At 64.9% G+C, this 48,332-nt stretch carries 37 protein-coding genes and 9 pseudogenes; 27 read left to right on the top strand and 19 right to left on the bottom strand.

All coding sequences use genetic code 11. The features are described 5' to 3' along the window. The 4 genes and pseudogenes from G4G93_RS32470 to G4G93_RS36655 form a co-directional block, all read left to right on the top strand. The coding region (locus tag G4G93_RS32470; RefSeq protein WP_165091354.1) for an ISAs1 family transposase at positions 1-764 on the top strand (764 nt) is incomplete at its 5' end. A 27-nt stretch (positions 765-791) separates the two neighbouring features. Continuing rightward, positions 792-1,343 (top strand): annotated as a pseudogene (locus tag G4G93_RS32465) (IS5 family transposase); the annotation flags it as partial. Positions 1,344-1,870: 527 nt separating this feature from the next. After that, on the top strand, positions 1,871-2,551 hold the full coding sequence (locus G4G93_RS32460) for a response regulator transcription factor (RefSeq protein WP_165091352.1): 681 nt from the start codon (positions 1,871-1,873) through the stop codon (positions 2,549-2,551). Next, positions 2,514-3,950: a HAMP domain-containing sensor histidine kinase gene (locus G4G93_RS36655; protein WP_165091351.1), complete on the top strand. Its 1,437-nt coding sequence runs from the start codon at positions 2,514-2,516 to the stop codon at positions 3,948-3,950. Before G4G93_RS32460 ends, G4G93_RS36655 begins: the two co-directional genes overlap by 38 nt. A gap of 868 nt (positions 3,951-4,818) precedes the next feature. Here the strand turns inward: G4G93_RS36655 and G4G93_RS32450 are convergent. Further along, positions 4,819-5,376: a MucR family transcriptional regulator gene (locus G4G93_RS32450; protein ID WP_312892315.1), complete on the bottom strand. Its 558-nt coding sequence runs from the start codon at positions 5,374-5,376 to the stop codon at positions 4,819-4,821. 218 nt (positions 5,377-5,594) lie between these two features. Continuing rightward, positions 5,595-6,689 (bottom strand): RHE_PE00001 family protein, encoded by a 1,095-nt coding sequence (locus G4G93_RS32445; RefSeq protein WP_165091349.1) that lies wholly within the window; start codon positions 6,687-6,689, stop codon positions 5,595-5,597. A gap of 180 nt (positions 6,690-6,869) precedes the next feature. Between G4G93_RS32445 and G4G93_RS32440 the strand changes: the two genes are divergently transcribed. The 3 genes from G4G93_RS32440 to G4G93_RS32430 all read left to right on the top strand — a co-directional run bounded on the left by G4G93_RS32440 (position 6,870) and on the right by G4G93_RS32430 (position 8,868). Beyond that, on the top strand, positions 6,870-8,039 hold the full coding sequence (locus tag G4G93_RS32440) for a site-specific integrase (protein WP_165091348.1): 1,170 nt from the start codon (positions 6,870-6,872) through the stop codon (positions 8,037-8,039). Between the two features lie 221 nt (positions 8,040-8,260). Beyond that, entirely contained in the window at positions 8,261-8,545 is a 285-nt protein-coding gene (locus G4G93_RS32435; RefSeq protein WP_246737159.1) for a type II toxin-antitoxin system RelE/ParE family toxin, read from the top strand. Continuing rightward, positions 8,542-8,868 carry a DNA-binding transcriptional regulator gene (locus G4G93_RS32430; RefSeq protein WP_165091346.1) on the top strand — a complete coding sequence of 109 codons (327 nt, stop codon included), beginning with the start codon at positions 8,542-8,544 and terminating at the stop codon, positions 8,866-8,868. Before G4G93_RS32435 ends, G4G93_RS32430 begins: the two co-directional genes overlap by 4 nt. A 153-nt stretch (positions 8,869-9,021) precedes the next feature. On the opposite strand, the gene G4G93_RS32425 is transcribed toward G4G93_RS32430, so the two are convergent. Then, the gene (locus tag G4G93_RS32425; protein ID WP_165091344.1) at positions 9,022-9,306 is read right to left on the bottom strand and encodes a hypothetical protein; all 285 of its coding nucleotides are present in this window, start codon (positions 9,304-9,306) and stop codon (positions 9,022-9,024) included. Between the two features lie 250 nt (positions 9,307-9,556). Beyond that, on the bottom strand, positions 9,557-10,102 hold the full coding sequence (locus tag G4G93_RS32420) for a hypothetical protein (protein ID WP_091890594.1): 546 nt from the start codon (positions 10,100-10,102) through the stop codon (positions 9,557-9,559). Positions 10,103-10,270: 168 nt separating this feature from the next. On the opposite strand from G4G93_RS32420, the gene G4G93_RS32415 reads away from it, so the two are divergent. Next, entirely contained in the window at positions 10,271-11,974 is a 1,704-nt protein-coding gene (locus tag G4G93_RS32415) for a type IV secretory system conjugative DNA transfer family protein (protein ID WP_165091343.1), read from the top strand. 89 nt (positions 11,975-12,063) lie between these two features. Here the strand turns inward: G4G93_RS32415 and G4G93_RS32410 are convergent, their stop codons facing one another. Genes G4G93_RS32410 through G4G93_RS32400 form a run of 3 tightly spaced genes read right to left on the bottom strand, consistent with a single transcriptional unit; the run spans position 12,064 to position 13,897 of the window. Then, positions 12,064-12,645, bottom strand: coding sequence for a hypothetical protein (locus G4G93_RS32410; protein ID WP_165091341.1), 582 nt, complete (start codon positions 12,643-12,645; stop codon positions 12,064-12,066). A gap of 6 nt (positions 12,646-12,651) precedes the next feature. Next, positions 12,652-13,380, bottom strand: a complete 729-nt coding sequence (locus G4G93_RS32405; RefSeq protein WP_165091340.1) for a hypothetical protein — start codon at positions 13,378-13,380, stop codon at positions 12,652-12,654. 13 nt (positions 13,381-13,393) lie between these two features. Further along, the gene (locus G4G93_RS32400) at positions 13,394-13,897 is read right to left on the bottom strand and encodes a hypothetical protein (RefSeq protein WP_165091338.1); all 504 of its coding nucleotides are present in this window, start codon (positions 13,895-13,897) and stop codon (positions 13,394-13,396) included. A gap of 271 nt (positions 13,898-14,168) precedes the next feature. On the opposite strand from G4G93_RS32400, the gene G4G93_RS32395 reads away from it, so the two are divergent. Together G4G93_RS32395 and mobF are read left to right on the top strand one after the other, a co-directional pair. Beyond that, positions 14,169-14,432, top strand: a complete 264-nt coding sequence (locus G4G93_RS32395) for a hypothetical protein (protein ID WP_165091336.1) — start codon at positions 14,169-14,171, stop codon at positions 14,430-14,432. After that, positions 14,429-17,326: a MobF family relaxase gene (gene mobF / locus G4G93_RS32390; RefSeq protein WP_165091335.1), complete on the top strand. Its 2,898-nt coding sequence runs from the start codon at positions 14,429-14,431 to the stop codon at positions 17,324-17,326. Before G4G93_RS32395 ends, mobF begins: the two co-directional genes overlap by 4 nt. 166 nt (positions 17,327-17,492) lie before the next feature. On the opposite strand, the gene G4G93_RS32385 is transcribed toward mobF, so the two are convergent. Continuing rightward, positions 17,493-18,083, bottom strand: a complete 591-nt coding sequence (locus G4G93_RS32385) for a recombinase family protein (protein WP_165091334.1) — start codon at positions 18,081-18,083, stop codon at positions 17,493-17,495. Positions 18,084-18,426: 343 nt separating this feature from the next. Between G4G93_RS32385 and G4G93_RS32380 the strand changes: the two genes are divergently transcribed. Then, positions 18,427-19,104, top strand: a complete 678-nt coding sequence (locus tag G4G93_RS32380) for a ParA family protein (protein ID WP_165091333.1) — start codon at positions 18,427-18,429, stop codon at positions 19,102-19,104. Then, positions 19,097-19,396: a hypothetical protein gene (locus tag G4G93_RS32375; protein ID WP_165091332.1), complete on the top strand. Its 300-nt coding sequence runs from the start codon at positions 19,097-19,099 to the stop codon at positions 19,394-19,396. The genes G4G93_RS32380 and G4G93_RS32375 overlap by 8 nt, the downstream gene beginning before the upstream one ends. 92 nt (positions 19,397-19,488) lie before the next feature. Here the strand turns inward: G4G93_RS32375 and G4G93_RS32370 are convergent, their stop codons facing one another. Beyond that, positions 19,489-20,247 carry a helix-turn-helix domain-containing protein gene (locus G4G93_RS32370; RefSeq protein ID WP_165091331.1) on the bottom strand — a complete coding sequence of 253 codons (759 nt, stop codon included), beginning with the start codon at positions 20,245-20,247 and terminating at the stop codon, positions 19,489-19,491. A gap of 410 nt (positions 20,248-20,657) precedes the next feature. On the opposite strand from G4G93_RS32370, the gene G4G93_RS32365 reads away from it, so the two are divergent. After that, positions 20,658-20,906: a hypothetical protein gene (locus G4G93_RS32365; RefSeq protein ID WP_165091330.1), complete on the top strand. Its 249-nt coding sequence runs from the start codon at positions 20,658-20,660 to the stop codon at positions 20,904-20,906. Between the two features lie 1,040 nt (positions 20,907-21,946). On the opposite strand, the gene G4G93_RS32360 is transcribed toward G4G93_RS32365, so the two are convergent. From G4G93_RS32360 to G4G93_RS35645, 3 genes and pseudogenes are all read right to left on the bottom strand, one after another. Beyond that, positions 21,947-22,186: a recombinase family protein gene (locus tag G4G93_RS32360; protein ID WP_165091329.1), complete on the bottom strand. Its 240-nt coding sequence runs from the start codon at positions 22,184-22,186 to the stop codon at positions 21,947-21,949. Further along, positions 22,183-22,507: pseudogene (locus tag G4G93_RS32355) on the bottom strand (helix-turn-helix domain-containing protein); the annotation flags it as partial. The pseudogene G4G93_RS32355 and the gene G4G93_RS32360, both read right to left, overlap by 4 nt. After that, positions 22,493-22,776, bottom strand: a pseudogene (locus G4G93_RS35645) (IS3 family transposase); the annotation flags it as partial. The pseudogenes G4G93_RS35645 and G4G93_RS32355, both read right to left, overlap by 15 nt. An 84-nt stretch (positions 22,777-22,860) precedes the next feature. Here G4G93_RS35645 and istA point away from each other — a divergent pair. Both istA and istB read left to right on the top strand, forming a co-directional pair. Continuing rightward, complete coding sequence (istA, locus tag G4G93_RS32345; protein ID WP_165091328.1) at positions 22,861-23,904, top strand: IS21 family transposase; 1,044 nt, start codon at positions 22,861-22,863, stop codon at positions 23,902-23,904. Further along, on the top strand, positions 23,901-24,695 hold the full coding sequence (gene istB / locus G4G93_RS32340) for an IS21-like element helper ATPase IstB (protein ID WP_139039582.1): 795 nt from the start codon (positions 23,901-23,903) through the stop codon (positions 24,693-24,695). The genes istA and istB overlap by 4 nt, the downstream gene beginning before the upstream one ends. An 8-nt stretch (positions 24,696-24,703) precedes the next feature. Here the strand turns inward: istB and G4G93_RS32335 are convergent, their stop codons facing one another. Beyond that, positions 24,704-24,862, bottom strand: coding sequence for a hypothetical protein (locus tag G4G93_RS32335; RefSeq protein ID WP_165091313.1), 159 nt, complete (start codon positions 24,860-24,862; stop codon positions 24,704-24,706). Between the two features lie 310 nt (positions 24,863-25,172). Between G4G93_RS32335 and G4G93_RS32330 the strand changes: the two genes are divergently transcribed. Next, the gene (locus tag G4G93_RS32330; RefSeq protein WP_165091327.1) at positions 25,173-27,644 is read left to right on the top strand and encodes an EAL domain-containing protein; all 2,472 of its coding nucleotides are present in this window, start codon (positions 25,173-25,175) and stop codon (positions 27,642-27,644) included. A gap of 228 nt (positions 27,645-27,872) precedes the next feature. Here the strand turns inward: G4G93_RS32330 and G4G93_RS32325 are convergent, their stop codons facing one another. Next, entirely contained in the window at positions 27,873-29,552 is a 1,680-nt protein-coding gene (locus G4G93_RS32325; protein ID WP_165091326.1) for a methyl-accepting chemotaxis protein, read from the bottom strand. Between the two features lie 884 nt (positions 29,553-30,436). On the opposite strand from G4G93_RS32325, the gene G4G93_RS32320 reads away from it, so the two are divergent. Next, positions 30,437-30,979: a CYTH domain-containing protein gene (locus G4G93_RS32320; RefSeq protein ID WP_165091325.1), complete on the top strand. Its 543-nt coding sequence runs from the start codon at positions 30,437-30,439 to the stop codon at positions 30,977-30,979. A gap of 728 nt (positions 30,980-31,707) precedes the next feature. Here G4G93_RS32320 and G4G93_RS32315 read toward each other — a convergent pair. Then, the gene (locus tag G4G93_RS32315) at positions 31,708-32,154 is read right to left on the bottom strand and encodes a hypothetical protein (protein ID WP_165091324.1); all 447 of its coding nucleotides are present in this window, start codon (positions 32,152-32,154) and stop codon (positions 31,708-31,710) included. Between the two features lie 213 nt (positions 32,155-32,367). Between G4G93_RS32315 and G4G93_RS32310 the strand changes: the two are divergent. Further along, positions 32,368-33,120: pseudogene (locus G4G93_RS32310) on the top strand (IS6 family transposase). Between the two features lie 1,404 nt (positions 33,121-34,524). Further along, the gene (locus tag G4G93_RS32305; protein WP_165091323.1) at positions 34,525-34,740 is read left to right on the top strand and encodes a hypothetical protein; all 216 of its coding nucleotides are present in this window, start codon (positions 34,525-34,527) and stop codon (positions 34,738-34,740) included. 374 nt (positions 34,741-35,114) lie between these two features. Here the strand turns inward: G4G93_RS32305 and G4G93_RS32300 are convergent. Further along, positions 35,115-35,868: pseudogene (locus G4G93_RS32300) on the bottom strand (IS6 family transposase). Positions 35,869-35,967: 99 nt separating this feature from the next. After that, positions 35,968-36,348: pseudogene (locus G4G93_RS32295) on the bottom strand (undecaprenyl-diphosphate phosphatase); the annotation flags it as partial. 997 nt (positions 36,349-37,345) lie between these two features. On the opposite strand from G4G93_RS32295, the gene G4G93_RS32290 reads away from it, so the two are divergent. Together G4G93_RS32290 and G4G93_RS32285 are read left to right on the top strand one after the other, a co-directional pair. Next, complete coding sequence (locus tag G4G93_RS32290; RefSeq protein ID WP_165091321.1) at positions 37,346-38,236, top strand: MipA/OmpV family protein; 891 nt, start codon at positions 37,346-37,348, stop codon at positions 38,234-38,236. A 183-nt stretch (positions 38,237-38,419) separates the two neighbouring features. Further along, positions 38,420-38,644, top strand: a pseudogene (locus G4G93_RS32285) (ISL3 family transposase); the annotation flags it as partial. 161 nt (positions 38,645-38,805) lie between these two features. Here the strand turns inward: G4G93_RS32285 and G4G93_RS32280 are convergent. Both G4G93_RS32280 and G4G93_RS32275 read right to left on the bottom strand, forming a co-directional pair. Then, complete coding sequence (locus tag G4G93_RS32280; protein ID WP_165091320.1) at positions 38,806-39,231, bottom strand: histidine kinase; 426 nt, start codon at positions 39,229-39,231, stop codon at positions 38,806-38,808. A 77-nt stretch (positions 39,232-39,308) separates the two neighbouring features. Then, positions 39,309-40,067: a hypothetical protein gene (locus G4G93_RS32275; protein ID WP_165091319.1), complete on the bottom strand. Its 759-nt coding sequence runs from the start codon at positions 40,065-40,067 to the stop codon at positions 39,309-39,311. A 306-nt stretch (positions 40,068-40,373) separates the two neighbouring features. On the opposite strand from G4G93_RS32275, the pseudogene G4G93_RS32270 reads away from it, so the two are divergent. From G4G93_RS32270 to G4G93_RS32245, 6 genes and pseudogenes are all read left to right on the top strand, one after another. Then, positions 40,374-40,523, top strand: a pseudogene (locus G4G93_RS32270) (IS481 family transposase); the annotation flags it as partial. A 460-nt stretch (positions 40,524-40,983) separates the two neighbouring features. Next, entirely contained in the window at positions 40,984-42,282 is a 1,299-nt protein-coding gene (locus G4G93_RS32265) for an efflux RND transporter periplasmic adaptor subunit (RefSeq protein WP_165091318.1), read from the top strand. Between the two features lie 22 nt (positions 42,283-42,304). Next, on the top strand, positions 42,305-45,442 hold the full coding sequence (locus G4G93_RS32260; protein ID WP_165091317.1) for an efflux RND transporter permease subunit: 3,138 nt from the start codon (positions 42,305-42,307) through the stop codon (positions 45,440-45,442). A 119-nt stretch (positions 45,443-45,561) separates the two neighbouring features. Continuing rightward, a complete protein-coding gene (locus tag G4G93_RS32255; RefSeq protein ID WP_312892314.1) occupies positions 45,562-47,097 on the top strand; it encodes an efflux transporter outer membrane subunit in 1,536 nt (511 codons plus the stop codon). A gap of 312 nt (positions 47,098-47,409) precedes the next feature. After that, positions 47,410-47,547: pseudogene (locus G4G93_RS36855) on the top strand (transposase); the annotation flags it as partial. A 92-nt stretch (positions 47,548-47,639) separates the two neighbouring features. After that, positions 47,640-48,332, top strand: a 693-nt coding sequence (locus G4G93_RS32245; RefSeq protein ID WP_206290152.1) for an ISAs1 family transposase, incomplete at its 3' end; no start/stop codon positions are given.

Genomic DNA, 48,332 nt, shown 5'->3' with positions numbered 1-48,332 from the left:
GGGATGCCCTTCACGTCGTCTCCGCCTTCGCCGCCCGCCAACGGCTGGTGCTGGCCCAGACCAAGGTCAGCGGGAAGTCCAACGAGATTGCGGCGATCCCGGCCCTGCTCGACCTGCTGTCGATCGAGGGCGCGATCGTCACCATCGATGCGATGGGCTGCCAGCGTGCCATCGCCCGCAAGATCCTCGACAAGAAAGCCGACTATGTCCTGGCGCTCAAGGGCAACCAGGGCACGCTGCACGACGACGTCACGCTCTTCGTCGAGGAACAGAGAGCCCGGGACTTTGCCGATTGCACCATCAGCACGCACGAGACCGTCGAGGGCGATCATGGGCGCATCGAGACCCGGCGCGTGACAGTCATCCATCAGGTCGCCTGGCTTCAGGAGCGCCACGCCTGGCCGGGGTTGAAGAGCCTCATCGTCGTCGACAGCACTCGTGACGCGAGTACCCGTGACGCGGCAACCAAGATCGAGCGTGAGACGCGCTGCTACCTGACCTCGTCACCGCTCGGCGCCGACCGCCTCGGGCCTGCCATCCGGCAGCATTGGGCGATCGAGAACGGCCTGCATTGGATCCTCGACGTCACCTTCCACGACGATCACTCCCGCATCCGTACGGCTCATGCCCCCGAGAACATGCTGACGGTCCGCCACATCGCGGTGAACGTCGCAGCCCGCAAAAAGGGCAAGGATTCCATGCGCCTCGCCCTCAAAACAGCAGGCTGGGACGACCACTACCTCATCAGGCTCGTCGCACCATGACCCTTCACCCGATTCCCCTGCAGATGATCGCGTTATGGGTTCTGGAGCGCCATGCTGGCGAACCTCGCGCAAGCCGGGTGGTCCGGTGAGGCGACAGCCCTCGACGCCACCTATGTCAAAGCTCACCGCGCCGCCTACGGCGGAAAGGGGGCTCGCGCGCAGGACATCGGCCCGTCGCGGGCGGGGCCGACTACCAAGATCCACGTCCTCACCGACGTGATCGGCCGCCCCAGCGTCATCCACCTCACCCCCGGCAACGCTAGCGACGTGAAGACCGCGCCCGCCGTGCAGGCCAAGGCGCCGGGCCGTGTGCGCCGGCTCATCCCCGACAAGGGTGACGATGCCGACTGGCTGCGCCAGGACCCGCGCGAGCAGGGCATCAGCGTGGTCATTCCCGGCACGCGCGCCCGCAAGCGCAAGATACGCCTCGACAAGCAGCGTTATCGCGACCACTGGCGGGTCGAGGCAGTCTTCGGCCGCCTCAAGGACTTCCGCCGCATCGCCACACGCTACGACAAGCTCGCCCGTAACTTCGCCGCGGCTCTCGCCCTGGCCGCCGTCGTGGCGATCTGGTGCTGATTGAATCTCAACTCTAGACAAGATTTTCTATGCCAAGAGTAAATTTTTTGGGCATTCTGAACTCTGAAGGAGGGTGGATGCCATGTCTCGCGACCGTTTCACGAACGAACAGATGCTTTCGCCCTCCGGCTTACGGATCACGGCAGCACGGTGGACGAGATCTGCCGGAAGGTGGGCGTGTTCGAGCCGACCTATTATCGCCGGAAGATGCAGTTTGTCGGCACGGGCGTGCCGGAGAGGGTCTCGGCGGCCATGTAGGGGGCTGTTATCGTTCAGTCACTGCACGGGATGAGGAGCTTGCACGCCGCTGTAATCTAATCGGTCATGCGACGCCTCCGTCCGACCACGCTCGAGCGGCGCTCCTGCTTGTGCTCGATCGGACCCCCAGTCCCACGGATCGCGGAGTGCCGAGGCCGCTGCGCCTCCTTTATGCCCTGAGGTTACGATATTGTATGGATCGCTGGCCCGTGGAGGCGGGTATCATCGGCTGCGCATCTCATCCACACTTCCGGAGGCGCCTGCGTCCTATGAAGGTCTTGCTGATTGAGGATGACGCCGAGACGGCCCACTACGTCGGCCAGGGCCTAACCGAGCACGGCCACGTCGTCGACCACGCTGGCGATGGGCGCGACGGCCTCTTCCTCGCAGCGGCCGAGGCTTACGACGTGATGATCGTCGACCGCATGCTGCCCGGGCTCGACGGTCTCGGCGCGGTAAAGACTTTGCGGGCGGCTGGTGTGCAGACGCCCGTCCTGTTTCTCACCACGATGTCGGGGGTGGGCCAGCGCGTCGAGGGGTTTGAAGCCGGTGGCGACGACTACCTAACCAAGCCCTTCGCCTTTGCGGAGCTGCTGGCGCGGGTCCATGCACTTGGCCGACGCCGCCCGATCGCGCCGATCGAGACGGTGTTGCGGGTGGGCGATCTCGAGATGGACCTGATCGGCCGCAAGGTGCGCCGCGGCGTGCGCGCAGTCGAGCTGCAACCGCGTGAGTTCCGACTGCTGGAGTTCTTGATGCGCAACGTCGACCGCGTCGTCACACGCACCATGTTGCTGGAGAATGTCTGGGAGTTCCACTTTGATCCAAAGACCAACATCGTCGAGACGCACGTAAGCCGGCTGCGATCGAAGATGGACAGGGGATTTGACTGCGAACTGATCGAGACAGTCCGTGGCGCCGGATACTGCCTACGTGCGCCGCGGGTTTAAGTTGCTGCGCGGCAGCGGGGTCCGCTTCGCGCTGCTGCATACACTGGTGTTTGTGATCTCGGTGGCCGCGGTCGGCTTTAGCGCCGAGGTACTGGTCACACACGCGCTCAAGGTCCAGGCTGGTCGGCGAGTCGAGGGCGAGGCGGCCGAGCTCCTCAACGAATTTCGTCAATATGGCAGCGACACGTTCCGCAAACTCATCGACGCCCATACCACTAGCGGTGAGAGCCGTTTGCACTACGCTCTTCTCGGAAAAGATGGGCAGCGTGTCGCCGGAGAGCACCTCGTGGCGCGCGCAGCGGCTCTCGTCCCCGCCGTCGACGCAAGTCCCGTCGCAGAGGCTCGACTCACAGGATCCGACAGTTTGCTGCTGGTGCGAAGGCTCCTGCCCGATGGGACGACCCTCATCGTCGCCGATGACCTTGGCAGCGTCGAGGATGTCGAGGACGTCGTCTCGAACGCGTTCGCGATCGTGCTCGGCATCTCTGTGCTGCTCGGCTTGGCCAGCGGCTTCCTTTTAACGAAGGGAGTGTTGTGGCGCGTCGAGGCTGTGACCCGCACCGCCGAGGCAATTATCGCCGGTGATATGACGCAGCGGGTCGAACAGAGCGGAGCGGGCGACGAGTTCGACCGGCTTGCCACGAGCCTGAACGCGATGCTCGACCGCATCGTGCAGCTGATGGCCAACCTGCAGCAGGTCTCCAACGACATCGCCCACGATCTACGCTCGCCGCTCTCACGCCTGCGCCAGAACCTGGAACACACGCGGACCCACCCGACGACAAACCAAGCCTATGCGACCGCGGTTGAGCGGGCGATCGAGGAGGCGGATGTCCTACTCGCGACTTTTTCAGCGCTGCTGCGCATCTCCCAGGTCGAGGCAGGTAGTCAGCGCGCGGTGTTCCAACCCGTCGATCTGAGCGAGGTGGTCGAGACGGTATGCGAGGCCTACGCGCCCGACGTCGAGGAGGGCGGCCGTATCCTGACCTACGCGATTGTGCCGAGCATCAGGGTCGACGGCGATCGTGAATTGCTGGCCCAGCTCCTGGCCAACCTCATCGAGAACGCGCTCACTCACACGCCGCGGGGCACAACAGTGCGAGTCAACCTCCATTCTCACGGCCCGGTCGATCCGGGGCCGGCTTTGGAGGTGTGCGACGATGGCCCCGGCATTCCAGCCTCTGAGCGCGATAAGGTGCTCCGCCGGTTCTACCGGCTGGAGCGGAGCCGCACGACGCCGGGCAATGGGCTCGGACTGAGCCTTGTCGCGGCAATTGCCAAGCTTCACGGCGCTGACATCCGGCTCTCCGACAGGGCACCAGGCTTAATCGTAGCCCTATGTTTCCCACCGCCTCCTGCTCTAAATCAGGCGACGCGCGAGACCGCGCCGCTCGGGTAGGTGGACGGGCCAGCTTTGCGAACGGGTCTTGATCGTGCCAATCCGCATCACACTTTGCGGTCGAGAAACTGATGCGGGCTGCTCGAGACGAGCTTAGGTGCAGCCGGCTTGGCCTTGGCTACGTCGTCGGCGTCTTTATCGGCTTTCTTCGCTATTCTCTGCGCAGGTGAGGACAATAGGGTGGCACGCGGATTGATTACCCGACCACTGTGATGGGCTGCGCTGACTGACACTGAGGTTCTCCTAGTTCAAGCGGAACGATCCTGTGGAGTAGTATGCCAATAAATCGTTACTAACAATGATTTTGCCGGCAAAATTGGGAAATTGTATTCTGACATACCCAAGGAGAATTTGATGATATTCGGCGAAAAATTAGTTTAAGACCTTGCTGCCGGCACCATCGATGATCGCGAATAGGTCGGTTAGTCTAGCCTTGTAGACGGCCGCGTCTGGAGTGCCAGCGCCCAGCGCTCGATCGATCGCTTATCGATGATCATGGACGCGGCCCGGAAATCGGCTCAAATGCGGCCCGAGCTCGACCTCCATGACCTTCCACCCTGGCCGATCCCGCCCCTGCCCTCTTCCCGGTGAGCAATGCACCCGCGTGTGCGAGGCTGCGACACGGAAAGCTTTCCTACTTCATGGCTCGGTTCAGGATCGAGCAATAACACCGTATCGAGCATCGTACGGACACGCAGAACCCTGAACAGGCGGCGCGCCTACTTGATCCAGTGGATCACGACATCCTCGAGGGCGAAATACACGCCGACCACGGCGATCAGGAAACCTCCCGCAACGAGGAGCACGCCCGAGAGCAACAGCGTGCGTCGGGCACGCTGTCGCGGCCATGGGTTCGTTGGATCCGACGTCACTCGGCTGAGCTGGCCTCGGCCTTTTTCGGTCGGCCGCGGCGTGCTGGCTTCGCGTCCGCGGGTGCGGCGACGACTGGATCCGGGACGGCCCGCTTCTCAGCCGCCTTCTTGGCGGCAGCCCGATCACGCCGGATCTGGCCGAGGCCGAGGCTCTTGGCGAGTTCGGAGCGCTGGGCGGCGTAGGTGGCCGCGACCATCGGGTAGTTGCGGGGCAGACCGTATTTCTGGCGGTACTGGTCGGGTGTCATACCGTTCGACGTCAGGTGCCGCTTGAGCGACTTGTACGGCTTGCCGTCGATGAAGCTGGTGATGGCGTCCGGGGTGACGGACTTGCGGATCTGGGCCGCCGTGACCTTGTGATCCTCGGCCGGTGTGGCGGCAGGCCGGCCGAGACCGCTCAGCGAGGCGTGCACCGAGGCAATCAGGTTCGGGAGTTCAGCGACCGGAACGTTGTTCCTGGTCACGTAGGCCGAAACGATGCTGGCGGCGAGGTCAACGATGTCTGGCTCGGAAGCTTGGAATTCATCTGAGTGGGCTTGGATCTCGTCCGACACGTCACTTCTTTCTGATACGAGGATCTTTCCAGATCCGAACAGGGAAAGTTTTATGAAGGTTCACGAGCCTTGAGCAAGTGCCTGCCAGAGGCCAATCCCCAGCCATCGACGGAATAGGCTGGCTCATCAGCAATCTAGCGCACGCGGTCACCCCCGTGCAGAAATACTTTTTAGGGCGCGCCGCTCTCACGATTTGATTCCGGTCGATGGCGAGCGGCTTACAAGATCCCCCAAGCCCGATAACGTCCTCGACCGGTGAGCTCGCGCAGGCCGAGCTCGGCGACCAGCGTCTGGGCGGCACGCGGCGTCACGCCGAGTTCGTCCGCGATGGTGGTGGCCGAGACCAGCGGGCGGGCCAGCACGAGGTCGATGAGGCGGGGCAGGCTGGAACTCCCCCTCCTTCCCCGCACCTTGAGCAACAACCCCTCGCGCGCCAGCATCCAGCGGTCGTGATCCCTCATGCTTTGCTCGGCCCCCGCGGTGACGGCGTCGAGGATGGCGAGCCAGCGGGCCTGCGGATCGCGTGAGAGCCAGCGGTCCCGGGGCACGCGGCGCAGGGCACTGGCGAGGGCGGGCAGGTGGTGTCGGGCCTTGTCGCGAGCGCGCAGGAAGTCGGCGGCGAGGAGCGGCCCGAGCCAGGCGCGATGCTGGAGCGGCTCGAGGGCGGTCCAGGCGTCGACCGCAATGGTGGCGGCGAGGAGCGGCGGCAAGCTGCGGGTGTCGGCGACGGCGTGGCGCCAGGCGGCGAGGCGTTCGGTCTCGCCCCAGGCTGGATCGTAGACGAGCGGGGACTTCTCCCTCACCGGGCCGGTGTCGGCGAGGCGGCGGCTGGAGCGGGCGATCAGGGCGTCGATGTCGGCGAGCTCGGCGGAGAAGGCGTCGTCGACCTCCGGGAGATCCCCTTCTGCCGTGTCAATGGACGGCGCGGCGGGTGCCGGGATCGCGTCCTGGCCCCCTGCCCCATCCGGATCCTCGGACAGAGAGGCGAGGCCGGCGGGACTGGTGGCCCAGCCGGGCTCGGCGGCGGAGATACGGCGGCGGGTGCGCAGGACCGCGTGTGCGCGGGTGAGCTCCTGGGAGGGGGCGTGCCGGTCGCGGCCGGCATCGTGAAGGACGAGATCTTCGAGGAGCACGAGGTCGCCCTGGAGGGCGAGGCTGGCGCAGGCGTCGGCGAAGGCGGTGCGGGCGGCCCAGCCGTGGCGGATGGGGCTGGTGGCGAGGTGTTGGTCGAGGCGGGCCAGCGCGTCCTCGGCGGCAGCCAGCGGCGGGGCGAGGGCGGCCCAGGGGAACGGCTCTAGCAGGCGATAAACCATTGCCAGAGCTGTATCAGCACACCACGACGGAAGCGATTGGGCATTTCGCTTCGCGCACCTGTACGAGTGCGCGAGGGACACTCTGACCATTGATAATGTCCCCTTATCGGTGGTGATGGACGCGCGGCCGAAACTCCGCTCCAATGCGGCTCAAGCCCCGTGCTGAAGCACCCATCCGCGATGTCCGATCCCATCCCTGCCCTCCTCCCCGATCCCACCCTCGCCCGGGAGCGCGACCTCGACGCCCTCGCCGGCCTCCTCCCCTTCGACGCTCGTGAGCGACTCGCCGCCCTCGTCACCGACGAGGACGCCGCCACCCTCACGCACCTCGCCCGCTCCGGCATGGGCAAGAACACGCTGCGGGCGCTCGCTTCCGACCTCGGCTACCTCGAGGCCTGGTGCCTCGCGGCCACCGGCCACCCTCTGCCCTGGCCGGCGACCGAGGTTTTGGCGCTGAAATTCGTCGCCCATCACCTCTGGGACCCGGCCGAGCGCGAGAGCGACCCGCGCCACGGCATGCCCAGCACCGTCGAAGATGACCTGCGGGCCCGCGGCCTGCTGCGGGTCGCCGGCCCGCACGCGGTCTCGACCGTGCGCCGGCGCCTCGCCCATTGGTCGACTCTCCACCGCTTCCGCGGCGTCGAAGGGCCCTTCAAGGGCCCGCGCCTTCGCACCGCCCTCTCCCTCGCTGTCCGGGCCAACCGCCGGCCTCGCACCCGCAAGAGCGCGCGGGCGGTCACCGCCGCGGTGATCGAGCAATTGCTCGCTACCTGCCTGTACGAGCATCGCCTGGTCGATGCGCGTGACAAGGCGCTGTTGCTGGTCGCCTTCGCTTCCGGCGGCCGACGCCGGGCCGAGGTTGCCTCCTTGCGGATCGAAGATCTGACGCACGAGGCGCCCGTGCCGCGCGATCCGGCCGATCCGGACAGCCCGATGGTCGCGAAGATCACGATCCGGCTCGGACGCACCAAGACCACGACGGCGGACGACGACGCCCGTGTGGTGGTGATCGGGCGCGCCGCCACGGCTCTGCTCGACTGGCTGGCCCTCGCCAAGATCGAGAGCGGGGCGGTGTTCCGGCGGATCGACCGTTGGGGGCGGCTCGGCACGGCGGCGCTCGACCCGCAGAGCGTGAACGCCATCCTGAAGGCGCGTTGCGCCCGGGCCGGGCTCGACCCGGCGCTGTTCTCGGCTCACGGTTTACGGTCGGGGTTCATGACCGAGGCGGGGAAGCAGGGCGTACCGCTGCCCGAAGCGATGCAACTGTCCCAGCACCGCTCGGTGCAGCAGGCGGCGCGCTACTACAATGAGGCCGAGATCGACAGGGGCAAGGCCGTCCGGCTGATTTGAGGGAAACAGGCAAGGCTCGGACAAAAGCTCTCCCTGATCAGGCCACACCAAAGGTTGCGACCTCCTGCCGGAAAAGGCCGTGGTCGCTCAAAGCGCATCCCCACGCGTCGTTCGTGAGGCATGGAAGTTAGCGCGAACCCCTACAATGTCGTAACGTGTTGATGTAGTATGGGGTCATGAAAGTCGTCCGGCTGAAGCCCTATGTCCGGGCGATGAGGAGCATGGGGCTCAGCGAGGAGGCTCAGGCTGCGATCGAATTGTCGATCGTCCGAGCCCCTGAAGCGCACCCCATGATCCGTGGTCTACGTGGGGCTCGTAAAGCGCGTTTCCCTCTGCCTGGACGTGGAAAGAGCGGGGGTGGGCGCACCGTCTACTACGTCGCGGTCGCGCCAGGCGTGCTGTTCATGATGACGGCCTACCCGAAGAATGAGCGGGATGACCTCTCACCGGAGCAACGCAAGGCGATCCTCGAAGCGATCGCGAGCATCAAAGGAGTCGAATCATGACGCAGAGCCCTCAGCAGCCTGCCGGCTCCCGGGTCGGTGACGATCTGGTCGAGGCCTTTCAGGAGATGGCCGCCTACCTGCGCGGTGAGGTCGAAGCCGAGAGCTATGAGGTGCCCGATGATGTACTGACGCCCGAGCGGGTGCAGGCGATCAGGCGCAAGGTGGCTCCATCGACGAAGGAGTTCGAGCGGCAATTTCGGATCTCGGCGAGGACGATGGAAGCTTACGAACAAGGGCGACGTCGACCTGACGCCGCGATGCAGACGCTCTTACGCGTGATCGAGCGTGAGCCAGATGCTGTGCGCCGAGCTCTCGCGTCTTAGTGTGCGGACGGATGCTCTACATCAGGTCCAATCAGCACAACGGCGAGAACGTTGTAATCCAATATCAAACAAGATGTTATATTATATCCGAAGTCGTATGAGCAGGATCTAGGCGTTTGAAAATTAAATCGGTGACCATGAACGTGTTGAGACTCAATAACCATCGTGTTCTGCCTCAATCATACTCATGCGCAGCCGCTTCCCAATTTGGATCTGCGGGCGGGGCCGCAATGGCGAAGGTTTATTCTTCAATCCGCGCGCGAACATCGACAAGAACTTGCTGACCGCCCGCTCAATAGCCAAGCCCTGCCATAGGATCAGCAACCAGGGCGAGGACAGCGCTGCGGACATCGGCGCCTGGATTAGGCAGGCACGGGCTTGCAGCGACCCCGCCTTCGCGACATTCGCCGCGGGACTGGACGGGGACATCGCTGCCATGAGGGCTGCTTTGACAGAGCCCTAGAGCAGCGGTCACGCCGGAGGCCAGATAAACCGGCTCAAGCTCGTCAAGCAGCCATGCTAAGGACGGGCAGGTCTATAGCCCCTGAAGCGCCACATGACCCTCGCCACGTGATCCACGAAAAACGAGCAAGAACCATAGAAATCGAGCATTCCCAGTCTGTTCCGACCGACCAACAGCGTGTCGAACTGATGATCTAGCCCTCTCGCCTGCTTGACTATCTCGCGTTCACTCAGGCTTGTTGCAGTCCTTCACGTAGGTATCAGACAGAGGGGCGATGTTGCACTTCTCTGGAATTTCGTCGAGCGGCCGCCCAACGCACGGACGCATGTCACAGGAACTCACGAGCCAACCGTTCTTGATGTCGCCAGGCCGCACGTCGATGTGCGAAGCTGTCCAGGCCAGGCCGTAGGCCGGAACCAGGATTTTGCACTCGGCATCGCTGTAGAGGATCCGGTGACGCTGCCGGCTGTGCATCTGCTCGGCAAAGCGCACCAAGATCTGATCCTGCCGCGTTTCAATGAAGCGGTTATACTCGACAAGCCAGGCATCGTACTGCCTCCGGTTAGGCTCCTTCAGGTGGTCGAACATCGACTCGAGACCAAAAAGCCAGGGCGTGCGCATCCGATCGAGCCGACAGGCGTTCCTGGCCGCCTGAATCAGAGCCGGATCGTCAACTGCGAGCGGCGGTGCCTCCTGGGCTGACGCCGGCGCGGCCAGAGCAGTCAGCATGAGCAACGAGAGGGTCAGGGCGGAGGGAAGGGACTGGGTCATCGCAGCTCGATCGTGTGTGCCGGCCGCTCTATGACAAGGGCAACTCTAACGAAGCGTTGTCTCCGGTCCCGCTCCGATCAAGGTGGTCAACAGTTGCTTTGTGAGTTCGCTCAAGGTTGAGCTACGCCGTATCCAGTATGCTCAAGCCTCCGGCTCTATGCCATCGCCATGCATCGCCCCGACCTTCCTCTCCGCGCCGGCCTCGTCCTCGTTGTCGTGCTCGCCACTTTCCTGCTCGGCTACCCGGCCGCGTATCTCGCGAGCCACGGCCTCGACGCGCGGGTCTGGCCGGCCTTGCGAGGAACCCCGGCCGACTGGTTCACGCCGGAGGGCAGCGGCCTGCGCGCTTGGCTCGCCGCCTTTGTCCGCATAGCCGGCACTTATCTCAACATGGCGCTCGGCCGCGCGCAGGCGCTCCCCGGCGGCGGCCGCGAGGCCTTCGTCCTCGTCTGGGGAGCCGCCATTGCGCTCGGCAGCCTCATTCTGATGGGCGGACGCCTCGTGCCACTGCGCCACCGTCTGCGCCGCTTCGGCGACGCGCAGTTCGCCTCGCCGCGCGCGCTCGCCCGCATGCGCAAGGGCATCGAGCTCGGCCTCGATCCGGATACGGGCCGAGCGGTGCGCGTACAGGTCGAGGGTAACCTGCTCACCATCGCGCCACCACGCACGGGCAAGACCAGCGGCTTGATCCTGCCCAACCTCGCCTTCCCCGAACCGGAGGCCTGGGCCGGCCCCGCCGTGGTGATCGACCCCAAGGGCGACGTCGTGCGCGCCGTACGCCGACGGCGCGAGAGCATGGGTCAGACGGTCTATGTGCTCGATCCGCTCAGCCTCGCCCACGGCACGGATCGCTGGGACCCGCTGCTCGGCCTCGATCCCGAGGACGTGCTGGAACTGCAGAGCATGGCCCGTGCCCTCCTGCCGGAGACCGGCCAGACCAGCGACGCCGGTGCCTTCTTCCGCGACCGAGCCGGTGTCCTCATCGTGGCAGCGCTACAATGCGTGATCCGGGCCGGACAGGGTGCGCCCGAGGCCGCCGCCCTGGTGCGCGATCCCGAGGCGCTGCGCGCGGCGCTCGAGGGGCACGGCGACGCGGTCGCCTGCGACGCGCGCGGCATCCTCGACTCCGACGACGAGAAGAGCCGCGCCAGCATTCTCACGACCGCAGCGCAGGGCTTCAGCTGGATGCTCGACCCGCGCATGCAGAGGATCGTGACCGGTCATAGCTTCCGCCTCAACGCGCTTTGCGCGGGCGACGCCGACCTCTACATCGTGCTGCCGGCCGACGATCGCCGCAAGGAGATGGCGCCCTACGTGCGCTGGCTGCTCGCTGCCCTGTTCAGCACCGTGCGGCGCAGGCCTGTCGCCGAGCGCCTTCTGGTCATCATCGACGAGGCCTACGTGCTCGGGCGCTTCGACGCGGTCCTGCGCGGGGCCGGCGAGCTGCCGGGCTACGGCGTGTCGTTGTGGACCTTCTGGCAATCGGAGGCGCAGATCGTCGACACCTATGGTGAGGCGGGTGCGGCCATCCTGCGCGATACGGCCGAGGCACTGATGCTGTTCAACCTCTCGGGCGCGCAGGGTGCCGAGCGCGAGCGCTGGTCGAACGCGCTCGGCACCTTCACGGGCGTGCAGGAGACGATCTCGCGTGATCCGACTACCGGCCGGGAGACGAAGAGCGTGGCGCCCGGACCTGAAGCGCTGGTGCCAGCCTCCGAGCTCGCTCGCCTGACCCAGCGCCACAGCCTGGTCTTCCTCAACAGCGCGGCCTACACCACCGACCCGCTCAAGCTGCGCAAGACCTTCGCTCACCGTGACGCGCGCTTTGCCGGCCTGCTCGATCCGGTGGCGCCGGTGCGGGCGACCGCCTGAAGGCGGTCCCCGGGACCGTTCGGCAGTCCTCGCGCGAGGGCCTCAGCCTCCCGGGCGGCTCGGGCGAGGATGGACCAGGGCTGGTCGGTCTATCGGGCGAAGTCGAGCCCGGTGCGCCAGACTCTGCCGTGTCCGTAGCCCTGACCCGGATACCAGACCCGCATCTGCGCCACGTCGGTGCCGAGCTGCTCGACCGCGACCCAGCTCCGGGCCGGCACGGTGTAGGCCTGCACGCGGCCGTCCGGCCCGACCACGTTGCTGGCCAGCGTCTGCGTCGCGATCGCTACGCGCGGTGTGTTGGACCAGGCCGTGGAGAGGCAGACGCCGCCGAGGGCGACGAGGCCGAGCACGGCCGGGTGCAGGAGCTGGCGCAGGAGCGCTGTCCCAAGACGTCGGCCGAGCGCCTGCAGCCGACCGCCCGGCCGCCAGCGGCGGCGTGGCCGGACGAGGCTCGCCTGGAGCGAGCGGCGCAGGCTGACCCGATCCGGACCAATGAGAGCCGGGTCGTCGAGGTGGGTCAGACGCTCGCGCGGCGCCAGTCGCAGGAGCTCGGCCAGCCGGGCGCGGCTCGCCTGCTGCACCCGCTGCGTGGCCGCGCGCTCGGCCTCTTGCGCTGCTTGCAGGCGCGCCTCGACCGTGGAAGGCTGGGTCCGAGAAGGCGGACGTGCCATGCGCCCTCAGCCCTCCAACCAGCGCGCGGCCGGACCGGCGGCCTGCATGGCCTTGGACCGGAAGCCGGTGAGGTCCTCGATGATGCGTCCCGCCTCGGCAAAGCCGTAGCGCCCGGTCAGGCTGTCCTCGGCCGCCGTGAGATCCTCGCCGATGAAGCGCAAGCCGCCCTTCTGCAGGAGCTCGTTGGCGCGCTCATCCAGGCTGAGCTTCTCCAGTCGGGTCAGGGTGACATCCTTGGCAAAGGCCTTCAGAGCCTTCGAGTCGATCGCACCCTCGATCTGGTTCTCCACGGCAAAGCGCGCCGCCGTGAAGGGGCGGGCCAGATCGAGCAGGACGGGAGCGTTGGCGAGCGCACCGGGTTCGCTGGTGAGCACGACGAGGAGGGCGAACTCGACGCCGCGGCGAGCGTAGCGCGCCTGCGCCTCGCCGATCAGCGGGAGGAGCGAGCCGGCCGTGTTGGCGCCGACATCGACGATGACCGGCCCTTGTGCTCCGGCGATGGCGTTGAGCGGCCCGTCGAACTCGGCCCGCGCGGCGGCGCCACCCGTGCGGTTGATCTCGCCGCGCTCGGCCCGCACGGGGAAGAAGCTGACGCGATCCTCCAGCTCGATCAGGCGGCGGTTGGCCTCGATCTCGATCAGGTGAGCGGAGGGCAGGCACTCGGCGAGCGCGCGCACCAGCACGGTCTTGCCGGAGCCGCCCTTGTCCTGGGCAACGAGGAGGATGCGGGGCATGGACGGACCTTCTTCAGGACTTCTTCAGGAGGCGGTGGAGATCGTGCAGGCCGGCACGCCGGATCTCTTCCTCCGTGGCGCGCGCGCCGGGTCCTGGCGGGGCAGGGCGAGCTGGCAGCGGGGCCGGTGTGGCTGAGGGCGGCAGCGAGGTTGCGGGTGGGCTGGGTGAGATCGCCTCAGGCGAGACGGTGAGATCGGGCCGTGCGCGGCGTCGGGCCTCGCGCTCGGCCTTGCGGCGCTCTTGAGCCTCGACCTGGGTGACGATGGCGGTGAGCCGCGTGGCGGTCAGGGGCTTGCCCGCCCCCTGTGTCACCCCTTGTGCGCTCATGGCCTCGGCGATAGCAGCCCAGGTCACGCCGGCCGCGCGCAGCTCGCGGATGACGGGCAGGCCGGCGCGCACGGCGCGGGTGACGCCGGTGGTTTCGCGGCCGATGCCGGCATCCGGCCTCTGGGCCTGGGCACGCTTGGCATCGCGGGCCAGGCGCTTGGGATCGAGGCTCTTGGGATCGGGGGGCATGCCCCTTGCGCTAGGGGCCCGCCGGTTAACGGCACCTTGGCTGCCAGGCATTGCCAGGGCTACCAGCCTCTGCCGTTAGTTTTGCCGTTAAAGAACCATAGCCTTCGTAGGATCACACCACACGCACTGAAGCTGCTTTTTGCCAACCGTACCGAGGTGCAGGGCGGAGGGAGGCCGGCTTGGCCCTTGTGGCGGCTCAGGTTCGGCTGCCAGGATCGGTCGATCCACCCACGCCATTCCCGCCGCCATGTCCGCCGCCCAAAGCCTGACGTTGCCCCTCACACCCGAGCTCGCGGCCCGGCTCGCTGCCGCCACTGAGCGCACCGGCCTGCCGCCGGCCGAGCTCGCCCTGCGTGCGCTCGCCGATCACCTCGATGGGGTCACCGCCTACGGGCGGCTCGGCGAGGAGATGGCCTTCATCAAGGACCGGCTGGCCGAGCTTGCCGGGATCGTCGGCGAGGCTCTGGCCGAGCCGCCACCCGCCGCGGTCGGCGAGATCTGCCGCTATCGGGCGCCGAAGGCGCCACCCGCGTGACCGCCTCGCTGCACGCGCTGGGCCTCGGGGCCTCAGCCGGCACCTACTACACCCACGATCCCTATCGCGAGGCGAGGAACCGCGACGAGTACTACGTCCAGGACGGCGGTGGTCGCTGGTGGACGCAAGGACCGGCTGTCGTGCGCCACGGTGCGCCGATCACGCTGGAGAGTTTTCGCGATCTCTGCGCCGGGGTGGATCCAACGACCGGCCGGCCGCTGGTGCGCGGAGCAGGGGCCGGGCACCGGGCCGGCTGGGACCTGACCCTGACCGCACCCAAGACACTCTCTCTGCTCTGGGCCGCGAGCGGGCCGGAGCAGCGCGCGCAGCTGGAGGCGATCCATGCCGCCGCCGTCGAGGAGGCGCTCGGCTTCCTGTACGCGGAGGAGCTCGCCGAGGTGCGGCTCGGAGCCGGCGGACAGTGGCGCGAGGCGCCGACCGGCCTGATGGTCGGGCGCTTCGACCACTACACCTCGCGAGCGGGTGACCCGAATTGCCACACGCACTGCGTGCTCATCAACGCCGCCGCATCCCAGGATAGAAAACACAGGACCTTGGAGCCGGAACGGCTGTACCAGTGGCAGCTGGTGGTGGGCAGTGCCTATCGGGCGGCGCTCGCCGAGCGGCTCACGCGCGAGCTCGGCCTGCGTCTGCGCCCGGCCGGCCAGGGGCAGTTCGAGATCGCCGGCATTCCGCAAACCGCCATCGAAGCCTTCTCCAAGCGCTCGGCTGCCATCGAGGCGCGGGTGGGCGGTGACCGGGCTGCCGCCTCAGGCGCGCAGAAGGAGATCGCCGCGCTTGCCACACGCGGCGCCAAGGCCAACCTGCCGACCGGTCCAGCCCTGGAGGTGCGCTGGAGGGCGGAACTCTCGGCCCTCGACCTTGATCCCTGGCGCGCCGTGTCCGAGGCGGCCCGAGAGCTTGCCCCGGAGCACGAGGCCGAGCTGAGTGCAGAGCTGCCCTTCGACCCACCCGAGACTGCGGGCACGATGCCGGTAGCGCGCGCGGCCTCCGCCCTGTTCCGACACGAGAACGTGCTCTCCCGTAAGAGCCTGATCGAACGGGCGCTCGACGAGGCGGCGCTGCAGGGACTCGGACTGGCGGCGGTGCGTGCCGAGCTGGCAGAGCTGGAGCGCTCCGGACAGCTCGTACGGTTGGTGCGGTCCGAGCGACAGGCCTGCTGGACGACGCCCGGCATCGCGGCGGCCGAGGCCGCCCTGCTGCGCGCGGCTGACCGGCCTGCGGCGGAGCATGTGATCCCGGTACCCATTGTGGAAGCGGTGCTCTCCTGCGCGCCCCAGTTGGCCGAGGAGCAGAAGCTGGCCCTGCGCCACGTGAGCGGTGCGGCAGCGGTCAGCGTGCTGGAGGCGGGCGCCGGCACGGGCAAGACCACCACGGCGAAGGCACTGACCGAGATCGCACGACGCTGTGAACTTCAGGTGATCGGCCTTGCTCCGAGTTGGGTCGCGGCAGACGAACTGCGCAGCTCGACCGGCATCCCGGCGCAGGCCATTGCCAAATGGCGCCACGACCACGCGCAGGGGGCGGGCACGAGCCTCGGTCCCGACAGCCTGGTGCTGGTCGACGAGGCCGGGATGGTGAGCACGAAGGACCTTGCCGCCATCCTGTCGGCGGCGGAGGCCGGCGGAGCCCGCGTGGTGTTGGTGGGTGATCGGCGCCAGCTCGCCTCGGTGGCGGGAGCGAGTGCTCTGCGGGCGGTGACTGACGTGCTCGGCCGCCACGCCACGCTATTGGAGGTGCGGCGCCAGGTGGTGCCCTGGCAGCGGGCGGCCTCGGTGCTGATGGCGCGCGGCGAGGTGGAGGCAGGCTTGCGCGCCTATGCGAGCCGCGGCTGCATCGAGCTCGTCTCCGGCGGCGCGACCGTGCAGGCGCGGGCGCTGGCGCTCTGGTCCGAGGCGCGGGCGCGGCACGGCTTGAATGCAGTGCTGATGGTGACGCGGCGCAACCGCGACGCGGCTGCGCTGAACTGCGGGGCGCGCACCCTGCTACGGACGGAAGGCGTGCTGACGGGTCCTGACGTCGAGGTCACGGCCCGCGACCGCGAGAACAAGGTGCAGGCGCTGAGCTTGGCAGTCGGCGAGCGCGTCCGCTTCGGCGAGAGCTTGAGCCAGCACGGCATCCGCAATGGTACGCGCGCGGTCGTGGAGGCGATCGGGCCGGATGTGGCCGGGGAGCTGCGCCTGCGGGTGCGGCTGGAGGATGGCCGGCAGGTCGAGGACGCCTATGCCGGCTTCGTGCCGGTTCAGACCCAGCGAACGCTGCAGAGGGGCCGGAGCAAGGCGCGGCTCCTGCCGCGGATCAGCCTTGGCTATGCTGGGACCGCCTACGCAGCGCAGGGCCGCACCTGCGAGGCGACGATCTACTGCGGGTTCACGGCGGGCGATGCGCGCGAGCTCTATGTGGGGCTGACACGCCACCGGCAGGAGGCGCGTCTGGTGATCGAGCGGGAGCGGCTGGAGGCCGCGGTGCGGGTGCGACAGGCTGATCCGCACTTCGCCCCGAGCACGGCGGAGCTGCACGAGCGCCTGTTTGTGGAGGCACGCCGCTACAGCGAGAAGGTGAACGTGGTCGATCATGTCGAGGACAGAGCTGCATTCGTGAGCAGCGGCGCGATCGCGCCAGCCCGTTCCGAGCTGCGCCTCGATCTGCAGGCCAGCTTCGGAGCCGCACGTGCCCTGCGCCAAGTCTTGTGGGAGATCGGCACAATCCCTCAGCTCGCACTGCGGCAGCTGGCCAGGAACGTTCGGCAGGCAGAGCGCCGCGTCGCGCTGCGTGTGCTGCGGCTGATCGAGGACGTTCGCAGCGCCCTTCCCCCGGCTGTTCAGCGCGAGCGGTCGGAGCACTCGCGCTCAAGAGCGCCCTACGATCGCTGAAGATCCACTCAGAATAGATATAAGGGCTTGTTCCTGATCCAGCCCGGGATCCCACTTCGGTGTCGATCCACAGCACAGGGGCATCAGGCCGAAGGACAGGCCGCTGAACCAGCCCGCCGCGGTCGACACAAGAAGGCCGACACAGCCAGCTGGAGTGGCTGTTCCTTCATGAAGGTACGTCCGAAGGGCGACGGTCGTCTTGTGAAACAGCTTTTCCTGAGCTGAGCAAGCGGTAAACGCTGGCTCGGCCAATCCCCAGCTGCCGGGCGATCACTGAGGGACCTATCCCCTCCCCTGCCAGACGGCGCACCTCGTCGGCAGCGATCCGCGTCTTACCACCCTTGTAGACGCCGGCGGCCTTGGCTTTGGCGATACCCTCCATCTGGCGCTCGCGCCGCAAGTTGGTCTCGAACTCGGCAAACACCCCGAGCATGTCGAGGAAGGCCTTGCCGGCGGCAGGGCCGGTATCGATCGGCTGCTCGGTGGCGACGAGCGAGGCGCCCTTGGCCTTGAGCTCGCGCACGATGTCCTGGAGGTCTCCGAGGGATCGGGCGAGGCGATCGATGCGGGTGACGACGAGAGTGTCGCCCTTGCCGATGAAGTCGAGGACGGTGCGCAGCTCGGCGCGACCGGCGACGGTAGATCCGGTGATCTTCTCGGATCGGATGACGCCGCATCCTGCCGCGGAGAGGGCGGCGAGCTGGAGGGTGAGGTCCTGATCCGTGGTGCTGACGCGTGCGTAACCGATTTTGCCCATCACTCGTCACGCTAGGGTCTGGAGGACCATCCCTAGCTGTCTCGCGGTTCAATTTGCAACCCTGTTGAGACGGCCAGGGCTGTCTCACGTATCTGCCTCAACAGGGTGTACCCTGCGGACACAGGGCACGGCTTTCGGCGGAACGGATCCGGGACCAAGGCCAGCGCCTTCAAATGACTTCATATGAAGTCACGTCACTTCACATCACGCCAAATGACGTTAACTGCCTTGACGTCACGCCGCGCTACGCCGCATCACGCCAAAGAGTGTCACGGCAATTAACGTGGCGTTGAGCGATGCCGCCCCACACTGCTCCCAGTGACCATACGTGAGGTGACCCCACATGGCTGTAATTGCCGTCAGCAATCCCAAAGGCGGGACCGGCAAGAGCACGACCGCCCTCGTGCTCGCGACGACGCTCGCCCGCCACGGGGCGTCGGTGACGCTGTTCGACTGCGACCCGAACCGCAACCTCGTCGCCTGGAAGGACGGGCCGAGCGCCTGCCCGGTCACCGTGATCGGGCACGCCGATTCGACCAACATCGGCCGCATGCTGAAAGGGGAGGGGGGCCGTAGCCAGTTCGTGATCGCCGACCTCGAGGGCACCGCCTCGCTCATGGTCGCCTCGGCAATCCTGGCGGCCGACCTGACCCTCATCCCCATGCAGGGCTCGGCAATGGACGCGACGCAGGCGCGCCGCGCGATCGCCTACATCGAAGACCAGGCGGCGACCGTCGGCCCGCGGCACTACCGCGTCCTGTTCACCCGCACGAAGCCCGGGTTCGCGACCCGCGACGAGCGGGTGATCCGCGAGACGATGGCCTCGGCCGGCATTCCGATGATGGCGACCGACCTCGCCGAACGGGCCGCCTACCGCTCCATGTTCACCTACCGCCAGAGCCTCGACGAACTCGACCCACAGGCCGTCAACGGCCTCGACAAGGCGAGAGAGAACGCCGACGCGCTCGCCGGCGAGATCGTCGAGATCCTGCGCACAGCCAGAGAGCCCGCCCATGTCTAAGCCTACGCCTGCCGGCCTCGCGAACCTCGGCGACTTCAAGCCGGCCGCGCCCGCCCCCGCGAATGTGCCCGCGGTGAGCCGCACGGCGGCCGCCGCCCATGGATTCGTGGAGCGCGACGCCCCGAAGCCGATCAAGCGGCGCCGCGCCTCGGAGGAGCCGACGACCTCGTTCACGACGCGGATCAACGTCTCCGACCAGGTCGACTTCATCGAATGGTGCGACCGCGAGCGGCTGCCCTACCGCGAGGGGTTCAAGCGGATGATGGACGCGGTCCGGAAGGGCATCGTCTGAGCGCGCCGCATTCGATTCCGAATCCCTCCCCAAGCGCCGGATCCTCCCCATGGTCCGGCGCTCGCGATTCCAGGGCTGTCGGCCGTCTCAGGCTAGAATCGCGGACGCTCCGCCGCTCGCTCAGCCGCACCGGATCCCGAATCCCCCCTCCGAAAACCCGTCTGGCGGCTTCCGCGCAGCGCCGCTCTCGATTCTAAAGAAGGGAAGAATCCCCTTGTATCCGGAGGGGCGAACTTCGATTCACCCACCCCCCTCGCCTTGCTGCGCCGGGCGAGCCAGGCGGCCCATTCGGGCGAGAGCACGCGGATGACGTTCGTGAGGTGCTTGCCGCCTTTCTGTTTGCGTTCTTCGACTGACATGAGGCCCTGCAGGCGGGCCTCCTTGATCGCCTGCTGCACCAGCCGCGTGCAGACGCCGGCGCGCTGCGCAATCTCGGCCACCGAGCAGTCGCATCGGCCCTTGGCCGCGATCTCGTTCGCGACGATCCCGAGCACGGCGATCTCGCCTACCGTGAACCGCTCGGCGAGCCCCGGCGGGATTGGGCCGGAATAGGCGATGCGCCGGCGGCGGAGCTTTGCGGCGGGGCGGTCGCTGATGCGGGGGCGAAGGCGGGGCGGGAAGAGTGAGGTGCGCGCCATGACGACGCCGATCGGCACGGCAGGGGAGGGCGCGAGCGTGGCGGGTGAGGCCCGGCCGGCAGTGCGCCGCACCTCAATCACCTCGTCGAGCTCCCCGGCATCTCGGTCGCTGATGCGCCCGGCGCCATTCAGGTCGTAGAGCTGCGCGCGTAGGGCCGGGAGCGCCGCCGGCAGCGCCCGGGCGATCGCCTCTTTCATCTCGGCATAGGTCATCGTTCGGCCCTCTCGGACCGCGGCAGATCGATCGGAGGCGCCGGCATGCGCTCCGTTCACCAGGCAAACCGCCACCGTTGCCTGAACCGAGGTTCAAGCTTGACTCCCGAGGGAGTGTCTGGCGATATCGGAGGTGCAATCAGTTCCGATATGCCGTTTCGGCGGCGCCACGGCCTCTCTCCCGGCAAGGAGTGGGGCCGTTTGGCGTTCTAGGGTCTCACTGCTGCGGCGGTGGTCTCCTCAGCGACTCGCGGGATGCGAGCCGCCCAAGCTGGCATTCGGCATGAACCGCAACGGTTCGTCAAACTCTGGCAGGGCCGACAGCCGCACGGGGACAGGGTATCGTCTCTGCCGGACGTCTCGCCGCACAAAGGCGGGCTGCTACCTGGCTGACACCTTTGGGGTGAGCAATGCCGATCACTGTCGACGAAGCCTGGATCCCGGGGCCCGATGGCCACTCACACGTCCGGCAGGTCTACCGCGGTGGCGAGACGATCGGGCGCGTGCACCTCTGGCAAGAGGATGAGGAAGGCGACTTGACCCGGGAGTGGTTCACGGCCGAGCGCATGAAGGGCGCCCTCTACGAACCGATTGAAGGCGTGCACCCGACCTTCGACGAGGCGCTGGACCGCATCGTGCTCTACAGTCTGGCGCAGTGAGCCTCGCATCCTACATCGCCTTAGCTGCGACCCTGATGCTGCCATGTGTCGGCGTCACGGTGCTGTATTGGACGCGAGTGGCGCGCCGGCTTGATGAGAAGATGATCGGCAGGCAATAAGGGTTACAATGCGAAATCGTGTCTACTACTCAGGGCGAACGAGCCGCACTCGCCCGTTTGGCGTGCGCTATTCATTTCAGCCGCGCAGGATGTCCGAGAGCCAATATCTTGAGCGGTTGCGAGCTATTCTGGGTGAGAAAAACGTGAGGATCGTAGAGACTCCTTCCGGGCGCATTCTATCGATCCGTGAGCGTCGCTCCGTGACCTCGTCCGTCGCCGAAGAATATCAGCGCAGCCTACGCGATCTTGTGGCTGGGTTGCGCGCCTTACTGGCTGGATCAGGGGATACTTGCGTCAAGCGGACCGGCCTATCGTGAGAGACACGGCATTCATCAGTGCAGTACGGCACCCAAATATCTGCCTGCAATCTCCGCCATCGAGATGGCGAAGCTCGCTTTGCCATCCTCGGCTTCGACTATGAGCACTCCCACAGCCCAAGCGTCATAGTGATCGGGAAAGTTGAGGAGTAACCTGCCGATGTGCCAAGCCTGAGCGACGGCAGCGCTCGTTGACTATCAAGCTGAAGCGATAACGGGGCATTGCGTCCCGAGGGGGCTCCTAGCGCTAACGCAAGCGCCGTCTCAAGGGCAACATAGGGCTTGTTCCGGGGACTGCCAGGGACCGGATTGGTCTTCATCAACGGCATTCTGGTGTCGGTGTTACGCTCCAGGCGGCGGCTATGTTGATCGCCCGAGCGCAGCAACATAAGATAGCTACCCAGGTTATCCTGGGGCCGGGGAGGCGCCATGTAGGGCCCCCATCCAAAGTGGTGCTCCCCGGTACTCTCCGGCAACGTGTTGGAACGGTCCTAGCAGCCGATCATTGGCCCGGCAGTCACACCAGCCCTGCGGCCCCTCGGCCGCTCGGTTGGCGTCACCGGCGGGTCGGGTCTCTTCGGAGGAACAGCCCGGCCCGCCGCTGTCAGGCCATCCAAGCGATGACGCGACTAACCTGGACGGCCGACCACGTGCCACCTCGCGCCGTAGGGATGCCGCGTTTGTTCAAGCCGGTCGCGATGGCCTGCAACGTCGTCGCGCCGCCAGCGCGCAGCTCGGCGATGACAGGGGCCAGCTCGGCGGCATGTTGCTTGGCTCGCTCTCGCCGAACGCGGGCGCTGATTTCCCGCCCCTTGGCCGCAAATTGATCGATCCCCGTCCTCATGCCACCCATCGCGCTAGGATCGCCTCCGCCTCGGCCGGGTCCTCTTTGATCCTGTAGACGGCCTGCCTCGACAGGCCAGTGTCCCGGGCGATGGGCGAGATGTGGGCACCGTGGGCGAGCTTGGCGAGCACGGCGTCGAGTTGGGCCCGGGTGTAGGACGGCTTCCGACCGCACGCGGTAGGCGTCATCCCGGCTCTTGGCGTGAGCGATGCCGGCGCGCTGCGCTTCCTTCGTCGCCTCGGCCTGCGCCTGCGCAGTCGCGGCCATGAAGCCGATCAAGGCGTCGCGCACGGCCTGTTGCATCGGGTCGTCGTCTCTCCCCCGCGGCACCTTGCGCTGCGTCGAGCGATGCTGCCCGAGGGCGCGACAGGCGCGCCGCTCGGAGACCGTCAGCACGGTCCGGACATGCTCGATGCAGGCGCGCCGGCGCGCGGGGCTCAGAAGTTTCCCCGGGCCGCCTCCTGCAGGATCAGCTTGTCGAGCGTGAGATCCGCGATCGCCTTGCGTAGCCGCTGGTTCTCAGTCTCCAGCTCCTTCATCCGACGCACCTGGTCGGACTTGAGCCCGCCGAACTCCTTGCGCCAGCTGTAGCCGCCGATGTGAAACTGACCCAGTCGCCGACTGAAACCTGACCCAGGCCGTAGGCTGGGCTCCTTCTGCGGGAGGAGGCCCGGATGGTGGGTGAGGAGGCAGCGTTGGAGATCCGGGTGTTGCATCGGCACGGGAAGGGCATCCGCGAGATTGCCCGCGCGACGGGTCTGTCGCGCAACACGGTGAGGCGCTACCTGCGCGACGAGGCGGCGGCGCGCTATAAGGGGCGGCCGCCCAGACCGGGCAAGCTCGACCCGTTCAAGGGCTACGTGGTGGAGCGCCTCGCGGCTGCGGCGCCGGAGCGGATCCCGGCCAGCGTGTTGCTCGGCGAGCTGCGCGAGCGGGGTTATGCGGGCGGCTACACGATGCTCAAGGAGTTCGTCGCCGGCCTCGCGCCGGCGCCGGCCCCGCAGCCGGTGGTGCGCTTCGAGACTGCGCCGGGCGAGCAGATGCAGGTCGACTGGGCGGTGATGCGGCGCGGCGCCGACCGTCTCTCGGTGTTCGTGGCGACGCTGGGCTGGAGCCGGGCGGCCTACCTCGAGTTCGTCACCGACGAGCGCCTCGAGACGCTGATTGCCGCCCACGAGAACGCCTTCCTGGCCTTCGGGGGTGTGCCGCGCGAGGTGCTCTACGACAACATGCGTACCGTGGTGGTGGAGCGGAACGCCTACGGTCGCGGGCGTCATCGCTTCCAGGCCGGCTTCCTGGACTTCGCCCGCCATTGCGGCTTCCGGCCCCGGCTGTGCCAGCCTGGGCGAGCGCAGACGAAGGGCAAGGTCGAGCGCTTCATCCGCTACCTGCGCGGCAGCTTCTACGTGCCGCTGGCTAGCCGGCTGAGCCAGGAAGGGCTGGTGCTCGACCGGGAGGCAGCCAACCTTGCGGCGGGTCGCTGGCTGCGCACGGTCGCCAACCAGCGGGTCCATGCCACGACCGGCGCGGTGCCGGCCGAGCGCCTGGAGGTGGAGCAGGCGCAGTTGCAGCCGGTGCCGCCGCCCTACGGCGGACGCTCGGTGCGCCAGATCCAGGCCCCGGCGGTGCCGGCTCCCGCCCACCCGGTGGTCGGGCTGCAGCACCCGCTTGCGCTCTACGACGGGCTCTCGGGCTTGATGACGGGAGAGCTGGCATGAGCGACCTGCAGCATGCCCGCCTCGCCGAACTCTGCGCCGAGTTGCGCCTGCAGGCGGTGCCCGCGGCCTACGGCGCGCTCGCGCAGGCGGCATCCGAGCGCGACACGCCCTATGCGGTCTTCCTGGAGGAGGTGCTGCGGGCCGAGCGCGAGGCCCGGCGCACCCGGGCACGGGAGATGTTCGCTCGGGTTGCGGGGTTCCCAGCGGTGAAGACGCTGGAGGGCTACGACTTCGGCTTCGCCACCGGGGCGCCGCGGGCGCAGATCCAGGAACTGGCCAGCCTGGCCTTCGTGGAGCGGGCGCAGAACGTGGTGTTCCTGGGTCCGTCCGGCGTGGGCAAGACGCATCTGGCGATCGCGCTCGGCTACCTGGCGACGCAGCGCGGGATGAAGGTGCGCTTCACCAGTGCGGCGGACCTGGTTCTGACGCTGGAGACGGCGCAGCGCCAGGGGCGCCTGAAGGAGGCGATGCACCGGGCGGTGAACCTCTACCGGCTGCTGATCGTCGACGAGATCGGCTACCTGCCGTTCGCGCGCGAGCAGGCGAACCTGTTCTTCCAGGTGGCGGCCAAGCGCTACGAGCGGGGCGCGATGATCCTGACCTCGAACCTGTCGTTCGGGGCGTGGGACCAGGCGTTTGCCGGCGACGCGGTGCTGACAGCGGCGATGCTGGACCGGGTGCTGCACCATGCCAGCGTGGTGACGATCACGGGCGAGAGCTACCGGCTGAAGGACAAACGGCGCGCCGGGCTGGTGGCGCGGCCAGTGCGGGAAACAGCCGTTCCTGCGTGAGGGGTGGGTCAGGTTACGATCGGCGACAAAGCCAAAGGTGGGTCAGACTTCAATCGGCGTTGACACCAGCGGTAATACGTGACCTCGGCCACGCCGATCGCGCGGATTGCATCAGCCACGCTCTGCCCTTGCGAGACCAGCACGTCCATCTGCCGCAGCTTGGCCACGACCTCTTCCGTTTTGTGCTTCTTCGTTCCCCTTGCGTCCGTCCTCCGTCGGCTCAAAGCCATACTTCAGGGCAGACCACTCTGATGGGGGCTGACCAGTCAGGCTCAGGGTTCAGGATGCCCAAAAAACTTGTGCTGGGCGTGAACCAGCTTAGCTAGTCAGAGCTATATGTTAATATGTCATCAAAGTTTCATAATTCGAACTTCTTCACGCGGTGTGACATTTTTTACGCTCGACATATAAGGTAGATCGCGTTGTAAACCTCTCCTGGCCGAGGTCATGCGCTCGAATGATAGCCCGTCGTCCGGCGTGAATTCCCTTCTGCACGCATGGACCGTTGGACAGCGCGATCCCAACGGTCTGCCGTCCTACGAGGAGGTCGTTCTCGGCAATCTCGGCCGCAATGCGGCTGGCGCCGCCCTCGTCACGCTTCAGCCCGTCAGAGGATACGCCTTCGCCTGGAGTGGTGAGCGTTTTGCTGCATGGCTTGGTCAACCCACCTCTGACCTTGCGCTCGCCGCACTCTCGTCCGGCGACGCTCGTGTCTTCACACGGGCTTGCGCCGAAGCTACCTCCGCAAAACGGATCGTGAGTGCGCGGCGCATTCTCCTCCACGCCGGCACGGTCGAGACAAGCGAGTTCACCGCCTATCCCCTGCGCAACCGCTTTGGAGAGACTCTCGTTCTCCTGCACACCAGCGGTGAAGTCGTCTCGGTCAACCTCGTCGACGCCATCTTCAGTGCGACGCAGCAGGGTATGCTCGCCCTCTCTGCCGTCCGCGCCAAAGACGACAGCGTCGTCGACTTCGAGGTCGTCGCCCTCAACGAGGCCACAGCCGCGCTGATGGCTAAGCCCACGAACGAGCTGCTCTGGCATCGTCTGAGCGTGCTGGTCCCCGGTCTGGAGAGCACAGACGCCCCGGCGCAGCTACGCGAGGTTCTACGCACCGGCGAGCGGCGCGCCTTCGAGTTCGCCTACCGCACTCGCCTCACTGACCGCGAGATCTTCCTGCGCGTCGAGGCCGGCGCTGTCGGAGATCTACTTGCCGTCACCCTGACCGACATCAACCCGATCCGTCAGCGCGAGGCATCTTATCGCCTGCTGTTCGAGAGCAACCCGATGCCGATGTGGCTCTACGACCGCAAAACGCATCGATTTCTCGCCGTGAACCAGGCCGCCGTACGTCATTACGGTTACCAGCACGACGAGTTCCTGGAGATGACGCTGTTCGACCTTCGGCCACAGGAAGATTGGCCTGCGTTGCGCACCGCGCTGAGCCGGGACGTGCAGTCCAACGACGAGCACCTCTGGCGGCATCGGAAAGCGGACGGAACGCTGATTGACGTCTCCGTCTACGCCCGCGCGGTTCGGTACGGTGACCGTCCTGCCGTGCTGGTTGCGGTGTTGGACGTGACGGAGCGGCGGCGCGCGGAGGCGCGCATCGTCTACCTTGCCCACCACGATGCCCTCACCGACTTGCCCAACCGCGTCTTCTTCACCGAGCGCCTCACGCAGGCCCTGCGGCACCGGGGCGATGAGGCGGGACAGCCTCCCTTGGCGGTGCTCTGCCTCGACCTCGACGGCTTCAAGTTCGTCAACGACACGCTCGGCCATGCGGGCGGAGACGAACTGCTGGCCGCAGTAGCCGGACGGCTGCGCGGTTTCGTGCACGCCCAGGAAGATTGTGTGGCGCGGCTGGGCGGCGATGAATTCGCTCTGTTGCGGCACAGCGTACCCTCTCCGGAGGCGGCCGGTGCTCTGGCGCAGCAGATCGTCGAGATCCTGTCTGCGCCCTATGGCATCCAGGGCCAGGAGGTCGTGATCGGGGTGAGCGTCGGCGTAGCCCTCGCACCGAGCGACGCCGACACGCCGGAGTTCCTGCTGCGCAACGCCGACATGGCGCTCTACCGCGCGAAGGCAGACGGCAGGCGCACCTACCGCTTCTTCGAGGCCGGCATGGACGCGCGGTTGCAGGCGCGGCGACAGCTGGAGCAGGATCTACGGACCGCTTTCCAGTCCGGCCAGCTCGAACTGCACTACCAGCCAGTCCTCGACGCCAGCACAGGCCGGGTGAGTGGATGCGAGGCGCTGCTGCGCTGGACCCATCCAGTGCGGGGCGCGATCTCGCCAGCCGAGTTCGTGCCGCTCGCCGAGGAGATCGGTCTCATCGGTCCGATTGGCGACTGGGCTCTGCGCCAGGCTTGTGCTGAGGCGGTGCACTGGCCGGCGGAGGTAAGGATCGCCGTCAATCTCTCGCCGGCGCAATTCCGCGCCGAGCGCAACCTCGTCCAGAGCGTGTTCTCGGCGCTAGCGCAGTCGGGCCTCTCTCCTACGCGGCTGGAACTCGAGATCACCGAAACGGTGTTTCTGGCCGACAACGAGGGCAACCTCGCGACCCTGCACCGGCTGCGCGCACTCGGGGTGCGGATCGCCATGGACGATTTCGGCACCGGCTACTCGTCCCTGAGCTACCTGCGCGCGTTCCCTTTCGACAAGATCAAGATCGACCGCAGCTTCGTACGCGACCTCGGCTCGGATCCACAATCGGGGGCGATTGTCGAGGCCGTAACGCGGCTCGCGTCACGGCTGAGCATTCGCACGACGGCGGAGGGCGTCGAGACCGAGGGTCAGGCGGCGTTACTGCGGGCCGAGGGCTGCCATGAGTTGCAAGGCTTTCTGTTCAGCCGGGCGCTTCCCAGCGCGGCCGTTCGAGAGTTCATTCGTGGTCTGCGCGGGCAGTGTGGAGCAGGCGTTGCGGACGAGGCTGGTGCCGCAGCATGAGGTGCCGCCGCCTGGCGGGCGCGGCGTGCGCAAATGAAACAGTGCTGCCACGCTGACAAAAGCGGCGGAGATCAAGGCAGGCTATGCGGGATACAGGATCTGCTCGATGGAAACTATCCTGTATCGCCGCCCAATCAGCACTTGAACGAAAACTTGATCCGCCATCATACAATAATTAAGAATATAATATATCCAATGGTTAGTTGTGTAAATAGTATGAATTGCGGCTCAAGCGGATTGAATATTATGAACAAAATCGGAAACTGTTATCTGTAACGCTTTAGTATGCTGAGAGACGTGCGCTGCCGTTCGGCGCACAAGCGCAGCCTGCTCCTCGTTCGACGTCGTTGCCTGTTGCACGTTGGCGATGCTGAGAGTCACAGCGTGCACCTGAGATGCCGCTCCCGCGATCGATTGCGCGATCTCCTGGCTCGCGAGCATCTGCTGATCGGCCGCGCCTGCGACCTCACGCGCAATCCCGCTCACTTGCGCGATCGTCTGCCCGATGCTCCCGATCGCCTCGGCCGTACCCTGTGCCGCCTCCTGAATAGCGTCGACCTGCAGGGTGATCCGATCGGTCGCCGAGGCAGTCTGGCCGGCCAACGCCTTCACCTCCGCCGCCACCACCGCGAAACCTCGCCCCGCCGCACCGGCCCGAGCCGCTTCGATTGTCGCGTTGAGCGCGAGCAAGTTGGTTTGATCTGCGATCGTGCGGATGAGCGTCACCACCGCACCAATCTCGCTGGCGGCCTGCGTCAGCCTGCCCACGGTCGTATTGAGGCTGCGGGCTTCCGCGAGAGCGCTCCCGGCGATCTCGCTCGTCTGGTGCACGCGCGCGCCGATCTCGCGCGCTGAGGCCGAGAGCTCCTCGGCCGCGCTTGCGATCGTGCTCACCATCGCCGTTGAGCGATCCGAGGCCGACACAACCGTGCCGGCCTGCTCCGTGGTCTGGCCGGCTGCTGCCGTCAGCACCTCAGAGGTCACGTGCATCTCCGAGGCCGATCGCGCGAGGGCTGCGACCACCTCCTGCGTCTCGCGCTGGAATAGGTCGGTCGCTTCGGCCAGCCGTCCCGCCCGCACGACGTCCAGGGCGGCACGCTCGCGCGTGGATAGGTCGAGCGCCTGCTTGTCGGCGAGGGCGATCTGGAATGTCGCGATCGCTCTCGCCATCTCGCCGACCTCGTCGCGACGAGCTGTGAATGGAACCTGGCCATCCAGGCGCTCCTCCGCGAGCCCCTTCATCACCGCACCCAGGCGTGCCAGCGGGCGCTGGATCTGGGTGACGACGATCCACAGCGCGGCCACGAGGGCGACGGCGATCACGCAGAGTGGGGCGGTGATCAGCGCGACCGTCGCTTGCCGGCGGGCCCGTGCGGCGCTGTCACGACCATTGGCGAGCTGCGCGAGGGTCTCCTCGCCGAGGCGGGTAATCTGGGCGAGCATGCGCTGCCGGTTCTTGATCGTGGCCTCGTCGGTGGCCTGGATCAGGGCGGCCTTGGGCGAAATGGTCAGGCCGAGCTCGGCGGTGTCGGTCTGGTAGGCGACGAACTCCTTGATCGCGAGATCGAGCTTGCGCCTGTCGTCAGGCGAGAGTTGCGTCTCCATCGCCGAGAGGAATGATGTGCGCGCCTTGTCCACCTCGGTCAGGGCGACCTGAAGGGCGGCGAAGCGCCCCTTGGCCTCAGCGGTATCGTCTGCGGTAAAAACCGCGGTGGCTTCAACGACCGCGTGCTCGATGGCGTGGGCCAAGGTGCGGGCCTGGAGGGCGGCGCCCCAGACCGCCTCCATGACCTCCGAGCGGGATCGCTCCTGCTCAGTCTGGAAGAGCGCGAAGGCCGAGATGCCCGCGGCGACGCTGCTCAGCAGGAGGAGGACCGCGGCGAGTTTCCGGCCGAGGGTGAGACGCATTGGGTAGCCCGGACTTAAGAATTGTTATTGGCGGATTGATGTATCTGTCATTGATTGCCCCGCCATTAACGCCGCGACACCGGTTGTTGATGTAAGCCAGCTAAGTGTATCGGATGTCTGTCTCCGCTATCACTTTCGCGACAGTGGCGGAACAAAAGCTTTAAATTGCGAGAAAAAAAACATATATTACAAGTAATGCTGAGTTTTGATAGTTTTGTTGCGTCAATTATCTTAGCATTGATTGACGACTGTCGTGACATTTTGCAGTGCAGCACCGTACCCGACCGAACTGCGCACGATAAAGGAAGTGGCCACCCATGACGCCTCATCTCACTGTCGACTTGGAACGCTGTAGGATGCCGCGGGGCGCCCTACAGGCCGCGGAATTTGAAGTCGAAGGCCATGGTTATCTTGAAGTCATCGGACGCTCAGTCTCCTATATCGATCGAAGGTCCGGGATTTCTTTGCTGAGCTACTCGTATCCCAGCGAAAAAGACGCCAGAATGCAAATAAAATTCTTCAGAGAGTCATATCGGGATGCAGAGAAGCGCCGGTCCTCATTCAGGGTGGTATCTTGACCTGCCCTGAGCGACAATCGTTTGCCAGATCTGGGTTGGATCCCTGTGAGTAGTGAGGCTGAACGAGAGCGGGAGATCCCGCCTGCGCGCCCTTCATAGCGCTGTAGCAGACGGGATCTCTCGCGGGGGTGGCCATCGGCGGTGACGGCTTAGGATCGGGTTGCGAGCACCAACCCGGAACCCGGGAGACCCCCGATGCCATGATGAACGTGCCCATCTGTACCCCCATCGGCGACCAGTCCGGTGTGCAGTCGCCCTTCAGGACATGGTAACCCACAGGTGCCCGCATACAGGCGCGGAGATGGGATGCGGATCGAGATCGAGCGGAGGTTCCTGGTAGCCCATGACGGCTGGCGTGCACGCGCAGCCGCGAGCCACTACCTGCGCGACGGATTCATCGGGCAGTTCAGCGGCGGCAAAGTTCGCGTCCGCCTAGACGCGGAGCGCGCCTGGCTGACAGTCAAAGGTGCCCGTATCGGCTTAGGACGACCTGAGTTTGAGTATGAGATCCCCCAAGCCGATGCCGAAGCCATGGTCAGTGCCATGTGTCAGGGCTGCCTGATCGAGAAGACTCGTTACTGCATACCTCACGCTGGGCTGACCTGGGTCGTCGATGTCTACGAGGGCGATCTGGCGGGCATGATCCTGGCCGAGGTGGAGCTCGAGCACGAGGATCAGGTCTTCGCGTTGCCCGATTGGGCAGGGCTGGAAGTGTCCGGCGATGTGCGCTTTCGGCAGACCACGCTGTTGCGCCTGCGTGCCGAACTCGGCCGCCCCCTCACCCCTGCCCTGGTCCTCGGCCTTTCAATTCCGCTTATCGACTCGCTCCAGGAGCAGCAAGCACGTTAGAAATCTTGACGTCTTTAGCGAGATACATCGGGTGAGAGCCTATTATCGAAGTGACGATTGGTTTACTTGAAGGAAAATTGACGAAATTTCTCTTGGTCGAGACAGTGTGCGGAATACAGTCGCGGGTCAGCAGTGTTGCTATTGATATCGCGCTGACAATCTTCGCGGAAGAATGCGTACTGTGGGCAGACGTCGTTCAGGCTGAGGATGCGTGTTGCCTCACCATTATTGGTGAATGGTCGGCACGACACGATGTTTGTTGTTGTGGGTGGCGCTTGATCCTGAGCAAGACATACCGAAGCCGTTAGGAGGATACCGGCCGTTGCGCTGATGGTGAATGAGGTGCTACGCATAGATCTCTGGTCCGTTAACAATGAAGGTACAAGGCCTTAACAAGATTTCGTTGCGGGGAGTTTCATGAATTTTTTGTGACGTTGCTATTAGGGTGTTGAATATAATCAATGATAGGGCATAAAACACTTAGCCGACTGTACGAATGGAAATTTCTCTCTGTTGGAATTGCGCTATGTGCCACCATGGAAATGAGGCGTACGATTGTTATACCATCCACTGCGGTCAGCGTTTGCCTGAGTAGGATCCCTAGGGCCAAAACCCAATCAGCTTGACCGTGCGAAGGACTGCTGAGGGTGGAAAGCCGACGTCTGGTTCTTGCCATTTAAATTAAGGTGATTATTAATTTATGATTTTGGGCAACGGCGTTTTCTGATTCATTGGGCAAGTATCAATTTCTTGTCTACGAACACAGCCTGCACCCAGGTATTAACGAACGAGTTGGACTCAAAACGATGATTTCTCTTCCATTCGGACTTAGGCAATAATACGAAACCTGAAATCTGTGTTTCGCCCTCAGCGAAGAATGCCCCACAGCTAGTAGTATCGTAAATTACTACAAATTTATTCGGTAGATTACCTTTGATACGTTCCAAAACTTGAATGGATGCACGTCGATCTAAAGGAGATGCGTTCCAGACTTTAAGAACTTTCACTTTGGCAGCCAGATACTTATCGGGCCATTCGACAACGGAGCCGCTTTCTGGAAGTGAGGCATCACATGCCCACACGTTTGCTGCAAAATGCGATAGCGCAAGTGCAGCAAGTCCTACGATTTTTGGTCGCGACAAACGTCCCACCCGAGCACAGGCTTTGAGTGGCATTCATGAAAGCATTCTGGGGGGCCATATTTGCTCGGCGGAACCGAGTCCGCAATGGGTCGAATGCAGACCCTCACATGGTCAAGCTGATTGGGGTTTGACCCTAGTGCAATGACACCAACGAACAAGTGGGTGTGTCGCAAACGCGAACGGGCCCGCGTTCACGGGTCGTTAGCCATACCTGACTACCTTGCCGCCTCCCTCCGGAACTGGCCCATGATCCTGAACGCCCTCGCCCTCACGCTGAAGAGAGAGGCCCATGGCGATTTTCAGGGCCGGCATTTCGAAGCCACCCTGATCATGCAAGCCGTCTCCTGGTACCTGCGCTACGCTCTCGGCTACCGCGACATCAAGGAGATGGTGCTGGAGCGCGGCCTCACGGTCGACCGCTCCACCATCAACCGGTGAATGCTCGCCTACGCCCCGGCCATCGAGCGCCGCCTGCGCCATTTCCGCAAACCGCATTGCGGCTCGGTGTGCGTGGACGAGACCTACATCTGGGTCCAGGGTCAGTGGCACTACCTGTACCGGTCCATCGACAAGCATGGCGAGGCGGTCGACTTCCTGCTCACTGCCAACCGCGACCTCGACGCAGCCAAGCGCTTCTTCCGCAAGATGCTACAGTATCAGCCGCGGCTCGCCCTTGATCGGATCGGCATCGACGGCGCGGGCCCTTACCCGCCGGCGATCGCCGAGAGCTGCAAGGAGGCCCTGCTGCCGCGCACGCCCACCCACCACGTCACCAAGCACCTGCAGCAGGGGATTGAGAGCGACCATTTCCGAGTGAAGTGGGCGATGCCGCGGGTGGGCGGGTTCCGCTCGTTCACGACGGCCCGGCGCACGATCTGCGGCTTCGAGGCGATGCTGGGGCTGCGCAAGGGCTTCGGGTTCGCGGGTACGTGGACCGTGCGGGAGCAGAACCACCTCCTCGCCACCTGCTTCGGGCTTTCCGTCGCGAACAAAGCGTGAAACCGGGGGTGGGCAGCCCCTTCTGCGGCCTGAACCCGACTTCGCGACAGGCCCCGCAAGCTGACAGCCTGGGCTTAGAGCAATGAGATCGAGACGCTCGCGGCGCAGGGCCTGAGTGTGAACCTCATCGTGGCGAAGCTTGTCACCAAAAGCGCGGATGGACCCAATTTGTCGTCATGCCTGATAGACGTCGCCGGTCGTTGGAGCGCGTTATCAATTGAGGGCGGCCGTCGCACTCGATCAATGCAACGATTGTTGGTTGGCCAGACCGAGAGATTGCTGGTTCCGTCTTCGTACGTTCGCGTTGAGCGCGTATGCGTGAGTTCCGCTTCAGAGGTCACGCTCATGCTAGAACCAACCGCGGCGCCTTGTTCCTTCGAGCCCGAGACCCTCGCCCGCATGGGTCGAGCATTCGAAGCGGCCCTCGTCATTGCAGAGGATGAGGGCAGCCCCTTCACCAGCATTCCCGTCCTAGTCGTACGCGCGAGCTTGGCCCGTTTCATCATTGAAGACGCGCAACGCGGGGTGCGCGACGCCGATATCCTGAAGGCACGGGCCTTGCAGCGCCTAGCCCGTACCCACTCATCGCTGGGGTAAGCATGATGCGACTGAATAGATCCCAACACTACGTATCGTAAATAATCTCGGTAAATATCACAAAACTTATCAGAAGAGACTCTTCGGGGTAAGCCGTTGACAAAAAATGTTTTTAGAAAGATTTCTTCACTTATTTCTAGGCATTGTCAGTTGTTCAACTTAGGAGATCAGCGTCATGATGACCAGCGCAGACGCTAAGGCTTTTGCCAGGGTCTAGTATGCTGGACACATAGACGAAAACGATACACCGTACTTCGAGCATATTGGGAGATTTGTTGCTATAGCTGAACAGCGAGCACGCTGCGCCCAACAGACGGGATTGGCCTTAGACGTAGATACTACAGCCCAAATCGCGTGGTTACAGGATATATTAAATCTTACCAAAACAACCATAGTAGATTTGTTTCGTGCGGGATTTACAAAATATGTCGTCGACAGTTTTTTGTTGCTCAGCAGGAAGCCTGAATTCGAGATCTATAAAGAATATATTGCCTTAATTGCGCAAAGCGGAAACTTTAGTGCGATCATTATATCTTTATGTAAATTGGATGACAGCATTGACCCTGATGTTGCGAAGCAAGAAGGCCATGAGGCTCTGGTAGAGCGGTATGCAGTCTCATGCGCGCGACTGCGCATGGCGGCGGCTTCGCTCGGCTACACAGGACCATGACCCTCGAGTTGGCTACTCGTCCGGTGTCTCCAGCTCAGACCATCCTGCTGACTGTCACGCTAACGTCATGTCTCAGAGCAAGGTTCAGCAGGCCGGCTGCCGGGTCTCAGAAGTCCCGGCGCAGAAGGGAGAGAACCATGGCAACGCACCAGGGCGCAGAGCACCACAAGAAGGCTGCCGAGCACCACGAGCACGCGGCACGACATCATCGTGAGGCCGCCAAGCACTACGAGGCGGGTAGCCACGAGAAGGCGGCGCACCACGCTCACACAGCGCACGGTCATGCCAGCCACGCCACGCACCACCACACTGAGGCAAGCCGCCATCACGCCGAGCAGCACGGCGGGCACTGAGACGGAAAGAGCCCAGCGGTATCACGACCCCTTGCTTGATGTACAAGGCAGCGGGCCAGAACATAAGCGGCCACGCGAACCGGAATGAATGTGCGCGTACATCCGGCGTCACCTTCAGTTCCGGCACCGTGGCCGCACCCGATCAAGCGATCTAATCGTGATCGACTTGCTGCTGAGATGAAGTATAATGGTTAACAATCAGTCAGCAGTCACAACGTCACAGGGTTACCGTTGGGGAGGGACAGGCGGGCGGTGTTGATGATCTTCATAGCCGATCCTCCGGAGTGAGGGCTTCAAGGTCGCGGTCTCCCCCGCGAAGCGGGCGTGTCGCAAACTCGGGTTCAGGCCGCAGACGGGGCTGCCCGCCCCAGCTTTCATGTTTTCTTCGCGACGGGAAGTCCAAAGCAGGTGGCGAGCAGTTGGTTCTGCTCGCGCACGGTCCACGTACCCGCGAACCCAAAGCCCTTGCGCAGCCCCAGCATCGCCTCGAAGCCGCAGATCGTGCGCGGGGCCGTCGTGAACGACCGGAACCCGCCCACCCGCGGCATCGCCCGCTTCACTCGGAAGTGGTCACTCTCGATGCCTTGCTGCAGATGCTTGGTGACGTGGTGGGTGGGCGTGCGCGGCAGCAGGGCCTCCTTGCAGCTCTCGGCGATCGCCGGCGGGTAAGGGCCCGCGCCATCGGTGCCGATCCGATCAAGGGCGAGCCGCGGCTGATACTGTAGCATCTTGCGGAAGAAGCGCTTGGCTGCGTCGAGGTCGCGGTTGGCAGTGAGCAGGAAGTCGATCGCCTCGCCATGCTTGTCGGTGGCCCGGTAAAGGTAACGCCACTGGCCCCAACACCTTGATGTAGGTCTCGTCCACGCGCACTGAGCCGCAATGCGGTTTGCGGGACTGGCGGAGACGCCGCTCGATGGCCGGCGCGGAGGCGAGCACCCAGCGATTGATGGTGGAGTGGTCGATCGTGAGGCCCCGTTCGAGGAGCATCTCCTCGATGTCGCGGTAGCTGAGAGCGTAGCGCAGGTACCAGGAGACGGCCTGGACGATCAGGGTGGCTTCGAAGTGCCGGCCCCAGACGTCGCCGCGGGCTTGCCGCTTCAGCTTGAGGGCAAGGGTATTGAGGACCATCGGCCGGCCCCGAGGCGGAGGCGGAGGCGGAGGCGGCAAGGTGGTCAGGTATGGCTAACGACTCGTGAACGTGGACCCGTTCGAGTTCGCGACAGGCCCCAAGGGAGAGCCGCAGGCGTCCAAGACGTCGGACAGGAGGAGTTCTGCGGCCCCGATCGGTAGGGTCGCAATCAGGATCCAGGCAGACAGGCGGAGATGCGGGTCATCGAAGCGCCGGTCCGTGATGGCTCGTGCGGAGCCGGCTGTGAGCCGCAGGACGTCGCTGCGGAAATAGCTGACGACCGCTGCCAGCTGCATCGCGGCCGAGAACGCTAAGCCGGGATCCGGCCAGCCCAGGAGAGCGGGGACCACCCGCATGTGGGCTGTCGACGAGATCGGCAGGAGTTCCGTAACACCCTGCACGATCCCGAGCACAGCGACGCGCCCGTAGCCAAGCGCCACGAAGCCGGTATCCAGCGGGCCGGAGCAGCCTGAGGCCATCGGTGAAGCGCTCCTCGGTGCTAGACGTCGTTCCCGGATTCACCACATCTCACCAGCGAGCAGCCGCGTTCGGACTGCCTCGTTACGCACGCCGGTTCGTTGCGTTGACTGCGAAACCTTCAGCCACGTTCGTGTACCGTGGATGTACAGCCGCAGATGTTGTAGGTACGACCGATCGGTCGTGACTTAAGGCGCCTGAACTAGCGCCCGCTTCTGGGAAGCGATCCACCAATTAATCGAACATACCATTCTACTGGGCGATCACGAACCGCTTCGAAAGCAAACATGAAGCAGCGCACATCGAGTATAAGCGGGGAATATAGCGAACCTCGCAGCCGTACACGACCGGCGAGCGGCTATCAACTGTGCAAGATGTGCTGTCGCCCCATCTCAGTCAGACGCAGTGATGCGGATACGCAGAGACATATTTCGCACACCTCAAAACGTCAATCACAGGCGAACTATACGAATTTGTATACGTACTGACATCGAAAAGCCCCCCATGAGATCGTAATGAGTTTCGGTGCGGTGACAGGCGGCACAAGCCTGAAAGAGGCGCGGAAAGGGCTAGGGCCATGACGGGATCGTTCTTGCCCATGCGAGCAAGTCGCTATATGTGCCTCTTCACGATGCTTAGCGCCTTGCAAACGGCGCTCCCGGTCAGCGCTCGCGCCGATGCCGATACTGAAGCCAGCGGCCTCAACGCGGTCCAGTCCGCGTGGGGCGCCTTCTCCATCATAATGGACCGATGCTGGTCGGGCATGGCGAAAACCGTTGGGTCTCTTTCGACACCTGATCTAATCTCTGCGCCTGTCATTCTGACGACACGACGGGCCTGCCTCGGCCTTGATGGCCGCACGAGCAACGATTGTTCCGCGGCGGTGAGTTTTGTATGCCGTCAGCATGGCTTCGAATTTGGTAGACGCATCAATATTTCATCTGGGCAAGTCTGTCGTCTTACGCCCCAGGGCATCACACAGGCCACGCATGCCTTCGCGTGCAAGCCGAAAATCTGGCTAACACAGGTGGCCTGCTGGTGAATATCTCGCGCTTGATATCGCCGATTGGCCTGCGCTTGCCGGTCATTCTGTGCGGCTTGAGCACAACAGCGTTCGCGGCTGCGGCCGGCGCGGCCGAACTTCCGCAAAAATCACTCGTGCAGGAGCGTGTGATATCGGTTTCACTCTTCTCGTTCTATGGCCCGAAATACCTCGGCGCCGAGCGTTACGGCCCGTTCGCCTTTCCGGCGTTTGATATTCGCCGGCTGGGCGAGCCCTTCGCCCTGGACTCACCCGACGACGGCCTCGGCTACCCGGTGCTTGATACACCGCGTCTCAAGCTCGGCCCCGTTGTCTCGCTGCGCCAAGGTCGCAACGCGGGCGTCGAGCATCGCTTCACGGGTCTCGATCCAGACCCTTGGGCAATCGAAGCGGGCGCTTTTGCGGATTACTGGATACTTCCTGAGCGGTTACGCACGCGCGCCGAATTGCGACATGGACTGCGAGGGCGTGATGGTTTAGCCCTTGATTTGTCGGCCGATCTATTCACGCGCCAGGGCGCTTTCACGCTGTCCGCAGGACCCCGCCTCGGCTTACTGAACGCCACTCTCGCGCAAGTGGAATTCGGAGTCAGTCCCGCTGCGTCGCAGCGCAATGGCTTCTTCGTCCCATATCACGCCAGCGGTGGGTTGCAGAGCGTGGGCCTAAGTTCGTCTCTGTCTTACGATTGGTCGCCGGTATGGCGCACCACATTTTATAGCCGCTACGACCATCTCACCGGAGATGCCGCCGCCAGTTCGATCACGCGTCGCCTCGGTGCGGTTAATCAATTCACTGCTGGCCTTGGCATCACCTACTCTTTCCGCAGCAATCTACCGTTTCTACCATGAGTGTGCCCGTTGCGAACGAGCCGAGGGATTTTGGCGATGGTCTCCACGATCAACATCCCCGGCTGCCTCCCTGTGCCTGACGGTATGGGAGCATGACGTGAGCTGCTGGGTGTAGGTCCCGATTGGGCTATGACGCACGTTTGGTGCAGGCGTATTGATGGATCTCGGCTTCGGCCGTCGGAGATCCGCTATGTCCCACAGCCTTCGTCTCGACTCCGCCGTACCGGCCTTGTCGTCGATCATGGCGAAATGGGCGCTGGCCTGACCATCTCCGCTCGGCCGGTCGCCGCGTCGACCCGCTGTCCGAGCTGTGATGGGATCTCGTTTCGGCTCTACAGCCGATGCACACGCACCCAATCGGATCTGCCTGTCGCCGGCAGGCGCGCCGTTATCACGGTCAGCGTCCGCTGGTTAACGGCCCGCAGCCATCGGGCCGGTGGTTGATTGTCGAGAGACACGACGGGCGGGCTCGGTCGCAATCTTCCCGGTCGCCGACCTCGTTCTCCTTGCGCACAATCGTGTGCTAGCAGCCGCCAAGCCGCCCTACCACGGTGTCGCGTTCCGAACATCTAGCCGGAGGCCTTGCCGCTCATCCGGTCCATGGTGGCGAGGAGATCCGCCAACGCCTGCTTGCAGGTCGCGGCATCCGGACTGCTCGCGCGGAGCGCTTCAAGGGTCCGGTCAATCGCCTTGTCAACCGCGTGCCAGTCCGCCGCCGCACGCGGCTTCAGACCAGCCTCAGCCTCGTCCCAGGAAGTCTCAAGATCCTTGATGCGCGCCTTTGCCCCAGCCAGATCACCCTTATCGGCGAGCGCCTGCGTGTCGACCACGATCGCCCGGAACTTCGACAGATCGCCGAGCTTCGAGGGCGTGGCCGCTTCGGCCGTGCTGATGGCGAGGAAATGTCCTGTCGCCTGCGGAACGGCGCTCGCGCAAGCCCATGTGCCTACTGACGCAAGCACAACTGCTGTCGCCAAGTTCGAACGCGTTATCATCATTCCTCTCCTTGCAACGCCGCTCCGCGGCCGAGACTTCAGGTCCGGGAGGGACCGCTCGTCCTCACGATCCCGCTTCACGCTCGACCCGTAATCAGCCCCGGGTCGGCTTTCTTCTCCGAGCCGAAGCTGAGGAAGACCACGAGGCTGACGATAACAGCGAGGAAGGCGAGGCTCGTGTAGGCGGTGCCGAGCCCAAGGCCGCCGTACTCCCGTGCCTGGGACAGCAAGTCCCCGAGGGAGGCGCCGAGCGGACGCGTCAGGATGTAGGCGAGCCAGAAGGTGAGGACCGGGTTCGCGCCGAGCCGATAGGCGAGCGCGATGAGCGCGATCAGGCCAGCGAAGACGAGGACCCCAAGGTTGAAGCCGAGACCGAGCGCCTCTGTGGCCAAGTCGCCGGCCGCCGTGCCCAGCGCAAACGTCAGTAGGATCGCGAGCCAATAGAACAGTTCGCGGCGCATCGTGACAATCGTGTGGATCGAGAGGGTGATCTCGACCGCGTACCACGCAGCGAAGGTCGCCGCTAATGCTGCTGCAAAGACGGCTGTGCTGACGTAGAGGCTGATCCCGAGCTTGTCCGTCAATACATCCGTGATCTGCGTGCCGACGACGCTGACCAGCACGACGGTTAGCCAGTAGATCCAAGGAACATAGCGGCGCATCCGCAGCTGCAGGACGAGCGCGATAAGCAGGAGCGCAGCCATGATCCCGCCGGTGATGGCGGTGCCAAGACCAACATGCTTGGCAAGGTAGTCCGCACCGGTCTCTCCCACGGTCGTTGAGAGAATCTTGATGACCCAGAAGATCAACGTAACCTGCGGCACCTTGTTGAGCATCGCTCCAACGTCGGTGTTTAGGCTGATAGCCATACTATAACTCCGATGACCGGCCGATTTCCGACGCGGAACGCTGGCACCAGGATGGCCCATCGGAGATTGCAGGCAGGTGGCTCGCAGATTGAGGATTGCCAATCTTCGGATCTACTTTCACCTCTCATCCTATGTATGGGAATCGGCCGTGGCAGGCCTGGCAGCTCCGATTAGATGTTTGATCTCAGGGTTTGATAGTGCACTCGCCACGCGCGAGTGGAAGGATGCGCTATGAGCTAGGTTCACCACGGGAGCGCCACAACAACTGCGGCGATCCGTCGAGCGATCCAGCATAGTTAAGACAGCTTGAGGCAACTCGCTGCGCGCTACGGTATTAATCCCAAGACCGTTGCCGAATCGAAGCGGCGAAGCTCTGCGGCGGACGGCAAGACAAGGCAGAGCGACCCAAAATCCACAGTACTGTGGGTTGCGTGGAAGTTTCTGCAGGATTAGATGCTAAGCGAAGCGAAAGCGAGCCGGGTCGAAGCGGCCGGTGCGCAAGGGCCTGAACTGCTCGCGCGGCCGCTTGATCTCCGACCAAAGGCACTCGCCCGTGAGTGCGATGTCGCCCCAATCCAAATTCCGCTTCAATATTTTAAACGCTGTTACGCTATAAGTCAATTATCTGCTCATTGGGAATGCGTATTGTGATAAATATCATGTTTTATTAATTTCTTTTAATGACGGCCGCATATCAATTTATAAAGATCGCGAAAGATTTCAGTTAGATAAAATGGCCTAGCCATTAATAGATAGTTGACATAGCCGGCTCTGCTATGCAGGCGTGAGCTTAAGATATGTGCATATCGCGAAATAAATATTAACGATCCGGACATACGCGAGAATCTATTTTCACAGGATTACTATATATAGCTGGGCTCCGATGGATACCAAGGATCTTCAGACCACGGAGGCGCCGGCGCGGCGGCGCCGCGGCCTCGGCCGGGCGGTCACGCTCCTGCTCCTCGCAGGGGCGGGCGCCGCAATCTGGTTCGTGCCCGCCCTCGCGCCCGTGCGCGAGCGCCTGGAGGCAATCCTCGTCCAGCGCCAGGGCGTCGAGGGCCAGGCGCCGGAGGCCGGAGAGGCGCAGGGCGAACCGGTCTTCCGGCCGAGCAAGCAGCAGCGCGCGAGCTTCGGCATCGAGACCGTGCAGGCCCGGGACTTCCGGCCCGAGGGCTTCGCCGAGGGGCGGATCACCGTCAACGAGGACGACAACGTCCCGGTCTACTCGCCCTATGCGGGCCGGGTGACCAAGGTGATGGTCCGGGCCGGCGACCGGGTGAAGGCCAACCAGGTGCTGTTCACCCTGGAGGCCACCGACATGGTGCAGGCCCTCAACGACTTCCAGGCGGCGGCCAACCTGCTCGCCAAGACCTCGGCGCTGCTCAAGCTCAACCAGACCGTGGCGGCCCGGCTGCAGGAGCTGTTCCAGGCCAAGGCCGCCGCCTTGAAGGACTGGCAGCAGGCGCAGAACGACGTGATCGCCGCCCAGAGCGACCTGCAGGCGGCCCAGGCCGCGCTCCAGGCGGTGCGCAACCGCCTGCGCATCCTCGGCAAGTCCGACGCCGAGATCGACGCCTTCGCGCGTAGCGGGGCGATGAGCCCGGAGACCGAGATCCGCGCCCCGATCGCCGGCACCATCGTGCAGCGCAAGGTGGGCCTGGGCCAGTACCTCGCCGCGGGCAGCGACCCGGCCTTCATCATCGGCGACCTCTCGACGGTGTGGCTCGTCGCCAACGTGCGCGAGAGCGAGGCGCCCAAGATCAAGCTCGGCCAGGAGCTCGAGGCCAGCGTGATCGGCTTCCCCGACCGGGTGTTCAAGGCGAAGATCAGCTACATGGCGGCCGCCCTCGACCCGGCGACGCGCCGCCTGCCGGTGCGGGCCGAGATCGACAACGCCGAGGGCCTGCTCAAGCCCGAGATGTTCGCGACCTTCACGATCCTGACCGGCCGCGACGAGCGCGCGCCGGCGATCCCGGCCTCGGCGATCGTCTACGAGGGCGCCCGGGCCCGGGTCTGGGTCGAGCGGCCGGACGGCACCATCGCGTCGCGGGGCGTCACCCTCGGCCTCTCCGGCGGCGGCCTCGTGCAGGTCGTCGACGGGCTGAAGGTCGGCGAGCGGGTGGTGACCCGCGGCAGCCTGTTCATCGACCGCGCTCCGTCCGGCGACAAAGCATCTTAAACGTCAACCCAGGAGGATCGCCATGAACCGCCTGATCGACTTCGCCCTGCGCCAGCGGGTGCTGGTGCTGCTCCTCTTCATCGCGACGCTCGGGATCGGCTACGCCAGCTTCCAGCAGCTCAACATCGAGGCCTACCCGGACCCGGTGCCGCCGCTCGTCGACGTCATCACCCAGAACCCGGGCCAGTCGGCCGAGGAGATCGAGCGCTACATCACCATCCCGCTCGAGGTGCAGCTCGCCGGCATCCCGAACGCCACGGTGACGCGGACGATCTCGGTCTTCGGCCTCTCGGACGTGAAGATCCAGTTCACCTACGACTTCACCTACCAGGAGGCGGAACAGCGCGTCCTCAACCGCCTGTCGCAGCTCTCGCCCCTGCCCAACAACGTCCAGCCGCAGATCTCACCGACGAGCCCGATCGGCGAGATCATGCGCTACAAGGTGGCGGGCCCCCCGGGCTTCTCGCCTACCGACCTCAAGACCCTGCAGGACTGGGTGCTGCAGCGCCGCTTCAAGGCGATTCCCGGCGTCGTCGACGTCTCGGCCTTCGGCGGCAAGACCAAGGAGTTCGAGGTCGCGGTCGACCTGCGCAAGCTCCAGGCGCAGGGGCTGACGCTGGTCCAGCTCGTCACGGCGCTCAACAACTCGAGCACCAATGTCGGCGGCCAGACCCTCAACGTCGGCGAGCAGTCGGCGGTGGTGCGCGGCATCGGCCTGATCCGCGACATGGACGACATCCGCAACACCATGATCACGCAGGTGAACGGCGTGCCGGTGCTGGTGCGGGACGTGGCGGAGGTGTCGGTCAGCAACGCGCCGCGCCTCGGCATGGTCGGCCAAGAGAACGACGGCGACATCGTCGAGGGCATTGTGCTCCTGCGCCGCGGCGGCCAGAGCCTGCCGACGATCCAGCGGGTCGAGGCCGAGATCGAGAAGATCAACAGCTCGGGCATCCTGCCGCCGGGGGTGCAGGTGGTGCCGCTCTACGACCGCAGCGCGCTCATCCACACCACCACCCACACGGTGATGCACAACCTCGTCTTCGGCGTGGTGCTGGTGTTCCTGGTGCAGTGGCTCTTCCTCGGCAGCCTGAAGAGCGCGATCATCGTCGCCGCCACCATCCCGTTCGCGCTGGGCTTCGCCATCACCGTCATGGTGGCGCGGGGCGAATCGGCGAACCTCCTGTCGCTCGGCGCGATCGATTTCGGCCTCATCGTCGACGCGACCGTCATCATGGTGGAGAACATCTTCCGCCACCTCGCCGAGTATAAAGGGCCTGCCCAGCGCGGCAGCGGGGTCAAGATCGGGCTGATCGCGGCGGCGGCGCGGGAGGTGAACCGCGCGATCTTCTTCTCCGCCTCGATCATCATTGTGGGCTTCCTGCCGCTCTTCACCCTGACGGGCGTCGAGGGCCACATCTTCGGCCCGATGGCGAAGACCTACGCCTACGCGCTGATCGGCGGATTGCTCGCCACCTACACGGTGTCGCCGGCGCTCTCCGCCCTGATCCTGCCCAACCACGTCGAGGAGCGCGACACCATCGTGGTCAGGATGCTGCGGGCGCTCTTTCGACCGCTCCAGGGCTTCACCCTGAACAACCGCATCCTGACCATCCTGATGACGGTCGCGATGCTCGGCTTTACCGGCGTGGCGATGCGCACGCTCGGCCTCGAGTTCCTGCCGACGCTGGAAGAGGGCAACCTCTACATCCGCGGCACGATGCCGGCCTCGATCTCGCTGGAGGCGGGCAACCCCTACGTTGAGCGGATGCGCAAGGTCATCGGCTCCTACCCAGAGGTGACCACGGTCGTCTCGCACCAGGGCCGGCCCGACGACGGCACCGACGCCACCGGCTTCTTCAACGTCGAGTTCTTCGCGCCGTTAAAGACTGCAGACGAGTGGCCGGCCGGCGTCACCAAGGAGAAGCTGATTGAGGACATGTCAGCTCGCCTGCGCGAGGAGCTGCCCGGCGTCGAGTTCAACTTCTCGCAGTACATCCAGGACAACGTCCAGGAGGCCGCCTCCGGCGTTAAGGGTGAGAACTCGGTCAAAATCTACGGTAATGATCTCGCTCAGATCACAAAGTTGGCAAATGACGTGCGAGATGTGATGAGCCGCATCTCTGGCGTGACAGATTTGGCGATATTTACTTCACTCGGCCAGCCGACGGTGCGCATCGATATCGACCGGGCGCGGGCCGCCCGCTTCGGACTGGCACCCGGCGACATCGCCACCACGATCTCGGCGGCGATCGGCGGCCAGACAGCCGGCGACCTCTACGAGTACGGCAGCGACCGCCACTTCCCGATGCGGGTACGGCTGGCGCCGGAATACCGCCGCTCGCTCGAGACGATCCGCAACATCACGGTCGGCGTGACGACCCCGAGCGGCGGGGTGATGCAGGTGCCGCTCACCGAGATCGCCCAGGTCCAGCTCGTCTCGGGCGCCACCTTCATCTACCGCGAGAACCAGCAGCGCTACATCCCGGTCAAGTTCAGCGTGCGCGGGCGCGACCTCGGCGGCGCGGTGATCGAGGCGCAGCGGCGCGTCGCCGAGCAGGTCGAGCTGCCGGCCGGCTACCGCCTCGAATGGGTTGGCGAGTTCAGCAACCTGCAGGACGCGATCGCGCGGCTCAAGCTCGTGGTGCCGGTGACGATCGGGTTGATCGCGCTCCTGCTCTACGTCAATTTCGCGTCGCTCACCGATACCTTGCTCACCTTGAGCGTGATCCCGATGGCGCTGATCGGCGGCATCTTCGCGCTCGTGCTCACCGGCACCCCGTTCTCGGTCTCGGCGGCGATCGGCTTCATCGCACTGTTCGGCATCTCGACCATGGAGGGCGTGATCCTGCTCTCCTACTGCAACCAGCTGATGGACGAGGGCTGGGCGCGGGCGCAGGCCATCCACCACGCCGCCGACGTGCGCATGCGCCCGGTGATGATGACCTGCGTCGCGGCCTGCGTCGGCCTCCTGCCCGCCGCCGTCTCGACCGGCATCGGCTCGCAGGTGCAGAAACCCCTCGCCCTGGTGGTGGTGGGCGGCATCCTGCTCGCGCCGATCCTGATCCTGGTGGTGCTGCCGGTGCTGATCGCGGCCTTCTCGCGCCACCGTCCCCGGCAGGCTGTTGCTCCGGCGCGACAGCCGGCGGCGGCGGAATGAGCGAGATGCAGACTCGACTGCCACTCTCCATCGACGCACGGGTTTTCGCATCCATGCGTGCCACTCTGCGCCTTTCGCGTGACCCGCAGACAGCCACCTCCGCCACGAAAGAGGCCGTCGTGACAGAGAAGGCGCGTCCGACCGCCAGCACCGCCGCCCGCATCCTGGCGGCGGCGCTCGCCGCCGCGTCGGCCTCGGCCTGCATGGTCGGGCCCGACTTCCAGGGTGCGACCCCGCCGCCGGTGACACGCTACACCAAGGAGGGTCTTCGCAACCCGCAGGTAACGTCCGAGGACGTGAAGAAGGGCGCCGTCGCCCAGACCTTCGCGGCCGGGCGCGACGTGCCGGGGGAGTGGTGGACGCTGTTTCGCTCCAAGGCCCTCAACAGCCTCGTCGAGGAGGCGCTCGCCCGCAACCCGACCCTCGAGGCCGCCCAGGCTAGCTTGCGGGCGGCCCGCGCCACCACCGAGGCGCAGCGCGGCGCACTCTTCCCGCAGGTCGCCTTCAACGGCCAGGCCTCCTACAACAAGGCCCCGGGCGGCGACCTGACTTCTCCGCTCAACAACAACGCGCTGATCTACAGCCTCGTCACCCCGCAGGTGACGGTGAGCTTCGCGCCCGACGTGTTCGGCGGCACCCGCCGCGCCCTCGAGGCACAGACAGCCCAGCAGGAAGTACAGCGCTGGCAGCTCGAGGCGGCCACCCTGACGCTGACCTCGAACGTCGTCGCGGCGGCGATCCAGGAGGCGGCGCTGCGGGCCGAGATCGCCGCGACCGAGAAGGTGATCCAGGCCCAGACCGACCTCCTCAACCTCATCACCAAGCAGCAGAATGCCGGCCAGGTCGCGGGCGCAGACGTGGTGCAGCAGGCGGCGCTGCTCGCCCAGTCGCAGCAATTGCTGCCGCCGCTGCAGCGCTCGCTGTCGCAGCAACGCAACCTCCTCACCGCGCTCGCCGGCCGCTTCCCGAGCGAGGAGGTGAGCCAGACCTTCACGCTCGCCTCCCTGCGCCTGCCCCGCAGCCTGCCGGTAAGCCTGCCCTCGCGGCTGATCGAGCAGCGCCCCGACGTCAAGGCGGCGGAGGCCGCCGTGCACGCGGCGAGCGCCCAGGTCGGCGTCGCGGTCGCCAACCGCCTGCCGCAATTCACCATCTCGGGCGCCGCTGGCGCTAGCGCCACGAGCTTCACAGGTCTGCTCAACCCGGCGGCCAGCCTCTGGACCATCGCCGGCGCGGTGGCCCAGCCGCTCTTCGACGGCGGCACCCTCTTTCGGCGCCAGCAGGCGGCGGAGGAGAACTTGGGTGTGGCCCAGGCGCAGTACCGCGCCACGGTCATCGGCGCCTACCAGAACGTCGCCGACGCGCTGCGCGCCCTCCAGGCTGACGGCCGCGCCGTGGCGGCGGCCAACGCGGCGGTCGCGGCGAGCCAGCAGAGCGTGGATCTGGTGCGCAAGCAGTTCGGCCTCGGCGCGGTCAGCAGCGCCTCGCTGCTCATCACCCAGTCGGCCTACCTCCAGGCCCTGGTGACCCAGGCCCAGGCGCAGTCGAACCAGTACGCCGACACCGCCGCCCTGTTCCAGGCGCTCGGCGGCGGCTGGTGGAACCGCCGCGACGTGAAGCCGGCGCGGGATCCAGCAGATCTAGCACCATTTTTATGATGATTTTACTATTAAATATTGTATAATTTCTGCAATGCAATAAAATTATTTATTTCTGCGTGAAAGAAGATATTTATTCGAGCATTATTTAAAACAAAATGTAAGTTCGATCCTGAAATGTGGATGAGTGTATATACGTGTATTATTGAGGTTATATAATGCGCTCCTGCCTAGGGTCGAATCCCCTTTAAGGTATTGCGATAGTGAGAAAAATATTATCCGAGAATGCCATCCTAGATGTAGAAGTTCATGACAGAGCTGTTCTGACTGTCTGACAAGCAATGATAGGCTATTGCGCTGCGCATGCACACCAACCAGTCCGGCGCTCGACGCAAGGACGACTGAAATATCCTGTCGGTCATCTTGTATGTCATCATGAGCGGCTGCCGCTGGCAGAACTGCCCGAGCGAGTATAATCTTTCTACCACCGTCTACAACCGCTTTAACAGATGATCGCAGGGCAATCGGGTGAATGCGGGAGGTGACAAAGGCCGGAAGCTCTGAATCGGTCGTCCGCCACGACGTGGTTTGGGAGGCGGGCGATGGACGAGGCGAGCTTGCCGGGAGCGGCCGTGTTCGAGGCGACGGTGTTCCTCGATTATTTCGCGGACCTGCCCGATCCGCGCCAGCCTGGCAAAGTCGCCTATCGCCTGGACGAGGTTCTGCTGCTGGCATTGCTGGCCATCCTGGCGGGGGCTGAAGGCTTCACCGATATTGCCCGGTTTGGTCGTACGAAAGTCGCTCTTCTGCGCCGATTTCTGCCGTTCCGGAACGGCACGCCGAGCCACGATCATCTCGGGGACATCTTCGCTGCACTCGATCCCGTCGCATTTCGACGCTGCTTTGCAACCTGGGCCGCGACGCTGACGCAAACGCCGCTCGACGTGATCGCGATTGACGGCAAGACCTCGCGGCGCTCGGGCCAGGCCGGTGCGCGGGATGCCCTTCACGTCGTCTCCGCCTTCGCCGCCCGCCAACGGCTGGTGCTGGCCCAGACCAAGGTCAGCGGGAAGTCCAACGAGATTGCGGCGATCCCGGCCCTGCTCGACCTGCTGTCGATCGAGGGCGCGATCGTCACCATCGATGCGATGGGCTGCCAGCGTGCCATCGCCCGCAAGATCCTCGACAAGAAAGCCGACTATGTCCTGGCGCTCAAGGGCAACCAGGGCACGCTGCACGACGACGTCACGCTCTTCGTCGAGGAACAGAGAGCCCGGGGGAACAGAGAGCCCGGG

Source organism: Methylobacterium sp. DB0501, assembly GCF_011043735.1.
Classification (GTDB): Bacteria; Pseudomonadota; Alphaproteobacteria; order Rhizobiales; family Beijerinckiaceae; genus Methylobacterium; species Methylobacterium alsaeris.
The sequence above is the reverse complement of the archived record's forward strand: the minus strand, read 5'-3'. Positions and strand labels throughout refer to the sequence as shown.

Excerpts from the sequence above, each read along its gene's own strand:
- G4G93_RS32360 (WP_165091329.1), bottom strand. The coding sequence starts at position 22,186 with ATGAGGACGGGGATCGATCAATTTGCGGCCAAGGGGCGGGAAATCAGC.
- G4G93_RS32420 (WP_091890594.1), bottom strand. The coding sequence starts at position 10,102 with ATGACCCAGTCCCTTCCCTCCGCCCTGACCCTCTCGTTGCTCATGCTG.
- G4G93_RS32440 (WP_165091348.1), top strand. The coding sequence starts at position 6,870 with ATGTCCGATCCCATCCCTGCCCTCCTCCCCGATCCCACCCTCGCCCGG.
- G4G93_RS32275 (WP_165091319.1), bottom strand. The coding sequence starts at position 40,067 with ATGCTCAACAAGGTGCCGCAGGTTACGTTGATCTTCTGGGTCATCAAG.
- G4G93_RS32385 (WP_165091334.1), bottom strand. The coding sequence starts at position 18,083 with ATGGGCAAAATCGGTTACGCACGCGTCAGCACCACGGATCAGGACCTC.
- G4G93_RS32430 (WP_165091346.1), top strand. The coding sequence starts at position 8,542 with ATGACGCAGAGCCCTCAGCAGCCTGCCGGCTCCCGGGTCGGTGACGAT.
- G4G93_RS32260 (WP_165091317.1), top strand. The coding sequence starts at position 42,305 with ATGAACCGCCTGATCGACTTCGCCCTGCGCCAGCGGGTGCTGGTGCTG.
- istB (WP_139039582.1), top strand. The coding sequence starts at position 23,901 with ATGAGCGACCTGCAGCATGCCCGCCTCGCCGAACTCTGCGCCGAGTTG.
- G4G93_RS32280 (WP_165091320.1), bottom strand. The coding sequence starts at position 39,231 with ATGATAACGCGTTCGAACTTGGCGACAGCAGTTGTGCTTGCGTCAGTA.
- G4G93_RS32320 (WP_165091325.1), top strand. The coding sequence starts at position 30,437 with ATGCGGATCGAGATCGAGCGGAGGTTCCTGGTAGCCCATGACGGCTGG.
- G4G93_RS32305 (WP_165091323.1), top strand. The coding sequence starts at position 34,525 with ATGGCAACGCACCAGGGCGCAGAGCACCACAAGAAGGCTGCCGAGCAC.
- G4G93_RS32265 (WP_165091318.1), top strand. The coding sequence starts at position 40,984 with ATGGATACCAAGGATCTTCAGACCACGGAGGCGCCGGCGCGGCGGCGC.
- G4G93_RS32380 (WP_165091333.1), top strand. The coding sequence starts at position 18,427 with ATGGCTGTAATTGCCGTCAGCAATCCCAAAGGCGGGACCGGCAAGAGC.
- G4G93_RS32415 (WP_165091343.1), top strand. The coding sequence starts at position 10,271 with ATGCATCGCCCCGACCTTCCTCTCCGCGCCGGCCTCGTCCTCGTTGTC.
- G4G93_RS32405 (WP_165091340.1), bottom strand. The coding sequence starts at position 13,380 with ATGCCCCGCATCCTCCTCGTTGCCCAGGACAAGGGCGGCTCCGGCAAG.
- istA (WP_165091328.1), top strand. The coding sequence starts at position 22,861 with ATGGTGGGTGAGGAGGCAGCGTTGGAGATCCGGGTGTTGCATCGGCAC.
- G4G93_RS32425 (WP_165091344.1), bottom strand. The coding sequence starts at position 9,306 with ATGGCAGCGATGTCCCCGTCCAGTCCCGCGGCGAATGTCGCGAAGGCG.
- G4G93_RS32400 (WP_165091338.1), bottom strand. The coding sequence starts at position 13,897 with ATGCCCCCCGATCCCAAGAGCCTCGATCCCAAGCGCCTGGCCCGCGAT.
- G4G93_RS32445 (WP_165091349.1), bottom strand. The coding sequence starts at position 6,689 with ATGGTTTATCGCCTGCTAGAGCCGTTCCCCTGGGCCGCCCTCGCCCCG.
- G4G93_RS32325 (WP_165091326.1), bottom strand. The coding sequence starts at position 29,552 with ATGCGTCTCACCCTCGGCCGGAAACTCGCCGCGGTCCTCCTCCTGCTG.
- G4G93_RS32435 (WP_246737159.1), top strand. The coding sequence starts at position 8,261 with ATGGGGCTCAGCGAGGAGGCTCAGGCTGCGATCGAATTGTCGATCGTC.
- G4G93_RS32410 (WP_165091341.1), bottom strand. The coding sequence starts at position 12,645 with ATGGCACGTCCGCCTTCTCGGACCCAGCCTTCCACGGTCGAGGCGCGC.
- G4G93_RS32370 (WP_165091331.1), bottom strand. The coding sequence starts at position 20,247 with ATGACCTATGCCGAGATGAAAGAGGCGATCGCCCGGGCGCTGCCGGCG.
- G4G93_RS32315 (WP_165091324.1), bottom strand. The coding sequence starts at position 32,154 with ATGCCACTCAAAGCCTGTGCTCGGGTGGGACGTTTGTCGCGACCAAAA.
- G4G93_RS32375 (WP_165091332.1), top strand. The coding sequence starts at position 19,097 with ATGTCTAAGCCTACGCCTGCCGGCCTCGCGAACCTCGGCGACTTCAAG.
- G4G93_RS32365 (WP_165091330.1), top strand. The coding sequence starts at position 20,658 with ATGCCGATCACTGTCGACGAAGCCTGGATCCCGGGGCCCGATGGCCAC.
- G4G93_RS32460 (WP_165091352.1), top strand. The coding sequence starts at position 1,871 with ATGAAGGTCTTGCTGATTGAGGATGACGCCGAGACGGCCCACTACGTC.